50 protein-coding genes and 2 pseudogenes are annotated in these 56,328 nt (G+C 63.4%); 35 read left to right on the top strand and 17 right to left on the bottom strand.

Annotation, left to right across the window (positions count from 1 at the left end):
- Positions 1–105 precede the first annotated feature (105 nt).
- Positions 106–1,638, top strand: a complete 1,533-nt coding sequence (locus AC0L3E_RS30795) for a DHA2 family efflux MFS transporter permease subunit (RefSeq protein WP_127331522.1) — start codon at positions 106–108, stop codon at positions 1,636–1,638.
- Positions 1,639–1,640: 2 nt separating this feature from the next.
- Here AC0L3E_RS30795 and AC0L3E_RS30790 read toward each other — a convergent pair whose 3' ends face one another.
- Together AC0L3E_RS30790 and AC0L3E_RS30785 are read right to left on the bottom strand one after the other, a co-directional pair.
- Complete coding sequence (locus AC0L3E_RS30790; RefSeq protein ID WP_473606419.1) at positions 1,641–2,150, bottom strand: CAP domain-containing protein; 510 nt, start codon at positions 2,148–2,150, stop codon at positions 1,641–1,643.
- Positions 2,151–2,209: 59 nt separating this feature from the next.
- Positions 2,210–2,566 carry a winged helix-turn-helix transcriptional regulator gene (locus tag AC0L3E_RS30785; RefSeq protein WP_127395619.1) on the bottom strand — a complete coding sequence of 119 codons (357 nt, stop codon included), beginning with the start codon at positions 2,564–2,566 and terminating at the stop codon, positions 2,210–2,212.
- 106 nt (positions 2,567–2,672) lie between these two features.
- Between AC0L3E_RS30785 and AC0L3E_RS30780 the strand changes: the two genes are divergently transcribed.
- On the top strand, positions 2,673–3,389 hold the full coding sequence (locus AC0L3E_RS30780) for a glutathione S-transferase family protein (protein ID WP_127271609.1): 717 nt from the start codon (positions 2,673–2,675) through the stop codon (positions 3,387–3,389).
- A gap of 136 nt (positions 3,390–3,525) precedes the next feature.
- Here AC0L3E_RS30780 and AC0L3E_RS30775 read toward each other — a convergent pair whose 3' ends face one another.
- Entirely contained in the window at positions 3,526–4,749 is a 1,224-nt protein-coding gene (locus AC0L3E_RS30775; RefSeq protein ID WP_473606418.1) for a TadE/TadG family type IV pilus assembly protein, read from the bottom strand.
- A gap of 297 nt (positions 4,750–5,046) precedes the next feature.
- Between AC0L3E_RS30775 and AC0L3E_RS30770 the strand changes: the two genes are divergently transcribed.
- On the top strand, positions 5,047–5,871 hold the full coding sequence (locus tag AC0L3E_RS30770; RefSeq protein ID WP_473606417.1) for a DUF2189 domain-containing protein: 825 nt from the start codon (positions 5,047–5,049) through the stop codon (positions 5,869–5,871).
- 10 nt (positions 5,872–5,881) lie between these two features.
- Here AC0L3E_RS30770 and AC0L3E_RS30765 read toward each other — a convergent pair whose 3' ends face one another.
- Both AC0L3E_RS30765 and AC0L3E_RS30760 read right to left on the bottom strand, forming a co-directional pair.
- A complete protein-coding gene (locus AC0L3E_RS30765) occupies positions 5,882–6,514 on the bottom strand; it encodes a LysE family translocator (protein WP_023813536.1) in 633 nt (210 codons plus the stop codon).
- Between the two features lie 131 nt (positions 6,515–6,645).
- Positions 6,646–8,631: a TadE/TadG family type IV pilus assembly protein gene (locus AC0L3E_RS30760; protein WP_473606416.1), complete on the bottom strand. Its 1,986-nt coding sequence runs from the start codon at positions 8,629–8,631 to the stop codon at positions 6,646–6,648.
- A gap of 230 nt (positions 8,632–8,861) precedes the next feature.
- Between AC0L3E_RS30760 and AC0L3E_RS30755 the strand changes: the two genes are divergently transcribed.
- The gene (locus tag AC0L3E_RS30755; protein ID WP_164762768.1) at positions 8,862–9,722 is read left to right on the top strand and encodes a TIGR01459 family HAD-type hydrolase; all 861 of its coding nucleotides are present in this window, start codon (positions 8,862–8,864) and stop codon (positions 9,720–9,722) included.
- A 6-nt stretch (positions 9,723–9,728) separates the two neighbouring features.
- Positions 9,729–10,709: a bifunctional riboflavin kinase/FAD synthetase gene (locus tag AC0L3E_RS30750; RefSeq protein ID WP_473606415.1), complete on the top strand. Its 981-nt coding sequence runs from the start codon at positions 9,729–9,731 to the stop codon at positions 10,707–10,709.
- Between the two features lie 154 nt (positions 10,710–10,863).
- Here AC0L3E_RS30750 and AC0L3E_RS30745 read toward each other — a convergent pair whose 3' ends face one another.
- The gene (locus AC0L3E_RS30745) at positions 10,864–11,418 is read right to left on the bottom strand and encodes an HdeD family acid-resistance protein (protein WP_127331536.1); all 555 of its coding nucleotides are present in this window, start codon (positions 11,416–11,418) and stop codon (positions 10,864–10,866) included.
- A gap of 194 nt (positions 11,419–11,612) precedes the next feature.
- Between AC0L3E_RS30745 and AC0L3E_RS30740 the strand changes: the two genes are divergently transcribed.
- The 3 genes from AC0L3E_RS30740 (at position 11,613) to AC0L3E_RS30730 (ending at position 16,500) form a co-directional block, all read left to right on the top strand.
- Positions 11,613–12,419 (top strand): MipA/OmpV family protein, encoded by an 807-nt coding sequence (locus tag AC0L3E_RS30740; protein WP_127331538.1) that lies wholly within the window; start codon positions 11,613–11,615, stop codon positions 12,417–12,419.
- Between the two features lie 233 nt (positions 12,420–12,652).
- On the top strand, positions 12,653–15,613 hold the full coding sequence (gene ileS / locus AC0L3E_RS30735; protein WP_473606414.1) for an isoleucine--tRNA ligase: 2,961 nt from the start codon (positions 12,653–12,655) through the stop codon (positions 15,611–15,613).
- 206 nt (positions 15,614–15,819) lie between these two features.
- A complete protein-coding gene (locus AC0L3E_RS30730; protein ID WP_127271160.1) occupies positions 15,820–16,500 on the top strand; it encodes a hypothetical protein in 681 nt (226 codons plus the stop codon).
- 36 nt (positions 16,501–16,536) lie between these two features.
- Here AC0L3E_RS30730 and AC0L3E_RS30725 read toward each other — a convergent pair whose 3' ends face one another.
- Positions 16,537–16,986: a nucleoside deaminase gene (locus tag AC0L3E_RS30725; protein ID WP_127271509.1), complete on the bottom strand. Its 450-nt coding sequence runs from the start codon at positions 16,984–16,986 to the stop codon at positions 16,537–16,539.
- Between the two features lie 281 nt (positions 16,987–17,267).
- On the opposite strand from AC0L3E_RS30725, the gene AC0L3E_RS30720 reads away from it, so the two are divergent.
- From AC0L3E_RS30720 to AC0L3E_RS30700, 5 genes are all read left to right on the top strand, one after another.
- Complete coding sequence (locus AC0L3E_RS30720) at positions 17,268–19,292, top strand: pseudouridine synthase (RefSeq protein ID WP_473606413.1); 2,025 nt, start codon at positions 17,268–17,270, stop codon at positions 19,290–19,292.
- Positions 19,292–19,846: a 16S rRNA (guanine(966)-N(2))-methyltransferase RsmD gene (rsmD, locus tag AC0L3E_RS30715; RefSeq protein WP_128310134.1), complete on the top strand. Its 555-nt coding sequence runs from the start codon at positions 19,292–19,294 to the stop codon at positions 19,844–19,846. Before AC0L3E_RS30720 ends, rsmD begins: the two co-directional genes overlap by 1 nt.
- A 139-nt stretch (positions 19,847–19,985) precedes the next feature.
- Complete coding sequence (locus AC0L3E_RS30710) at positions 19,986–21,374, top strand: M16 family metallopeptidase (RefSeq protein WP_473606412.1); 1,389 nt, start codon at positions 19,986–19,988, stop codon at positions 21,372–21,374.
- Positions 21,375–21,564: 190 nt separating this feature from the next.
- Entirely contained in the window at positions 21,565–22,944 is a 1,380-nt protein-coding gene (locus tag AC0L3E_RS30705) for a M16 family metallopeptidase (RefSeq protein WP_473606432.1), read from the top strand.
- A gap of 273 nt (positions 22,945–23,217) precedes the next feature.
- Complete coding sequence (locus AC0L3E_RS30700) at positions 23,218–24,087, top strand: patatin-like phospholipase family protein (RefSeq protein ID WP_128309988.1); 870 nt, start codon at positions 23,218–23,220, stop codon at positions 24,085–24,087.
- Between the two features lie 42 nt (positions 24,088–24,129).
- On the opposite strand, the gene AC0L3E_RS30695 is transcribed toward AC0L3E_RS30700, so the two are convergent.
- Entirely contained in the window at positions 24,130–24,672 is a 543-nt protein-coding gene (locus AC0L3E_RS30695; protein WP_127321816.1) for a dihydrofolate reductase family protein, read from the bottom strand.
- 223 nt (positions 24,673–24,895) lie between these two features.
- Here AC0L3E_RS30695 and AC0L3E_RS30690 point away from each other — a divergent pair, with 223 nt between their 5' ends.
- Positions 24,896–25,795, top strand: coding sequence for an HNH endonuclease (locus AC0L3E_RS30690; protein WP_473606411.1), 900 nt, complete (start codon positions 24,896–24,898; stop codon positions 25,793–25,795).
- Positions 25,796–25,872: 77 nt separating this feature from the next.
- Here AC0L3E_RS30690 and efp read toward each other — a convergent pair whose 3' ends face one another.
- Positions 25,873–26,442, bottom strand: coding sequence for an elongation factor P (efp, locus tag AC0L3E_RS30685; protein ID WP_027038615.1), 570 nt, complete (start codon positions 26,440–26,442; stop codon positions 25,873–25,875).
- 117 nt (positions 26,443–26,559) lie between these two features.
- Here efp and epmA point away from each other — a divergent pair, with 117 nt between their 5' ends.
- Both epmA and AC0L3E_RS30675 read left to right on the top strand, forming a co-directional pair.
- Positions 26,560–27,600 carry an EF-P lysine aminoacylase EpmA gene (gene epmA, locus AC0L3E_RS30680; RefSeq protein WP_128308911.1) on the top strand — a complete coding sequence of 347 codons (1,041 nt, stop codon included), beginning with the start codon at positions 26,560–26,562 and terminating at the stop codon, positions 27,598–27,600.
- Between the two features lie 113 nt (positions 27,601–27,713).
- Positions 27,714–28,964, top strand: a complete 1,251-nt coding sequence (locus AC0L3E_RS30675; RefSeq protein ID WP_473606410.1) for an NAD(P)/FAD-dependent oxidoreductase — start codon at positions 27,714–27,716, stop codon at positions 28,962–28,964.
- A 23-nt stretch (positions 28,965–28,987) separates the two neighbouring features.
- On the opposite strand, the gene AC0L3E_RS30670 is transcribed toward AC0L3E_RS30675, so the two are convergent.
- Positions 28,988–29,404: a VOC family protein gene (locus AC0L3E_RS30670; protein WP_473606409.1), complete on the bottom strand. Its 417-nt coding sequence runs from the start codon at positions 29,402–29,404 to the stop codon at positions 28,988–28,990.
- Positions 29,405–29,570: 166 nt separating this feature from the next.
- Between AC0L3E_RS30670 and AC0L3E_RS30665 the strand changes: the two genes are divergently transcribed.
- The 6 genes from AC0L3E_RS30665 to lpxK all read left to right on the top strand — a co-directional run bounded on the left by AC0L3E_RS30665 (position 29,571) and on the right by lpxK (position 35,190).
- A complete protein-coding gene (locus AC0L3E_RS30665; protein ID WP_256748388.1) occupies positions 29,571–30,914 on the top strand; it encodes a TldD/PmbA family protein in 1,344 nt (447 codons plus the stop codon).
- The gene (locus tag AC0L3E_RS30660; protein ID WP_473606408.1) at positions 30,901–31,704 is read left to right on the top strand and encodes a 3'(2'),5'-bisphosphate nucleotidase CysQ; all 804 of its coding nucleotides are present in this window, start codon (positions 30,901–30,903) and stop codon (positions 31,702–31,704) included. The genes AC0L3E_RS30665 and AC0L3E_RS30660 overlap by 14 nt, the downstream gene beginning before the upstream one ends.
- Before the next feature lie 103 nt (positions 31,705–31,807).
- Positions 31,808–32,053: a DUF4170 domain-containing protein gene (locus AC0L3E_RS30655; protein WP_127257990.1), complete on the top strand. Its 246-nt coding sequence runs from the start codon at positions 31,808–31,810 to the stop codon at positions 32,051–32,053.
- Positions 32,054–32,058: 5 nt separating this feature from the next.
- Positions 32,059–32,850, top strand: coding sequence for a lysophospholipid acyltransferase family protein (locus AC0L3E_RS30650; RefSeq protein WP_473606407.1), 792 nt, complete (start codon positions 32,059–32,061; stop codon positions 32,848–32,850).
- Positions 32,847–34,163, top strand: coding sequence for a lipid IV(A) 3-deoxy-D-manno-octulosonic acid transferase (gene waaA, locus AC0L3E_RS30645; protein ID WP_027038607.1), 1,317 nt, complete (start codon positions 32,847–32,849; stop codon positions 34,161–34,163). The genes AC0L3E_RS30650 and waaA overlap by 4 nt, the downstream gene beginning before the upstream one ends.
- A 1-nt stretch (position 34,164) precedes the next feature.
- A complete protein-coding gene (lpxK, locus tag AC0L3E_RS30640) occupies positions 34,165–35,190 on the top strand; it encodes a tetraacyldisaccharide 4'-kinase (protein WP_473606406.1) in 1,026 nt (341 codons plus the stop codon).
- Here the strand turns inward: lpxK and AC0L3E_RS30635 are convergent.
- Positions 35,187–35,420 carry a DUF2093 domain-containing protein gene (locus AC0L3E_RS30635; RefSeq protein ID WP_128288671.1) on the bottom strand — a complete coding sequence of 78 codons (234 nt, stop codon included), beginning with the start codon at positions 35,418–35,420 and terminating at the stop codon, positions 35,187–35,189. The two genes, lpxK and AC0L3E_RS30635, sit on opposite strands and share 4 nt — an antisense overlap.
- 77 nt (positions 35,421–35,497) lie before the next feature.
- Between AC0L3E_RS30635 and AC0L3E_RS30630 the strand changes: the two genes are divergently transcribed.
- Complete coding sequence (locus AC0L3E_RS30630) at positions 35,498–36,133, top strand: hypothetical protein (RefSeq protein ID WP_245469965.1); 636 nt, start codon at positions 35,498–35,500, stop codon at positions 36,131–36,133.
- A 42-nt stretch (positions 36,134–36,175) separates the two neighbouring features.
- On the opposite strand, the gene AC0L3E_RS30625 is transcribed toward AC0L3E_RS30630, so the two are convergent.
- Positions 36,176–37,102 (bottom strand): LysR family transcriptional regulator, encoded by a 927-nt coding sequence (locus AC0L3E_RS30625; RefSeq protein WP_473603108.1) that lies wholly within the window; start codon positions 37,100–37,102, stop codon positions 36,176–36,178.
- Between the two features lie 91 nt (positions 37,103–37,193).
- On the opposite strand from AC0L3E_RS30625, the gene AC0L3E_RS30620 reads away from it, so the two are divergent.
- From AC0L3E_RS30620 to AC0L3E_RS30610, 3 genes are all read left to right on the top strand, one after another.
- A complete protein-coding gene (locus tag AC0L3E_RS30620; protein ID WP_127320849.1) occupies positions 37,194–38,087 on the top strand; it encodes a DMT family transporter in 894 nt (297 codons plus the stop codon).
- An 85-nt stretch (positions 38,088–38,172) separates the two neighbouring features.
- Positions 38,173–39,048, top strand: a complete 876-nt coding sequence (locus AC0L3E_RS30615; protein ID WP_473606405.1) for an alpha/beta fold hydrolase — start codon at positions 38,173–38,175, stop codon at positions 39,046–39,048.
- 56 nt (positions 39,049–39,104) lie between these two features.
- A complete protein-coding gene (locus AC0L3E_RS30610) occupies positions 39,105–39,431 on the top strand; it encodes an antibiotic biosynthesis monooxygenase family protein (protein WP_127330641.1) in 327 nt (108 codons plus the stop codon).
- Positions 39,432–39,707: 276 nt separating this feature from the next.
- Here AC0L3E_RS30610 and mutL read toward each other — a convergent pair whose 3' ends face one another.
- On the bottom strand, positions 39,708–41,573 hold the full coding sequence (gene mutL / locus AC0L3E_RS30605; RefSeq protein WP_473606403.1) for a DNA mismatch repair endonuclease MutL: 1,866 nt from the start codon (positions 41,571–41,573) through the stop codon (positions 39,708–39,710).
- A 148-nt stretch (positions 41,574–41,721) separates the two neighbouring features.
- Entirely contained in the window at positions 41,722–42,624 is a 903-nt protein-coding gene (locus AC0L3E_RS30600) for a LysR substrate-binding domain-containing protein (protein WP_127408827.1), read from the bottom strand.
- Between the two features lie 90 nt (positions 42,625–42,714).
- On the opposite strand from AC0L3E_RS30600, the gene AC0L3E_RS30595 reads away from it, so the two are divergent.
- From AC0L3E_RS30595 to AC0L3E_RS30575, 5 genes and pseudogenes are all read left to right on the top strand, one after another.
- Positions 42,715–44,265, top strand: coding sequence for a trimethylamine methyltransferase family protein (locus tag AC0L3E_RS30595; RefSeq protein ID WP_473606402.1), 1,551 nt, complete (start codon positions 42,715–42,717; stop codon positions 44,263–44,265).
- Between the two features lie 42 nt (positions 44,266–44,307).
- Complete coding sequence (locus tag AC0L3E_RS30590; RefSeq protein WP_128308610.1) at positions 44,308–45,957, top strand: ABC transporter substrate-binding protein; 1,650 nt, start codon at positions 44,308–44,310, stop codon at positions 45,955–45,957.
- A 96-nt stretch (positions 45,958–46,053) separates the two neighbouring features.
- Positions 46,054–46,533 carry a DUF3828 domain-containing protein gene (locus tag AC0L3E_RS30585; RefSeq protein WP_292659474.1) on the top strand — a complete coding sequence of 160 codons (480 nt, stop codon included), beginning with the start codon at positions 46,054–46,056 and terminating at the stop codon, positions 46,531–46,533.
- 4 nt (positions 46,534–46,537) lie between these two features.
- A complete protein-coding gene (locus tag AC0L3E_RS30580) occupies positions 46,538–47,149 on the top strand; it encodes a YqhG/Tai3 family protein (protein WP_128363185.1) in 612 nt (203 codons plus the stop codon).
- 7 nt (positions 47,150–47,156) lie between these two features.
- Positions 47,157–47,894 (top strand): annotated as a pseudogene (locus AC0L3E_RS30575) (alpha/beta hydrolase); the annotation flags it as partial.
- 145 nt (positions 47,895–48,039) lie between these two features.
- Here the strand turns inward: AC0L3E_RS30575 and queF are convergent.
- Positions 48,040–48,501 (bottom strand): preQ(1) synthase, encoded by a 462-nt coding sequence (gene queF, locus AC0L3E_RS30570; protein ID WP_010915503.1) that lies wholly within the window; start codon positions 48,499–48,501, stop codon positions 48,040–48,042.
- Positions 48,502–48,601: 100 nt separating this feature from the next.
- On the opposite strand from queF, the gene AC0L3E_RS30565 reads away from it, so the two are divergent.
- Both AC0L3E_RS30565 and AC0L3E_RS30560 read left to right on the top strand, forming a co-directional pair.
- Positions 48,602–50,647 (top strand): oxidoreductase, encoded by a 2,046-nt coding sequence (locus AC0L3E_RS30565; protein WP_473606400.1) that lies wholly within the window; start codon positions 48,602–48,604, stop codon positions 50,645–50,647.
- 212 nt (positions 50,648–50,859) lie between these two features.
- A complete protein-coding gene (locus AC0L3E_RS30560) occupies positions 50,860–51,597 on the top strand; it encodes a hypothetical protein (RefSeq protein ID WP_473606399.1) in 738 nt (245 codons plus the stop codon).
- A 55-nt stretch (positions 51,598–51,652) separates the two neighbouring features.
- On the opposite strand, the gene AC0L3E_RS30555 is transcribed toward AC0L3E_RS30560, so the two are convergent.
- Positions 51,653–52,393, bottom strand: a complete 741-nt coding sequence (locus tag AC0L3E_RS30555; RefSeq protein ID WP_127320492.1) for a polysaccharide deacetylase family protein — start codon at positions 52,391–52,393, stop codon at positions 51,653–51,655.
- A gap of 133 nt (positions 52,394–52,526) precedes the next feature.
- A complete protein-coding gene (locus AC0L3E_RS30550) occupies positions 52,527–54,593 on the bottom strand; it encodes a putative bifunctional diguanylate cyclase/phosphodiesterase (protein ID WP_127330657.1) in 2,067 nt (688 codons plus the stop codon).
- Positions 54,594–54,924: 331 nt separating this feature from the next.
- Between AC0L3E_RS30550 and AC0L3E_RS30545 the strand changes: the two genes are divergently transcribed.
- Positions 54,925–56,112, top strand: coding sequence for a glycine C-acetyltransferase (locus AC0L3E_RS30545; RefSeq protein WP_473606398.1), 1,188 nt, complete (start codon positions 54,925–54,927; stop codon positions 56,110–56,112).
- Positions 56,113–56,164: 52 nt separating this feature from the next.
- A pseudogene (locus AC0L3E_RS30540) lies at positions 56,165–56,328 on the top strand (alcohol dehydrogenase catalytic domain-containing protein); the annotation flags it as partial.

Here is a 56,328-nt window from a genome sequence, read left to right as displayed (position 1 = left end):
ACATCGACGATCGCGTCCCACCGCGACGAGGGTCTCTCAACGGAAGGCGTTGCCGCCCGGAAACCCCTTGTACACGTTTTTGTTACCTGCTGGAAGTTCCACGCCATGAGCACGCCCGAACCCTTCAAAGAAGTGCCGCATCGCGGCCTGATCACGGTCGCGCTCATGCTGGCGACGGTCATGCAGGCGCTCGACACGACGATCGCCAACGTCGCTCTGCCGACAATGACGGGCGATCTCGGCGCCTCGCCGGACAACATCAACTGGGTGCTGACCTCCTACATCGTTGCCGCCGCCATCATGACGCCGGTCACCGGCTGGCTGGCCGACCGCTTCGGCCGCAAGGAACTGTTCCTGACGGCAGTGGTCGGCTTCACCATATTCTCGATGCTGTGCGGCATCGCCTGGAGCCTGGAGAGCATAGTGTTCTTCCGGCTGATGCAAGGCGTGTTCGGAGCGGCGATCGTGCCTCTGTCGCAAACCTTCCTGCTCGACATCAATCCCAGGGAACGCCATGGCCAGGCGATGGCCATTTGGGGCGCCGGCATCATGCTGGGGCCGATTCTGGGCCCGACGCTGGGTGGCTGGCTGACCGAGAATTTCAACTGGCGCTGGGTGTTCTTCATCAACCTGCCGGTCGGCATCGTCGCCTTTCTCGGCATGGCCGCCTACTTGCCGGCCGTTGCCCGGCGGGTGCGCGGCTTCGATTTCTTCGGCTTCGCCATGATATCGCTCGGCGTCGGCGCGCTTCAGCTGCTGCTCGATCGCGGCGGCGAGGTCGACTGGTTTTCCTCGGTCGAGATCTGGATCGAACTTGGTCTTTCGCTCACCGGCTTCTGGGTGTTCATCATTCACACCATGACCGCCGAACACCCCTTCATCGATCCCAAGATCTTCCTCGACCGCAATTTCGTGACCGGGCTGGCGTTCATCTTCATCATGGGTGTGCTCATTCTGGCGAGCATGTCGCTGTTGCCGCCGATGCTGTCGACCATCTTCGGCTATCCGACCGTCACCATCGGCGTCGTCATAGGGCCACGCGGTGTCGGCACCATGATTTCAATGCTGGTCGTCGGCCGGCTCATGAGCAAGATCGACGCCAGGATCCTCGTGGTCATCGGCTTCCTCCTGACCGCACAGTCGCTCTACACCATGTCCAGCTTCACGCCGCAGATGGACAATTGGCTGATCATCAGCTCCGGCGTCATCCAGGGCCTGGGGATGGGAATGGTGTTCGTGCCGCTGTCGACCGTCGCCTTCGCCACGCTTGACGTGCGCTTCCGCACCGATGCCACGGCCTTGTTCAGCCTGGTGCGCAATCTTGGCTCGTCCATCGGCGTGTCGGTCGTGACGGTTCTGATGGTGCGCAACACGCAGATCAATCACACCGAGCTTTCGGCCTTCATCAACCCGTTCAACCCCAATCTTTGGGCGGTCTCTCCTGCCGCCGCGAGCGGCGATCCGACGGCGCTTTCGCAGGTCGATCGCATGGTCAATCTGCAGGCGATGATGATTTCCTACGTCAACGACTTCAAAATACTTATGGTGATGACGCTGCTTGCCATCCCGTTTGTTTTCCTGCTGCGCAAGCCAAAGCAGGCGCCTGCCGGCGGCGCGCCGGCAGCGCATATGGACTAGCTCTATTTTCCGAGCACGAGGCTCCAGTAACGGAGCTTGCTGTCGCCGCCGTCGCGCACATAGGCAAGGCCGAAGCGGGTGAAGCGCGGGTCGAGCATGTTGCGGCGATGGCCAGGTGAATGCACCCAGATGTCGAACAGCTTCTCGAGGTCGAAACGACCCTCGGCGATGTTCTCCGCCGCGGCGCCGGAAATTCGATTGTCCTTGATGCGCGAGGCGAAATCCTTGCCCCAGCCGGTGGTGTGGCTCATGCGGCGGCGCTGCGCCATGTAGCCGGCCTGCTGCAGGGCAGCCTGTTCGAGTTGCCGGTCGGCGACCAGCGGCGCGAGCCCCGCCGAGGCGCGGATGCTGGCCAGCGTGCTGGTGGCGGAGGAGGAGACCCCGGCGCCTTCGCCTGACGGCAGTGAAACGGTGCTGCAGGCGGCGAGGCCCGCCAAGGCTGCGAGGCCGGTCAGCACCATGCGCCTGTGCAGATTCGGGATCGGGTGGGTTTCGATTTTCGCTATGGTCATGCCCCTGAGATAACGTCGATCATGGCTTTTGCCGGGCAGGGCGGCGAAAATCGAAGATGTTAGGCGGCAGTATCGAGATCTGCGTCCGAGGAACCGCCCATCCGGTCGTCTTCCGTATGCACCCACCACGACCCGAGCGCGTCGATGAGCGGTACAAGCCGGCGGCCAGGCGCTGTGAGGTCATAGTCGACCCGCAACGGATAACCCGGACGCACCGTGCGCCGCACGATGCCGGCTTCTTCCAGCTTGCGCAGTTCCAGGGTCAGGATGCGATGCGACACGGTCGGGTTGTCACGTCTCAGTTCACTGAACCGCTTGGTCCCGTCCTTCAGATAATAGAGCAGCAGTGTGGGCCAGCGACCGCTGAGCACGCGCATGGTCTCTTCGATCGGGCAGCGTGAGACGACGTCTTTCATGGGCGGATCCTGGTTACAGAATTGTGCGTAATTTACATGGGACGACAAGCGTTTAGGGTCAAGTTTCGCTGCGCGGCGTGATCCTCTCAATCACGGAAGAAAACAAATGGAACCTATCCTCCTTTACGGCTTCCCGGCGGGAAGCTCGATGGGGCTTGTCGCTGCCTTTGAACGCGTCGGGCAACCCTATCGCCTGTGCCGCGTCGACATGCTCACCGAGATGAAAAACGATGCCTATGCCAGCATCAACGACCGTCAGGAAACGCCGGTGCTGATCACCGACGAAGGCCGGGTGCTCACCGAGACAATGGCCATCGCCTCGTGGCTCGAAGCCCGCGACACACAGCGCCGCATCAGCTTCGAACCGCGCACGCCGCAAGCCGACCGCATGCACCAGCTGATGGCCTTCGTGAACACCGGTTTCACCGCCGCCTTCAGCCCGCTCTGGGTGGCATTGGAAATGGCGGCGGATGAACCGGCGCTGAAGGCGACCTTGCGGGAGTTCGGCCGCAAGGCCGTTGCGGAACGTCATGATCGGCTCGAGGCGATGATCGCCGACACGGATTTCCTGGTCGGCGACCGGCTGACGCTGGCCGATACCACGCTGATCGGCGTGGCACGCTGGGCGGAGTTTCACCAGGCGATCGACGGCGCTGCCTATCCCAAGCTGGCCGGATTGCGCCTTCGCATCGAATCCGATCCGGCCGTGCGTTATGCGCTGGCTGTCGAGGATGGCGAACAGCCCGCCGGTTCTGGCGCCTGCCTTGGCCACGTCCCCCTGACTGAGGTGATCGATCGCTTCGCGGCGGCGGCGAAATCGTAGCGACACTCTGTTTTCAACCAGGATGTGCCTTTGTGGGAGGCGCTGATCTGCCGGAGTGCGGTCGCCGCCGCACTCCGGCATTGTTAAAGGGGACCGCCATTTTTCTCAACGCTACCGCTTGGGCCGCCTGTCGTTCTCATTTCACCAGAGTGATCATCCGATCGGCGTACATTGTGCGATTTCCAAGCGCCGCCGCGCAGTCCGACTTGACGGACGAGTTTCCGGTCATCTGAATCGTATTGCCGACAAGCCTGAGACAGTCGCCCTGGGCGCTCATATCAGAGTTGCCGGCGTAGGAAATGGGCGCGTCCGGCGCGTAAATGAAACCGCTGAGCACGGAATTTGCGCCGCCATTCAATGTCAGAGCAGACGTGTTGCCGTGATCCTGGAAAATGGTGATGCCAGCATAAGGGCCGCTGGTGGGCGGGGAAAGGTTCACCTTCTCATTGGCATTTATGTAGATCTCAGCGCTTTCCATGAGGAATATAGTCACGCCCTGGCCAGCCAGGCTGCCGTTCCCCCCTGGCTTTATGGTGGTGCCGCGCATGATGTAGACGCCCGGATCAAGCGTGATGTCCCCCGACAATGTCTTGTCGCAATACGTGCCGGGCGACAGCGTGTAGGTTTTGCCGTTCGGGACAGGCAAACACAATGTGTAAGGGGGAGGAACGACGTCGGCCAATGGATCAAAGGACGCGTACCTATGTTCGTGCGGCGTTCCGCAGGCGAGACTGGCGCTGGGTGGCAACAGCCCGCTGGTGCCGCCGACGGTTGAGACACAGCCGGCTGAAACCAGCGCGGAGCCACCCCTGTTGACGGAATCGGACGCGTCCGAGTTCGCCGCGATCACGCAATTGTCCATCGAGACGTTGGTCGAGCCCTGGAGGTTCACGGCGGCGGACGCATGCGGATCGAGCGCCAGCACGCAGGCCTGTGCGCCAGGTTTTACCTTGACCGAGGCCGAGCGGGAGGCCTGCCAGGGGGCCGAGGCGCTGATGAAGCTTGGGCGGCTTATGCTGGACGACAGCGAGATAAAGTAGGCGCTTGGGCTGCCGCTTGCCGTTGCCGCGAAAGCGGAGACGCTGCCCAAATATTCCTGCTGGTCGGCCGCGCTCATATTGGCGGCGAAGAATTGCAGCCCAAGCTGCTGGACATCGCCGGCCGCCATATCGGGAGAGAACTTCGTGCCGATGGCGAGCCCCGCCGCGTCCAGCGAGTTCTGCAGTTGCGAGGCGTCATGGCTCGTGCCGATCAGATCAACCGCGCCGGCCAAACCAATCATTATCGGCAGCATCGCGACGGCGGTCGTCATGGCAAAGTTGCCGTGCTCCGAAGACCAGAAGCCTCTCAATGCGAACATAATTCCTCGCCGAACCTCGTAAAGCTCAGGTGATACGCCAGAGATCCCTACGAGTAATTTAAGTAAATGCTAAAATACGTAAATGCTAAAATGCAGAACAATGGTTGGCTAAAACGAAAGACTGCCGAGGCACGCCATATGAGAGGCCATACGGAGAGTTGAACACTAGGAGTTGCGCCCCAGGCAATTGACGCGGCGACAATCGCCGCCAACTCTGCTATCATGCCTCTTGATCTTGAAGTGGCAGCTCTGGCGGCCATCCAGGCGGTGACCGCCCCGACACACGGGAGGAAGGTTATGGCCGGCTTTCATGTCATGGCGGACGCACGTGGAATGCATGTGCAGCCAACGGTGCGCCGCATCACCACGTCGGACCTTTGGGATGCGCTGCGCCTCGGCTTCGAGGATTTCTGGGCAAAACCATCGCACTACGTGTTCCTGTGCCTGATCTATCCCATCGTCGGCCTGATCCTGACGCAGTGGACGTCCGGCGCCAATGCCATCCAGCTCATCTATCCCCTGATGTCGGGTTTCGCGCTGGTCGGGCCGTTTGCGGCGCTCGGCCTTTACGAGATCAGCCGCCGGCGTGAGCTCGGCATGAACACCTCCTGGTGGCACGCGTTTGATGTGCGGCGCTCGTCCGCTGTCCCGTCGATCGCTGTCATCGGCGTCATGCTGGTGGCGCTGTTCCTGTTGTGGCTCTACACGGCGCAGTCGATCTACACCGGCCTGTTCGGCGACCAGCCGCCGGCCTCGATCGGTGGCTTCGTCCGCGACGTGCTGACCACCAGCAAGGGCTGGACGCTGATCCTTGCCGGCAATGCCGCGGGCTTTGTCTTCGCCGTAATCGTGCTGGCCACTACCGTGGTTGCCTTCCCGCTGCTGCTCGACCGTGACGTCGGCGCCGTTTCGGCGATCGAGACCTCGGCCCGGGCAGTGATGGCCAACCCGCTGCAAATGGCGCTGTGGGGCTTGCTGGTCGCCGTGCTTCTGGTGATCGGTTCGATCCCGCTGTTTGCCGGGCTCGCCGTCGTCATGCCGGTGCTCGGCCATGCCACCTGGCATCTCTACCGCAGGGTGGTCGAGCCGGAGCGGGCACAGCAGATAAGGCGGCCGATGTAGATCAGCACTCTCAGCGCTGCGCCTCTGTCGCCATCTTCAGCGCCAGTGCCGCCAGCACGGTGCCCATCATCCAGCGCTGGATGACCAGCCACAAAGGCCGTCCGGCGAGAAAGGTGGCGATCGAACCGGCCGTCACCGCGATGACGGCATTGACGCTGAGGCTGATCGAGATCTGCGTCGCGCCGAGCACCAGAAGCTGCGACAGGACGTGGCCTTTGCCAGGGCTGATGAACTGCGGCAACAGCGACAGATAGAGCACGGCCACCTTCGGATTGAGCAGATTGGTCATCAGGCCCATGGCGAAAAGCTTGCGCGGCCTGTCCCTCGGCAATTCGCGCACTTCGAACGGCGAGCGTCCGCCCGGCTTCACCGCCTGCCAGGCCAGCCACAGCAGATAGAGCACGCCGGCAAAGCGCAGCGCGTCATAGGCGTAGGGCACGGCGAGCAGCAGCGCGGTGATGCCGAACGCCGCCGCCAGCACATAGAAGACAAAGCCGAGTGCCACACCGCCAAGCGAGATGAGCCCCGCCTTCGGCCCCTGCGACAGGGAACGCGAGATCAAATAGATCATGTTGGGGCCAGGCGTCAGCACCATGCCGAGGCAGACCAGCGCGAAGGCGAGATGATTGGCTGTTTCGGGCATCTGTTCTTCTCCAGCGCGCCGCGAATGGACGCGCGATCCGGCAGGCGGCCAAGATGTGCCTGTCCCGGCAGGCGCGCGCAAGTGCATGGCGGCGCCAGCCATTGTTCCAGCCAGCCCCCGATGGCTACGGATCAGCCGACGATGCGCAGGTTCGACAATTCGTTGCCGATTTCCTTGAAATCGTTCGACAAGCTGGCGCCGGTGGCATTCCAGAACAGTTTTGCCGGCTTGCTCGCGTCCGTCGGGTCCTTGCGGAAGCGCGAGTTCGACGAGCAGGATTTCAGCGCCTCGATCGCCTGCTGGTCGGCGATTTTAGTCGTCGACAGATCGAGCGCCACAGTCATCACCATGATGTTGGCTGCCTTGGCGTTGTTGCAAAGCGTCGCCATCTGCTCGTTGAGCGCGTTGGTATAATTGCCGTTAGAATAATCGAATTGGCCAATGGTGCTCGATGTGCCCATGAACAGGCGGCCCACCGACGTGCCGTTGTAGCCGGGTTTGAGATAGCCGAAGGACGCATAAGTCGATTTCGAATCGGCGGGGTCGGAATAGCCGAGCGAGGAAGGCGTGTAGTAGGTGTTGGCGCCGTCGGTCAGCACGATCACGACCTTGTCGTTGCCTCTCTCGGTTTCCGGGCGGCCTTGCGTGAAGGGATCGCCGCTCGAAACCACGCGCCATCCCCAGGCCATGCCTTCGGGAACATTGGTGCCGCCGTCGGGCTTCATCAGGTCGATCGCGGCCTTGATCGCGGTGAGCCCAGTGGCAACGCTGACATCGGTCAGCGGCGTGATCGGGTTGGTGGAGCAGCTGTAGTTCGGCCCGTTGCCGGCGGCCAGCGCCGGCGCATTGATCGGCCGCGGCTGGAAATATTTGGCCATGTTGCGCAACCGGGATTGGCCGGTGCTGCTTGTCGGGTCGTCGTTCCACCAGCTGTTCACGGCGCCGTAGGTCGTCGGCGTGGCCTCATCGGGATCTTGGGTGAGCCTCCAATGGTTGCCGGGTTCGTCGGGGGCGAACATCGGCACGAACATCGTTGCCGGATCGCCAACCCCTATGCCGGTGTTCGCCGAGCCGCCGGACGGCGCGGCGTCGTTGACATTGTAGGGATAGGGCCTGGCCTCGACGCAACCTTGCCAACTGGCGAACGGGCCATAGGAATCGATGTAATCATATTCGTCATGGCTTCGTTTGCAGGTGTTGTTCGAGTTGTATTCGTCGCAAACCACGCGCTTGCTGTTGGTGACACGCTCATGGTTGGTGACGACCTTCATGTCCCGGTAGAGCGAAAACCGGGTCAGCATCTGGCCTTCGTCGGTACCCCATCCGGTGCCGCGCTTGTACCAGATACCGTTGGTCTGCTGGGCGTATTTGTCGACCGCGTTCAGCGTCGACCAGTCGAAATTCTCGTTCGATACCGGCGACAATCCTTCGGTGTCCATCCAGGACGCGTTACCGTTGCCGGGGCCGACATTGACCGAGGCGGCAAACGGCACGAGGCCGAACTGCACCGGCCTGTCGACCTGCTTGATCATGGCCGCCTGCTGGGCCAGCGTGTCGACCAGCTGTTTGGCCGCGGTCTTGAGAAGGTCGATGCGCGTTTGACCCGAGCCCGTTCCGGTCTTGGTCATCGACCCGGAATTGTCGAGCGCCAGGGCGACTTCAAGAGTGTTCTTCAGCCGCACTTCCGAGGTCACGTTGAAGCTGATCTTCTGGTTGGCGTCGGTTTCGGATTTGCCGACGAGCTGACCGAAGACCGGATAGAAATAGGGCTTGTAGTCAAGCCGCGCGCTCATTTTGAGCAAGCCCCCGCCGGCGGTGTTGCTTGGCAAGGTGACGCTGAGCGTCGTGTTGGCGGGGTTGATCTTGTTGAGGTTGGCATTGAAGAAGTCGAGCGCATAGGCCCTCAACTGGTCGTCGGTAGCACCCTCCGTCAGCCGGCGCGCCGTGGCGAAGTTTGCGGCATCGAGCGCATTCGAAACCGCCTGTTTTTCGCGGCTCATCTCGGTGAAGTCGACGGCTATCGCCAGGGCGCCCATGAGCGGAACCATCGCAACGACCGTCATAAGAGCATAGTTGCCGCGCTTGTCGCGGCAGAACTGACGCCAAAGTTCATGCATGTCTTGCAGCGGCCCCCGCCGGCGGATTCTCGATCGATGCCAGTTTTCCACAAAACGCTGAAGGCCGCGTTTGGGAAATCGCTCTATTGCCGGGGCAGCGCTTCACCAACCGCTAACCAATCGTGACTGGCGAAAGCTGGTGACAGGCCGGGGCGGTTCGGCTAATCCGAACCGGCTGCGGCGAACCGTCGGTCGCGGCGATCGCAACGATCATGACTGAAGGAAACGGCATGGCGGATTCGCCTGAAATCATCGGCTCGCTCGAAGACGTGTCGAAGTCCTATTCGGCAATCCTGTGCGATGTCTGGGGTGTGGTCCACAATGGTGAAACGCATTTCCCGGTGGCGGCTTCCGCACTGGCAAGGGCTCGAGAGGCGAAAATCCCCGTCGTCCTGATCACCAATTCGCCGCGCAGAAGTGCCGATGTCGTGGCGCAGATGAACGCGATCGGTGTTCCACCGTCAGCCTACGACCGGGTGGTTACCTCAGGCGACGTGACGCGGGATCTGATCGCCGAAGGGCCGCGCAAGATTTTCCATATCGGCGCCGACCGGGACTTCACCCTCTATGAAGGTCTCGACGTCGAGCTTGTCGAGGAGTTCGAGGCGTCCGGCGTCGTCTGCACCGGCCTGTTCGACGACGAGGTCGAAAAACCCGAGGATTACACGGAGCTCCTGCGGCGGCTGCGCGCCAGGAACCTGCCTTTCATCTGCGCAAATCCCGACATCGTGGTCGAGCGCGGCGAACGCATCATCTGGTGTGCCGGCGCGCTGGCGCGTGACTATGCCCAGCTTGGCGGCCGCACATTGATCGCTGGAAAACCTTACGCGCCGATCTACAATCTCGCGATGAAGGAGGTTGCCGAGATTCTTGGCCAGCCGGTCGAGCGCGGCCAGGTGCTTGCCATCGGCGACGGCATGATGACCGATGTGAAGGGCGCCGCCGACAATGGCTTCGATGTTCTTTATGTCTCCGGCGGCATCCATGCCCGCGACTATGGCGATGCCCTGCAACCGGATCCGGCAAGATTGGCGGCGTTCCTGGAAAAGCATGGCTATGGTCCGGTGGCCGTCATTCCCAGGCTTCGGTAGGTGACGATGGCAGCCTTCCAACGCATCCTCGCAACCGCGCCGCTTCCCGCCGACCTGCGCGGCGGCGTCGTGGCGATCGGCAATTTCGATGGCGTCCATCGCGGCCATCAGGCGGTGCTCGAGCGCGCCTCTGCCGAGGCCGGACGGCGCGGCGTACCGGCCCTGGTGCTGACGTTCGAACCGCATCCGCGCAAGATCTTCAGGCCTGATATCCCGTTGTTCGTGCTGACGCCGCCGCCGATGAAGGCGCGGCTCCTGTCGCTGCTGGGCTTTGCCGCGCTGGTCGAGCAGCCGTTCACGCGCGACTTCGCCTCGCTGTCGGCGGAAGCGTTCGTGACGGATGTGCTGGAAACGAACCTTGGCATTACCCACGCCGTGACCGGGTTCGATTTCCACTTCGGCAAGGATCGTCAAGGCGGCCCGGCCTACCTGATGGCGGCGGGTGAGCGTCACGGCTTCGGCGTCACGCTCGTCGACGCCTTCCGGGACGAGGGCGCCGAGGTGGTGTCGTCCAGCCGCATCCGCGGATTGCTGGGCGAGGGCGAAGTGGCTGAAGCCGCCGGTCTGCTCGGCTACCGCTTCACCGTCGAAAGTGAGGTGGTTGGCGGACAGCAGCTTGGCCGCACCCTTGGCTTTCCAACCGCGAATATGAGGCTGTCGGCTGAAGCCGCACTCAAGGAGGGCATCTATGCCGTCCGCTTCCGCCGCTCCGACGGCACGCTTCACGACGGCGTCGCCAGCTTCGGCCGTCGCCCGACCGTCGACGACAATGGCGCGCCGCTGCTGGAAACCTTCGTCTTCGACTTCTCCGAAGACCTCTATGGCGAGGTCTGTCAGGTTTCCTTCTTCGGTTTCCTGCGCCCGGAGGTGAAGTTCGATGGGCTCGACGCGCTGGTCGCGCAGATGAAGCGCGATGAAGCCGAGGCACGCGCGCTGCTTGCCGGCGTCAAGCCGCTCTCCGATCTCGATGCGGCCATGGCATTTTAAGGTCTGTTGATATTCAGGTGAGGCCGGCCTGCAAATGGTGGTTTCCTCCGCTTCCGGTGCTCACGTACCCAAACGTACGCTCCGCTCCGGTTCTCGGAACCCACCCTTTTCGGCTCGGCCTGACCTGAATCTCAACAGGCCTTAGGCATGATCCCTACTTTTTCAGCGCCAGGCCGACGGCGATGAAGGTCCAGCCCTGGAAGATCAGGTCGATCGCAAGGAACAGACCGAGCACCCACAGGCTGTTGACCGGCCAGCCCATGGCGATGATCAGACCTGCAAGCGCGCTGATGACACCGGCGGCGACGAGCCAGCCCCAGCCGCGTTCCGGCCGGTGGCTGTAGCCGACCCAGGCCCTGAGCACCCCTGACGCGACCAGCGCGATCGCCAGCAGGAACGTCAGCACCGCCGAGGCAAGCAACGGATTGCCGAAAGCGAAGAAGCCGGCGACGGCGTACAGCAGTCCGCTGAGCAGCCAGTAGAAGAAGCGATTCCAGGACTTGACGCCGAACGCGTGCACGATCTCGATGATACCCGCCATCAGCATCAGCCATCCCACGACGTAGACGGAAGCCACCGTGGCGACGAACAGATTGGCGAAGGCAATGCCGCCGAAGATGAGCAGCAGCACACCGAGTGCGACAAACCATCCCCATTTTGTCCGTGTCTGTTCGATCCCGATTTTCAAGGCATCGCCATGCAGGGTCATTGTCGCGGTCTCCATCGAGGGCTGCGGAATACTGCGGATGGAAGGTAATCCGGGCGCGAGCCAACGTCCAGCCGATGACCGGCAGCGGGATCGCGGCAAAGCGCGAGCATATGTCTCGGCTTTAAATCAAATTTTACCAAACGGCCGTCAAAGCTGTCATCGGCAATCATATGCGTTGTGTTAGTGGAGTGGCCATGAGTTCGGTCGGAAGAATCTCTCTTGTGTTGGCCGCCGCGGTGCTGGGTGGGACGGGCGCTGCCAATGCGGGCGAGGGCAGCTGGCTGTCCGGCGACTGGTATCTGACCGTAGGTGCCACCGGCATGGTGGCGCCGAATTTCGAGGGCGGCAAAAAGTACCTGCTCAGCGCCTCGCCGATCATTTCGCTGGGCAAGGCCGGACCTGCTGCCCGCTTTGTCTCGCGCAACGACAACATCTCGCTGGCGCTGGTCGATGATGGCGGTTTCCGCGCTGGCCTGACCGGCAAGTTCCTGTTTTCCCGCGATGACGACAACGCCGATGAGCTGAAGGGCCTCGATCCGGTGCGCTGGGGCGGGGAAGTCGGCGGCTTCTTCGAATTCTATCCGACCGACTGGCTGCGCGCCCGCGCCGAGCTGCGCCACGGCATTCGCGCTCACAACGGCTTTGTCGCCGACATCGCCGCAGATGCCTTTTACGATGTGACGCCGACCGTCAGGATTTCGGGCGGCCCGCGTGTTTCCTTTGCGTCAGGCAATTATTTCGACGCCTATTACGGCGTCAACGCGCAGGAAGCCGTGGCCTCGGGCTTGAGCGAATATCATCCCGGTGGCGGGCTGAAATCGACCGGCCTCGGCGGCGCCATAACCTGGAAGGTGACCGAGCCGATGACCGCCAGCCTGTTTGGCGAATATTCGCGCCTGATGGGACCGGCGGCCGATTCCAGCCTGGTCAAGGAGCGCGGCGACCGCAACCAGTTCATGATTGGCGTGTCGACCACCTACCGCTTCGATTTCACGATGTAAGTGAATCGAACGAGACGCTTTATTCCTGCCGTGGCTTCGGCTAAAAGCCCAGCCATGACCAGCTTTTCGCGCCTTTTCGCGATCGCGATACGAATTACAGGCCCGGTGTTCCGGGTGGCCTGAGCGCCGCCGGAGCCGCCGGGAGTTTCTGCGCGCCCCCTCGCGCTTTCTCCATAACATGATAGTTCACGCCCGAGCTTGTACGCCCGCCGGGCAATGCAAATGGCAGACCAATGACCGATACAACTGAAACGATCGACTATTCCAAGACGCTTTACCTGCCGCAGACGGATTTCCCGATGCGTGCCGGCTTGCCGGAGAAGGAGCCGCTGCTGGTCAAGCGCTGGCAGGACATGGATCTCTACCGCAAGCTGCGCGAGAGCGCTGCCGGCCGCACGAAATACGTTCTGCATGACGGGCCGCCCTACGCCAACGGCAACATCCATATCGGCCACGCGCTGAACAAGATCCTCAAGGATGTCATCACCCGCTCGTTCCAGATGCGCGGCTACGACTCGAACTATGTGCCCGGCTGGGACTGCCACGGCCTGCCGATCGAGTGGAAGATCGAGGAGCAGTACCGCGCCAAGGGCAAGAACAAGGACGAGGTGCCGGTCAACGAATTCCGCAAGGAATGCCGTGAGTTCGCCGCGGGTTGGATCGCTGTGCAGGGGGCCGAGTTCCAGCGCCTCGGCGTCATCGGCGATTTCGAGAATCCCTATACGACGATGGCCTTCCATGCCGAGTCGCGCATCGCCGGCGAGCTTTTGAAATTCGCCATGTCGGGCCAGCTCTATCGCGGCTCCAAGCCGGTAATGTGGAGCGTGGTCGAGCGTACGGCGCTGGCCGAGGCCGAGATCGAGTACCACGACTATGAGAGCGACACGATCTGGGCGAAGTTTCCGGTCGCCAGCTTGGCCCGCCCTGTCGATGGCGAGACCAAGCTGACGGAGGGCGCACTCGATCTGCTGCAGGCACATGTCGTCATCTGGACGACGACGCCATGGACGATCCCCGGCAACCGTGCCGTCAACTATTCGCCGCGCATCAACTATGGCCTCTATGAGGTCACGGCAGCTGAAAACGCATTCGGCCCGCAGCCGGGTGAAAAACTGATTTTTGCCGACGCGCTGGCTGAAGACTCCTCGGTCAAGGCCAAGGTCACCTTGAATCGTCTCCGCAGTGTTTCGGCGCAAGAGCTTGGAAGCCTTACGCTTTCGCATCCGCTCAAAGGTTTTTGCGGCGGCTACGACTTTGCCGTTCCGATGCTCGCCGGCGACCATGTCACCGACGATGCCGGCACCGGCTTCGTCCACACCGCGCCCGGCCATGGCCGCGAGGACTTTGACGCCTGGATGGATGCGGCGGTGGATCTGCGCGCACGCGGCATCGATCCCGCTATCCCGTTCACCGTCGACGATGGCGGCTTCTTCACCAAGGACGCGCCGGGTTTCGGCCCCGACCGGGAGGGTGGACCGGCGCGCGTCATCGACGACAACGGCAAGAAGGGCAACGCCAACCAGGCCGTCATCGACGAGCTGATCAAGCGCAACGCGCTGTTCGCGCGCGGCCGGCTGAAGCACAGCTACCCTCACTCCTGGCGGTCCAAGAAACCGATCATCTTCCGCAACACGCCGCAGTGGTTCGTCTACATGGACAAGGACCTCGGCGACGGCTCGACACTGCGCAGCCGGGCGCTCAAGGCCATCGACGACACCCGCTTCGTGCCCGCCGCCGGCCAGAACCGCATCCGCGCCATGATCGAGGAGCGGCCGGACTGGGTGCTGTCGCGCCAGCGCGCCTGGGGCGTGCCGATCGCCGTCTTCGCCGATGCCGACGGCAATGTGCTGAAGGACGAAGCGGTCAACCAGCGCATCATGGACGCCTTCGAGCAGGAGGGCGCCGACGCCTGGTTCGCGGCTGATGCCAAGGAGCGTTTCCTTGGCAATCACGACGCTTCGAAGTGGAAGCAGGTGATGGACATCCTCGACGTCTGGTTCGATTCGGGCTCGACGCACGCCTTCACGCTGGAAGATCGTCCTGACCTGAAATGGCCGGCCGACGTCTATCTCGAAGGCTCCGACCAGCATCGCGGCTGGTTCCACTCCTCGCTGCTGGAAAGCTGCGGCACCAGGGGCAGGGCGCCCTACGATACTGTCGTCACCCATGGTTTCACCATGGACGAGGATGGCCGCAAGATGTCGAAGTCGCTGGGCAACACCGTGGTGCCGCAGGACGTCATCAAGCAGTCGGGCGCCGATATACTGCGTCTGTGGGTGGTGACGACCGACTACTGGGAGGACCAGCGGCTCGGCAAGAACGTGCTACAGACCAACATCGACGCCTACCGCAAGCTGCGCAACACCATCCGCTGGATGCTGGGTACGCTTGCCCATGACGATGGCGAAGAGGTGCCGCTGGAGAAAATGCCGGAGCTGGAGCGGCTGATGCTGCACCGGCTGGCCGAGCTCGATGAGGTCGTGCGCTCGGGCTACGACGCCTTCGAATTCAAGCGCATCACCCGCATGCTGCTCGATTTCATGGTGGTCGAGCTGTCGGCGTTCTATTTCGACATCCGCAAGGACGCGCTCTACTGCGACGCGCCGTCGAGCCTGAAGCGCAAGGCTTCGGTGCAGGTGGTGCGCCATCTCTTCGACTGCCTGGTAAAATGGCTGGCGCCGATGCTGCCTTTCACCATGGAGGAGGCCTGGCTTGACCGTCATCCCGACGCCGTCTCGGTGCATCTCGACCAGTTCCCGCAAATCCCGGCGGACTGGAAGAACGAGGCGCTGGCGGAAAAGTGGCGCCAGGTGCGGCAGGTGCGGCGCGTCGTTACCGGCGCGCTGGAGATCGCGCGCGCCCAGAAGGTGATCGGATCGTCGCTGGAAGCGGTGCCGGTCGTCACAATCAACGACGCAGCGCTCGAAGCGGCGATTTCAGATGTCGACATGGCCGAGATGGCGATCACCAGCGATCTGGTCATCGCTCATGGCGAGGCACCGGCTGGTGCCTTCGCGATCGACGACGTCAAGGGTGTCGCCGTGGTGGTCGAGAAGGCTGACGATCGTGGCCTGTTAAAATGTGCACGCTCCTGGCGCTACACCGCCGATGTCGGCCAGGATCCGGAATTCCCGGATGTTTCGGCCAGGGATGCGGCGGTGCTGCATGAATTGAAGGCGCTTGGCCGGCTTTAGCGGTTAGTCGGCTGGATCGGTGCACAAATGCCACGCCGGGCGGGCGAAAACCGCCCGCGCGTTGCCCTTAACGAGTGGTTGAGGTAAACACGCGAAACTCCGGAAGACAAATTGTCGCCGGATTTCCGTCGCAAGTGCTTGGACGATGGGGACCGGCCACAAGGCTGGTGGCAATCGAGAGGCTGTCTAGAGTGGGACTTTTTGGCATGACCGAGAGATATAATGCGCGCTTGGCGCTGCTGGCGCCGCTTGTCGCGTCGGGCCTCGCTTTGTCCGGCTGCATGGGCTCTCCGACCTACGGCACCGACAAGACCGCCGGCGAACAGCTGGCCGGCGATATTTCGGGCGCCTTTTCATTCGCGCCGAAGCGCAAGGAACAGATCGACTACAAGCCGCGTCCGACGCTCGTGAAGCCGGCGCCAGGCCAGAAGGAAGCGCTGCCGGCCCCGCAGGACAGCATCGAGACGGCGAGCGCCGAATGGCCCGAATCGCCCGAGCAGCGCCGCGCCCGCTTGCGCGCCGACGCCACCGCCCATCAGAACGACCCGGCCTATCAGTCGGAGATCATCGACGACGTGCAGACGGACCCGGCCTCGGTGAAGAGGGCGATGGCGGAGTCAGGGTCGAGCCACCCGCCGGCATGGACACCGGCCGATTCCGACAAGGGCCGTGCCGCCGAGATCCAGCGCCGCCTTGCCGACAGCAAGCAGGGCGATCCGAACACCCGCAAATATCTGAGCGAGCCTCCAGTGCAGTATCGTGTCGCGGCCGGCACGGCGCCGCAAGATCAGCTTGGCGAGGACGAGTACAAGAAGGAACGCCGCCTGAAGAAAGAGGCGGAAGGCAAGAAGGGCAGCGGCTGGTTCGACTGGATGCCGTCTCTGTAAGAATACCACGTTGTGTCGCCGGGCGTTGCGCCCGGTTCAGCCGCGCCGTTCCCGGAAAAATTCCTTGAGCAATAGACCCGCTTCGGTCTCGCCCATGCCCGGATAGATGTCGGGCGCGTGGTGGCAGGTCGGCGAGGCGAAAAAACGTACGCCATTGACCACGGCACCGCCCTTGTCGTCGGCGGCGCCGAAATAAAGCCGGCGCAGCCGGGCGAAGGAAATGGCGCCGGCACACATGGCGCAAGGTTCCAGCGTCACATAGAGATCATGGCCGGTCAGCCGCTCGGCCGACAGTTTGCGGCAAGCTTCGCGGATGACCAGCATCTCGGCATGCGCGGTCGGGTCGGCAAGTTCGCGTGTGCGGTTGCCGGCGCTGGCGACAACACCAGCGCCATTGGCGATGACGGCGCCGACCGGCACTTCGCCTCGCAAGGCGGCAGCCTCGGCCTCCTTCAGCGCCAGCGCCATGAAGTCGGGCCGCTTCACGCGATTTCCACTCCGATTATCTCCTCGCCACCTGACGGAGCAAGTTCGTTTCGAATGAACCGCACTTGCTCCAGGCCGTTGATTTTCGTTTGTCTTTTTGGAAAAACCGGTCTCCACTTTTCCCTGACAAACTCCAGTGATCCTGTTATTGAGCGCAGGACCTCGAAAATCGGGACTCGGTTTTCGAAAATGATCATGCGCCACATCAAAAGTGCTACAGCGTTCGTTGCGCGCCCGAAAGGATGCGCCACGCTGTAGCAGCGCAAACGGATAAAGGCCACATGGACGACAACGACAAGAAATTCCGACCCAGGAAGGGTCCGGCCAAGAGTGGGCCGAAACCCGCGGGACCGCGCAGCCGTGATGGCGCCGCGGGCAAGGGCGGCAAGCCGTCCTTTGGCGCCAAGAAACCTTACGCACCGCGTGGCGATCGGCCGATGGCTGCCGATGGCGAGCGGCCGAAGCGCGATTTCAAGGGCGGGGACAAGCCTTTCAACAAAGGCCCGCGTCCCGAAGGCAAGCCTTTTGAAAAGCGCGAGGGGCCGCGCAAGCCTTATGCACCGCGCGGCGATCGCCCGGTGGCCGCCGAAGGCGAGCGCAAGCCCTATGAAAAGCCCGAGGGGCCGCGCAAGCCTTATGCGCCCCGTGGCGATCGCCCGGTGGCCGCCGAAGGCGAGCGCAAGCCCTATGAAAAGCGCGAGGGGCCGCGCAAGCCCTATGCACCGCGGGGCGACCGACCGGCTGCGGCGGCAGCGGGCGGCGAAAAGCGTTTCGACCGTCCCACGCGTGATTTCAGTGACCGCGCGCCGCGCGACGGCGGCGATCGACCGAAGCGTGACTTCGCCGACCGCCCCAAGCGTGACTTCGGCGATCGCCCGAAGCGGGATTTCAACGATCGGCCGCAAGGCGCGTCAGACGGCAGCTTCAAGCCACGCCCGCGTCCCGCCGAGGGCGCGGAAGAGGCAGGCGAGCGCATCGCCAAGCGGCTGGCCCGCGCCGGCCTGGCCTCGCGCCGCGATGCCGAGGAGCTGATCGCCGCCGGCCGCGTCAAGGTCAATGGCCGCGCCCTGACTTCGCCGGCCTTCAACGTCATGCCTGATGACATCATCCATCTCGACGGCATGGAAATCCCGCCGATCGAGCGCACCCGGCTGTTCCTGTTCCACAAGCCGGCCGGCGTCGTCACCACCAACCGCGATCCCGAGGGCCGCAAGACCGTCTTCGACGTGCTGCCGGCTGAATTGCCGCGGCTGATGACCATCGGCCGGCTCGACATCAACACCGAAGGCCTGCTGCTGCTCACCAATGATGGCGGCCTGTCGCGCGTGCTCGAACTGCCGGCCACCGGCTGGCTGCGCCGCTACCGCGTGCGCGTCCACGGCAAGGTCGAGGAAAGCGCGCTTGCCGGCCTGCGTGAAGGCATTGCCGTCGACGGCGTGTTCTACGGTGCCATCGAAGCGACGCTCGACCGCGAGCAAGGCACCAATGCCTGGCTGACGATCGGCCTGCGCGAGGGCAAGAACCGCGAAGTCAGAAACATTCTCGGCTCGCTCGGCCTAGACGTGACGCGGCTGATACGCATCTCCTACGGGCCGTTCCAACTCGATGACCTCGCCGAGGGCCATGTGCTGGAGATCAAGGGGCGCGTGCTGCGTGACCAGCTCGGCGAGCGCCTGGTCGAGGAATCCGGCGCCAATTTCGACGCCGATGTCACCAAGCCGTTTTCCAACAAACCGGTGCGGCGCACCGAAGTTCGCGAGCCGGAGCCGGAGCGGCCTAAGTTCACCCGCGACGGTGAGCGCCGCCCGATCGGCGAGGGCGGTTTGATCAAGAACCGCAAACGCCGCGAAGGCAGCCGCGACGAGGCGCTGGGCAAACTGTCGACAAGTCCCGACAGAAGCGCGGAGAAGAGTTTTGGCGAACGCGGCCCGCGCCCCGAACGCAGCTTCGGCGACAAGCCGCGCGGCGGCTTCGGCGACAAGCCTCGCGGTGGCTTTGGTGACAAACCGCGTGGTGCTTTTGGCGGCAAGCCGGGCGGCGGCAAGAAATCCGAGCGCGAGCAGCGGCCGATCGAGCCGCCCGGCCAGCGCAAGGCCAATGTCTGGATGGCACCGGGCGCGCGGCCGATCGGCAAGGGCAGGGCCGATGCAGACGCAGCCAAGGCCGCTGAAGCAAAGGCGCGAAAGGCATCGTTCAAACCGACCTATGGTAAACCGGCCGGCGCAAAGCCGTTCGGCAAGCCGCGCGGCGACCGTCCGACCAGCACACGCGGTGAGCGGCCGCGCGGCGGCCCCAAGGGCAAGTAATGCGGATCGTCGGCGGTGAGTTTCGCGGGCGTCCGCTGGCCACGCCGCGCAGCGACGCCATCCGGCCGACGACCGATCGCACCCGCGAGGCGGTCTTCAACGTGCTGGCGCATCGCTTTGCCGCGCAATTGGACGGCGCGCGCGTGCTCGACCTGTTCGCCGGCACCGGTGCGCTGGGGCTGGAAGCCCTGTCGCGCGGTGCCTCCTATGGCGTCTTCATCGAGGAATCGGCCGAAGGCCGTGGCCTGATCCGCGACAATGTCGAGGCCTTCGGCCTGACCGGCCGCACCAAGATCTTCCGCCGCGATGCCACCGGCCTTGGCGAAGCGGGCACGCTGGCGCCGTTCGGCCTCGTCTTTGCCGACCCGCCCTATGGCAAGGGCCTTGGCGAGCGCGCCTTGCAGTCGGCGAAAGCCGGCGGCTGGCTTCGCCCTGGCGCGCTGTGCGTGGTCGAAGAGGCGGCAGTGGCGCCCTTCGAGCCGGGCCCCGGCTTTTCCGTGCTGGACGAGCGCAACTATGGCGAGACCGTCATCCGCTTTATCGAGGCGGCCTGATACGCCTTCGCGATTGGCGGTTCCTCTCCCCCGCTTCACGGGGGCGAGGAACCGAGCTCCGCCTCTAAAATGACCAACAATTAACTTTGCTTGTCGCCAGTACCTTGCCTATCGTCTGCAGACAGAACCGGAGCCGTTGATGACATCCAGGATTGAATGGCTGCGCGGAACGCTGTTGGCGTCCTCTTTGGCTTTTGTCATGACCAGCCCGGTGGCGGCCGAGAGCCCCGTCTTGCCCAACACGGTTCCGGCCGAGTTCAAGGTCACGGATTTCCTGCTCGACAACGGCATGGAGGTGGTCGTCATTCCCGACCACCGTGCGCCGATCGTCACCCACATGGTCTGGTACAAGATCGGCAGCGCCGACGAGCCGCCCGGCAAATCCGGCATTGCCCATTTCTTCGAACATCTGATGTTCAAGGCGACGACCAACCATGCGGCGGGCGAGTTCGACCGCGCCATCTCCGATATCGGCGGCTCCAACAACGCCTTCACCTCCTACGACTACACCGCCTTCCACGAGACGGTGGCACCGTCGGCACTCGAGTTGATGATGAGCTTCGAGGCCGATCGCATGCGCAATCTCATACTCACCGACGATGTCATCAAGACCGAGCGCGATGTCATCCTCGAGGAGCGCCGCTCGCGCATCGACAACAGCCCCGAGGCCGTGCTGGACGAGGAGGTCGATGCGACGCTGTGGCAGAACCAGCCCTATCGCATTCCGGTCATCGGCTGGATGCAGGAGATGCAGCAGCTGAACCGCGCCGACGCTGTCGCCTTCTACGACAAATACTACCGGCCCAACAACGCGGTGCTGATCGTTGCCGGCGATGTCGAACCGGATACGGTGCGGGCGCTGGCCGAAAAGACCTATGGCAAGGTGGCGCGCGGCCCCGATCTGCCGCCGCGCATCCGTCCGGTCGAGCCGGAGCAGAACACCAAGCGCACGGTGACGCTCGCCGATGCCCGCGTCAGCGTGCCGAGCTTTTCCACCCAATGGGTGGTGCCGTCCTATCACACAGGCAAGCCGGGCGAGGCGGAAGCGCTCGACCTCTTGGCGGAGATCCTCGGCGGCGGCAATCGCAGCCGGCTCTACCAGGCGCTCGTCGTCCAGCAAGGTATCGCATCCAGCGCCGGCGCCTTTTTCCAGGGCACCATGCTCGACGACACCAACTTCACCGTCTATGGCGCGCCGCGCGGGGATGCCAAAATCTCCGACGTCGAAGCGGCGGTCGATGCCGAAGTGGTGCGCATCGTCAAGGATGGCGTCACGCCTTCGGAGCTGGAAAAGGCCAAGGACCGCTATGTCAGGTCGATGACCTTTGCCCGCGACAAGCAGGATTCCATGGCCAACATCTATGGCTCGACGCTTGCCACCGGCGGCAATGTTCAGGACCTCCAGCAGTGGACGGACCGCATCCGCAAGGTCACGGCAGACGAGGTCAAGGCCGTCGCCGCGCGCTATCTCGTGCTCGCCCGGTCGACCACCGGTTATTTGCTGCCGCAGCAACAGGCGGGGAATTGATTTGATGAAGAGATCGAGCGTTGGCGCTGCCCTTCACCTGCCTGCCGGCATCCTCTCCCCGTACAGTGACGGGGAGAGGGGCGCCGCCATCGCCGGTTTCGCCAATCACCATGGTTGCAAGACGGACGCCGAGGTTGCGGCCAGCCTCCTTCTCCCCGTCACTATACGGGGAGAAGTGCCCGGCAGGGCGATGAGGGGCGGCGCCGACTTCGACAATTGTTCGTTTGGAACGACCACCCCGAGCCGCGCTATCGCCCCGCTGATCACTTTACTTCTCTCCATCCTCTTCCTCATCCTGCCGGCACTCACCGCGCGGGCCATGGATATCCAGTCCGTCACCTCGCCAAAGGGCATCACCGCCTGGCTGGTCGAGGACTATTCCGTGCCGGTTGTCGCCATCCGCTTCGTCTTCGGCGGCGGCTCGACGCAGGATCCGGTCGGCAAGGAAGGGCTGGCCAATCTGATGACCGGCCTGTTCGACGAAGGCGCCGGCCCGCTCGACAGTGAAGACTTCCAGATCAAGCTCGACGATGCCGGCGCCGAGATGAGCTTCGACGAGAGCCGCGACGGCATCTACGGCTCGATGCGCATGCTGGCCGAGCAGCGCGACCAGGCCTTCGACCTGTTGCGGCTGGCGGTCAACGAGCCGCGCTTCGACCAGCTGCCGATCGACCGCATCCGCTCCCAGATCCTGTCCGGCATCGTCGCCGGCGAAAACGATCCCGACACGGTGGCGCAGAACAAATGGGCGCGCGCCCTCTATGGCGATCATCCCTATTCCCGCTCCGACCAGGGCACCAAGGAAAGCATCACCACCATCACGCGCGATGATCTCAATGCCTTGCACAAAGCGGTCTTCGCTCGCGGCGGCCTGCGTGTCGCCGTGGTCGGCGCCATCGACGCGGAGACGCTGAAGAAGAAGCTCGACATGGTGTTCGGCGACCTGCCGCAAAACCAGGCGCTCAGGCCGGTGGCCGATATCGACCCGAAGCTGGCGCAGCATATCGAGGTCGACTACGACCTGCCGCAGACCTCCCTGCAGCTCGCTTTTCCCGGCGTGAAACGCAAGGCGGCGGATTTCTTCCCCGCCGTGCTGATGAACGAGATTCTTGGCGGCGGCACCTTCACCTCGCGCCTGTTCCAGGAGGTGCGCGAGAAGCGCGGGCTGGCCTACAGCGTCAACTCCTCGCTCATCAACCAGGACCACGCCAGCGCGCTGATCGTCAGCACCGGCACCCGCTCCGACCGTGCGTCCGAAACGCTCGGCATCATCCGCGACGTGGTCAAGCGACTGGCCGAAGAAGGCCCGACCGAAGCGGAGCTGGCGGCCACCAAGAAATACATGATCGGCGCCTACGCCATCAACAATCTGGACTCGTCCAGCGCCATCGCCTCGACGCTGGTCGAGTTGCAGCTCGACGATCTCGGCATCGACTACATGCAGCGCCGCGCCGGCTACATCAACGCGGTGACGCTCGACCAGGTCAAGGCGGCGGCGAAGAAGCTGCTGACCGCCGAGCCGACCATCATGGTCATCGGGCCGAAGCTGGCAGGAGCCGGCAAGGGATGAGAGCGGGCGCGCATTTCTCTTTTCCGGACGCCGGCGCCGCCCCTCATCGCCCTGCCGGGCACTTCTCCCCGTATGGTAACGGGGAGAAGGGGGGTGGCCGCAACCTCGGCCCCCACCTTGCAACCTTGGTGATTGGCGAAATCGGCGATGGCAGCACCCTTCTCCCCGTCACTATACGGGGAGAGGATGCCGGCAGGCAGGTGAGGGGCGGCGCCAACTTCAACAATTGGCGGTCTCCGTCGCCGGCCAGAAACGAGGCAGGAGTCACGCAAAATGGCGCCTAGCTTCGGCATCGCCTTCGGCGGCGGCGGCGCGCGCGGGTTGGCGCATATCCATGTCATCGAGGCGCTGGACGAGTTGGGCATCAAGCCCGTGGCGATTGCCGGCTCGTCGATCGGCGCCATCATGGGCGCCGGCATGGCATCGGGTATGACCGGCAAGGACATCCACGACTATGCCCGCTCGATCCTCGGCCGCCGCGCCCAAGTGGCGAGCCGCATGTGGCGGGCGCGGCCGGGCACCATCGCCGAAGCCATGCAGGGCGGCATCCGCGTCAGCCAGTTCAACGTCGAGCGCATCCTGAAAGCCTTTCTGCCCGAAGCCATTCCCGAAACCTTCGGCGAGCTGCAAATCCCGCTGAAGGTGACGGCGACCGACTATTTCGGCCACAAGCTGGCCGTCTTCGAGGACGGCGACCTGCACTCGGCGCTGGCGGCCTCGGCCGCCATCCCCGCCGTGTTCCGGCCGGTGACGCGCGACGGCAGGCTGCTGATCGACGGCGGCATCTACAATCCCGTGCCGTTCGACCTGATCGAGAACGACGCCGACATCATCATCGGCGTCGACGTGGTCGGCGCGCCGGAAGAGGCCGACCGCAAACAGCCGACCTCCGTCGACCTGATGTTCGGCGCCACGCAATTGATGATGCAGTCGATCACCGCCAACAAGCTGAAACAATGCCGCCCCGACATCCTGGTCCGCCCGGCAGTCTCGAGATACCGCGTCCTCGATTTCCTGAAGATCGACGCCTTGATGAACGAAACGGTGGATATCAAGGACGAGCTGAAGCGGCAGGTGGAGAAGGTGGTTGAGGCGAGGAATAGCGCCGCCATCAAGGGGAGGCGGGGAAAGCAGGTCGGGTGAGGTGCATCTTTCCTTCACCTGAGAGGAGAGAGCCCAACCGACCTACGATTTCGCCGTCACCGGTGCATACTCTAGCGCCACCACGCCGTTGCTAAATGGTTTTGCGGAAATCAGGTCGAGCGTCACCGGCTCACCGATTGGGAATAGCGGCTTGCCCTGGCCGACGGTGCCTGGATAGCTGAGCAGCCTGACGCGCTCGACCAGGCCGTGGCGCAGCAATTCCTGCGCGACGCTGAGGCTGCCATGCACGTAGATGTTGCCGCCGCTGCCTTGCTTCAGCGTCCTGACCGCTTCCGGCAGAGGCCCTTTCAGCAATTCGGCCGGCTTCCAGTCGAGCGCCTTCAGGCTGGTCGAGGCGACATATTTAGGCAGCGCGTTGAACCGGTCGGCAAAATCTCCGGTTTCCGTTGGCCAGGAGCCGGCAAAGATCTCATAGGTCGTGCGCCCCAAAAGCATGGCGCCGCTGTCGGCAAGCTCGTCTTCCTTGAACCTGTTCATCTCGTCGTTCCAGGTCACGCTGGGCAGCTTCTCGACCTCGGCAATGCCATCGACGCTGATGAATTCGGTGACGATGAGTTTTCGCATAGCGCTCTCCTTCTTCCGTCAAAGGACGAACCGCGTGGGCGCTTTGCGACAGGCTTCCTGAAATATATTGCTGCGCTTCGTTGTAGTGTGGCGCTTCAGCGCGAGGCTGCGAAAGACCGATACCATGGGGAAGGGCGACCGCCGCCTGGACTAAACCCCAAAGTTCGGATTTTGATGCCACATCTGAAGTAGTTATTCCCAAGAACGCATTGCAGGAAGATTCATGGGATTCGGGGTTTTCATTCATCGCTCGGATTCGCGATACAACGATCGCCCCGCAGAGCAATACCAGTTTCCTCGCCCGTATCTGCGCCGCGTTGAAGCGTGTGTCGGCAAGTGGATTATCTACTACGAGCCCAGCAAGGTAAACGATACACGGGGCTATTACGCTGTAGCGAAAGTCCAGCAGATCATCCCCGATCCGGTAACGCCTGACATGCATCTCGCGCTGATTGAGCCCGGAAGCTACCTCGATTTCGTCAATCCTGTTCCATTTAGCGGATCTGACGGTCCCGTCGAACGAGGCCTGCTCAATGATGAGGGACGGATTTCTGGCCGCGCCCAATCTGCTGTCCGCGCACTCAGCCCAGGTGACTTCAACCGGATCATCGATCTGGGCCTGGATACGAATGAGTTGTTGCTGCCGCGCGTTGATGAGGTCGGCATATCTGCCGGCTTTCAGGATGAGCAGGCGCCATTCGAATTCGAGCAGAGTCGTGACCGCGTAAGCTACATCGGATCGCGAATCGTGCGGGACCGCATTTTTCGTCGAGTCGTCTTACGTGCCTATGACGAGCGCTGCGCGATCACAGGTCTCAAGCTGATAAATGGCGGAGGCCGAGCAGAGGTTTCTGCCGCACATATTCGACCGGTTGAGGCGAACGGGCCTGATGTCGTCAACAATGGGATCGCACTGTCCGGCACTGCGCATTGGATGTTCGACCGTGGATTGATCAGCCTGTCGGACGATTTGGAAATCCTGATCTCCAGACAGGTCAATGACTTCGACAGCGTGCAGGGCTTCATAAACAGGACGCGCCGCGCGCTTCCGCCTCGCCGACAGCTCGAACGCCCGCATCCTCATTTCTTGCAATGGCATCGCGAGCACTGTTTCAAGCAATAGGCGGTGTCTCGAAGCTGCCCCGCCTATCCATGGGAAGGCTTTGCTTACGGGCCTCCTTTAAGCGGGAAGAGCCCCCCTCAGTCCTTCGCCCGCTCCACATAGGCCCCATCGGCCGTCATCACCACCACGCGGGTGCCCGGCGCTATGTGCGGCGGCACTAGGGTGCGCACGCCGTTGGACAGCACGGCCGGCTTGTAGGATGACGAGGCCGTCTGGCCCTTGGTTGTCGGCTCGGTTTCCACCACTTCGAAGGTGGCGCGCTGCGGCAGCACCAGGGAAATGGCAATGCCGTTGAACTGCGACACCTGCACGGCCATGCCTTCCAGCAGGTAAGGCGCCATGTCGCCGACCACGGCTTCCGACACCGCGACCTGGTCGTAGCTTTCCGGGTTCATGAAATGAAAGCCTTCGCCGTCGCGATACAGGAACGTGTGCTCGCGCTCTTCCACATAGGCGCGCTCCACCTGTTCGGTGGTGCGGTAGCGTTCCGAAACCTTCACCCCGTCGCCGATGCGGCGCATGTCGAGCTGCGTTACAGGCGTGCCCTTGCCTGGGTGGATGTTTTCGGCAAAGAGGATCACATAAAGCTTGCCGTCCTTGTCGACGACGTTGCCTTTGCGGAGCGAACTGGCGATGACTTTCACCACGGTTTTAAATCCTGCAAGAAGAGTTGACTGGCGTTTGCCGGCTTGTGCGGCGCTGGATGGGGGCCTAGCGCATCTTGGCCGCCGCCGCCAGCCCCCTTCCACCATGTTCCTCGCCGCATGACCGAAGCTTCGCCCTGGTGGACGCCTGACGTTCACGCCGACCGCCGCCCGCGGCTGATGCTGCGCAACGGCATCGCCGCCAGCCTGCGCGACTGGTTCGCCGCCCATGATTTCGTCGAGGTGCAGACGGCCGCGCTACAGGTCTCACCCGGCAACGAGGCGCATCTGGCGGCTTTCGCCACCGAAGCGGTCGGACCGGACGGTGCCCGGTCACCGCTCTATCTCCACACCTCGCCGGAATTCGCCTGCAAGAAGCTGCTCGCCGCCGGTGAGGTCAGGATATTCAGCTTCGGTCCGGTCTATCGCAACCGCGAGCGCGGCGCCTTGCACCATCCCGAATTCACCATGCTCGAATGGTATCGCGTGGGCGAAGCCTATGAGAGCCTGATGCTGGATTGCGCGGCCTTCCTGGCGCTGGCCGCGACAAGGGCAGGGGCTACTCTTTTCTCGTTTCGTGGCCGCGACTGCGATCCGTTCGCCGAGCCGGAACGGCTGACGGTGGCAGATGCCTTCTCTCGCCATGCCGGCATCGATCTGCTGGCCACGGTCGCCGCCGACGGCAGCACCGATCGCGACGCGCTATACGCCGCCTTGATCCGGGCCGGCATGCGTACCGCGCCCGACGACAGCTGGGCCGACCTGTTCAGCCGGGTGATGGTGGAAAAAATCGAGCCATTCCTCGGGCAGGGACGAACGACCATCCTGTGCGAATATCCGGTGGCCGAGGCGGCACTGGCACGGCCGAGCCCACGCGACCCGCGCGTGGCGGAGCGTTTCGAGCTCTATTGCTGCGGCGTCGAGCTCGCCAACGGCTTTGGCGAACTGACCGACGCCAAGGAGCAGCGCCGGCGCTTCATCATCGAGATGGACGAGAAGCAGCGCATCTATGGCGAGCGCTATCCGCTGGACGAGGATTTCCTCGCCGCCCTTGCCATCATGCCGCCGGCCAGCGGCATCGCGCTCGGCTTCGACCGGCTCGTCATGCTGGCGACAGGCGCGCAAAAAATCGAGGACGTGATCTGGACGCCTGTTGCCTGAGGCGCGGAAAGATCTGGCCTATTCGATTCCAGGGATCAAGACTGGACCGTGACCCCGAACCAAGAGACCACATGACCGGTACTGGATTTCACGGTCAATCGGGAAGATCTACAGTGGCTGCTTCTGAAACGGTCGAAATCGCCATTGTCGGCGCCGGAGTTGTCGGGCTGGCGACGGCACTTCGCCTTGTCGCGGACGGCCGCGAAGTCCTGCTCATCGATCCGAACGAGCCGGGCTCCGGCGCGTCATCAGGCAATGCCGGAACGATCGCCGAATATGCCTGCATGCCGGTCGGCACTCCTGCGGTGCTGCGGGCGTTGCCAAAGCTGCTGCTTGATCCCGACAGCCCGTTTTCGCTGCGCTGGCCAGCGCTGCTGCAGCTGGCGCCATGGCTCGTTCGGTTCATGCGGCAATCGCTGCCGGCGGCCACCCGGGCCAATGCGCTGGCGCTCGCCGGACTGCTGGCCGACGCCCTCCCGGCCTGGGAAGACATGGCCGGGGAGGCCGGGCTGGAGGACCAGCTGCGCCGCAATGGCTGTCTTTACCTCTATCGCCGCGAGAGCGATTTTGCCGCTGGCGCCGGCGGCCGGGCAATGCGCGCTGGGCTTGGCATCCACCAAGAGGTGCTGACTCCCGAAGAGGTGGCGGCGCTTGAGCCGGGCCTGCCGGCGACAGCAGCGCATGGCGTGTATTTTCCCGATTCGATCAATGTCACCGATCCGGCAATGGTGATGCGGCGGTTGCTGGGCGCGGTGAGTGCCCGTGGTGCATCGGTGAAGCAGGCTGAGATCACCGGACTGCAGGTCGAAGCTGACGGTGTCCAGCTCAGCGGACCCGGCGTTCGCATCAAGGCTGGCACGGTGGTGATCGCCGCCGGTGCACGGTCGCGCGCACTGGCCGCGCAGGCCGGCGACAGGATTCCGCTCGAGACCGAGCGCGGCTACCATCTGGAATTCCAGACCGACGCGCCGCTGCTCAACCGACCTGTCTGTCCCGTCGATCTTGGTTTCTACCTGACGCCGATGGCTGGCCGCTTGCGGGTCGCCGGCACCGTCGAACTCGGCGGCCTGGTCGCGCCGCCAAATCCGCGCCGGCTGGCGCTGCTTGACCGTGGCGCCAGGCAAATTTTTCCCAGGCTCGGCTCGCCTGCCTCGCATTGGCTCGGCTTCCGGCCATCTCTGCCGGATTCCAGGCCGGTCATCGGCGCTTCGCACGGCAGCTCCCGCGTAATTCATGCTTTCGGGCACGGCCATCTCGGCCTGACGCTGGCTCCGATCACCGCGCGGCTGGTCGCCGACTTGATCGGCGGACGCGGCGATCCGGCTCGGCTCGCACCTTTCGCGGCGGGCCGTTTCGGCCGTTGATCGACCGATGCCCTCGATCTGAGTTAGTGCGCGAAAATCTGCTCCAGCGAGCGAAAACCCTTGAATTCCAGGGCATTGCCCGAGGGGTCGCGGATGAACAGCGTTGCCTGTTCGCCGGGTTCGCCCTTGAAACGCACCATCGGCCGTTCCAGCCAGTCGATGTCGTCGCGCGCCTCCAGCCGCGTCGCCAGGCGCTGCCAGTCGTCCATCAGCAGCACCGCGCCGAAATGCGGAATCGGCACGACAATGCCGTCGACCCTGCCGTCACTGGGGGCCTGTGCGGCCTGCGGACGCAGATGCGCCGACATCAGGTGGCCGTAGAGGTCGAAATCGACCCAGGTCGCGGATGAACGGCCGATCGCACAGCCCAGCACCTCGCCATAGAAAACGCGGGTTTCATCGAGATCACGGACCGGGAAGGCGAGATGGAAAGGCGTCATCGAAATGCTCCGTGCAGGCTGCGAACCGATTTTGCGTGACAGGGTTCGCGATTTGAACCGCCCACCCTGCATTTTGATTGAAGCCTATGCCATTGCACAAGCCGGACCGGAACAATAGATGGGTGGGCAACGGCCGCACACCGGCCGCACCAGCAGGATTTCAGGCATGACCGATATATCAGACGCAGCAAAATTGACCGACCGCGTCGCGGCTCTGGTCGAGGCTGCCAAAAAGGCCGGCGCCGATGCCGCCGACGCGGTGGCCGTGCGCGGCCGCTCGACCGGCGTGTCGGTGCGTCTCGGCAAGGTCGAGGCTACGGAAGCCTCCGAGAGCGAGGATGTGGCGCTGCGTGTTTTCGTCGGCGGCCGCGTGGCGAGTGTCTCGGCGACAGCGGCGTCCGACCCGAAAACGCTGGCCGAACGCGCTGTTTCCATGGCGAGAGTGTCGCCTGAGGATCCCTATCAGGGGTTGGCCGACCCGGCATTGCTGGCCAAACAGACACGCGATCTCGATCTGTTCGACGCCACCGAGGTGTCCGCCGACCAGTTGAAGGAAGCCGCATTGGCGGCGGAGGCGGCAGCGCTTGGCGTCAAGGGCGTGACCAATTCGGCCGGCGCCAGCGCCGGTGCCGGCCTCGGCGGCCTGGTGCTGGCCACCTCGCACGGCTTCCTCGGCCACTATGTCGGCTCGCGGTTCTCGCGCTCGGCCAGCGTCATCGCCGGCGAGGGCACCGGCATGGAGCGCGACTATGAATTCTCATCGCGCCAGCACTTTGCCGATCTCGATGCGCCCGAGGACATCGGCCGCAAGGCCGGAGAACGCGCGGTGCGCCGCATCGGCGCGCGCAAGGCAGCGACCGGGCCGGTCGACGTCGTGTTGGACCCACGCGTCGCGCGCGGCATCGCCGGCCATCTGGCCGGCGCCATCAACGGCGCTTCGGTCGCGCGCAAGACCTCGTTCCTGCGCGACATGATGGGCAAGCAGGTGGCCGCCTCCGCCATCACCGTCACCGACGAGCCGCTCAGGCGGCGTGGCCAGGCCTCGCGTCCGTTCGATGGCGAAGGCGTCGAGGGCGAAAAGCTGTTGATGGTCGAGAAGGGCGTGCTCAACCACTGGTTCCTGTCGACCTCGGCTGCAAGGGAACTGGGCCTCGTCACCAACGGCCGCGGCGCGCGCGGCGGCTCCTCCGTGACGCCATCCTCCACCAATCTCGCCATCGAACCGGGCGAGCGGTCGCCGGAAGAGCTGATCAAATCGCTCAGGACCGGCTTCTACGTCACCGAAGTGTTCGGCCAAGGCGTCGACATGGTCACCGGCGAATACAGCCGTGGCGCCTCGGGTTTCTGGATCGAGAACGGTGAACTGGCCTATCCGGTCGCCGAGGTCACCATCGCGTCGAACCTGAAGACGATGTTCCTCAACATGGTGCCGGCCGATGACCTCGACCGCAATTTCGGCACCGCCGCCCCAACGCTCCTGATCGAAGGCATGACCCTTGCCGGAGCATGACCTCCCCATAGCCGGGGCCACCGAAGATTTGCCGCTGCTGCGCGATGCCGCCCGCGAGGCGGGGCTCATCGCCATGCGCTACTTCGGCAACAGCCCGCAAGTCTGGATGAAGGGCGGCACATCGCCGGTCAGCGAGGCCGACCACGCCGCCGACGCCTATCTGCGCGAAACATTGCTGGCGGCGCGGCCCGATTATGGCTGGCTGTCGGAAGAGACGGTCGACGATCCGGTCCGGCTTTCGGCACGCCGCACCTTCGTCGTCGACCCGATCGACGGCACGCGCGGTTTTCTGGAAGGCCAGCGCACCTGGTGCGTCAGCGTCGCCGTCGTCGAGCGTGGCCGTACGCTGGCCGGCGTGCTGGAATGCCCGGCGATGGAGGAAACCTATTGGGCGCTGCCCGGCCAGGGTGCCTTCCGCAACGGCAAGCGCATTGCGGTTCGCAAGCTGGCGGACACGGCCGAGATTTCCGGACTGAAGCAGTTGACCGACCTGATGCCGGCCGAATGGCAGGCGCGGCTGAAGCGGGCGCCCTACAGCCCTTCGCTCGCCTATCGGCTGGCCATGATCGCCAATGGCTCGCTGGATGCCACTTTCGTCAAGCCGAGCGCGCATGACTGGGATATCGCGGCGGCCGACCTCATCCTGCGCGAGGCCGGCGGCCAGCTGCTCGACCAGCATGGCCGTGCTCCACTTTATGCCGGCGAGGTGACCCGCCACGGCGCCCTTGCTGCCGGCAGCGGTGAATTGCTGGCCGTGCTCGCCGGCGTCATCGCCGGCCTGGACGCGTGAAGGCGTTTTCCCCGGCGAGATGAATTCATCTCGCCCTAAAGGTTCCAAAGTTGGCGGCTTTGGTCTAGACCTGTGACAAACTCACGATATGTGAAGGACCGACATGGCCGCGGAAGACGGAAAGAAACAGCTTTTGCATCTGGTGTTCGGTGGCGAACTCAAGAAGCTTGGCGGCACCGAATTCCGCGATCTCGAGGGCCTCGATATCGTCGGCATCTATCCCGACTATCAATCCGCGCACACGGCGTGGAAAGCCAAGGCGCAAGCCAGCGTGGACAACGCCCACATGCGTTACTTCGTCGTTCATCTGCACCGGCTGCTGGACCCCGACAACAAGGCTGCCGGTTGACTTCGATGGAGCATGACCTGGCGAAAGGGCCAGCAAGCGATGCCGCGCCCACGGGCAGGGGACGCAGCCGCACGACCAAGGCCTTCTGGCGCAAGATTCGCCAACCGCTGGCGCAGTCGCGATTCGTCAAGAACGCCATCGCCAGCCTGTTCGCCCAGTTCGTGCGCTTCGTGCGCCTCACCAATCGCGTCGTCGAGGGATCGGCACGGTTTTCGGGCGGTGCCTATACCGCATTCGAGCCTGGCATCATCGCCTTGTGGCATGGCCAGCATCTGCTGACGCCAGCCTATTACCCCAAGCGCAAGCCGCTGGTCGCCATGGTTTCGCGCAGCGCTGATGCCGAGCTCAACGCCTTGATGCTGGAAAAATTCGGCATCGAGGCAGTGCGCGGCTCCGGCGGGCGCGAAAATGCCAGGCATCTCGACAAGGGCGGGGCAAAAGCGCTTATCGCCCTGAAAAAGTCGCTCGCCGTCGGCAAGAACGTCGCCATGATCGCAGATATTCCGCACGGCACGCCACGAGACGCAGGGCTTGGTATCGTTCTCCTGGCTCGCCTCTCGGGCCGGCCGCTTGTGCCTGTCGCCATCACCACCAGCCGCCGCAAGGTGCTGGAGAAGAGCTGGGACAAGACCACCATCAACCTGCCGTTCGGCCGTTCGTCGATCGTCATCGGTCAGCCGATCTTCGTGGCGGCCGGCGCCGATGACGCCGAAATGGAGCGCAAGCGCCAGGAAGTGACGACCGCGCTCAATGCCGCGACCGCCGAGGCCTACCGTCTCGTGGATGCTCCGCGATGAGCGGCCGCTGGGCGCGAGCCATGCTGTCGGCATACCGTTTCGCAGGTGCGGCCGCCTATCCGCTGGTCGGGCCCTATGTGGCCTGGCGCACCTCGCGCGGCAAGGAAGACCGCTACCGCCGCCGCGAGCGCTATGGCGTCGCCGGCCGCGCGCGCCCCGACGGGCCGGTGATCTGGATCCACGCGGCGAGCGTCGGCGAGACCATCGCCGTCGTGCCGCTGGTCGAAAGCATTCTCGACTACGGCGTCAACATCGTGCTGACGACGGGCACGGTCACCTCGGCGCAGGTCGCCGATGAGCGTCTCGGTGACCGGATCATCCACCAATACGTACCGCTCGATCTCAAGCCGGCGGTCAGCCGGTTCCTCGATCACTGGCAGCCCGATCTGGCGATCATCGCCGAATCCGAGATCTGGCCGATGACCATCCTCGAGCTTGGCGCGCGCCGCGTGCCGCAGGTGCTGGTCAATGGCAGGCTGTCCGACCGCTCGTTCAAGTCGTGGAAGAAACGGGCCAACATCGCCGAGGCGTTGTTCGAGAACCTGGCTCACGTCGTGGCGCAGTCGGATGTCGATGGCGAGCGGTTTCTGGCGCTCGGCGCCCGGCCGGTCACCGTATCGGGCAATCTCAAGGTCGATACCTCGCCGCCGCCCGTCGACGAACGGGCGCTGGCGACGCTGCGGCGGCAGATAGGCACGCGCCCGACCTGGGCGGCGATCTCGACCCATGACGGCGAGGAAGTGGTCGCGGCTGAAGTCCACGCGACGCTGCACAAACGCCATCATGGTCTCCTTACGATCGTCGTTCCGCGTCATCCCGATCGCGGCGAGGCGCTTGCGGCGCAGATTTCCGGCATGGGCCTGAAGGTCGCGCGGCGCAGCAAGGGCGACAGGATCGCCGCCGACACGGATATATTGCTCGGCGACACGATCGGCGAGATGGGACTTTATCTCCGGCTGACCGAAATCGCCTTCGTCGGCCGCTCGCTGACCTCCGAGGGTGGCCAGAACCCGCTGGAACCGGCCATGCTCGACACCGCGGTTCTCGCCGGGCGCAATGTGCAGAATTTTCGCGAGGCCTACCAGCGTCTGCTCGACAGCGGCGGCGCCAAGCTGGTGCGCGATCGCGACATGCTGGCCGGCGCCGTCAATTTCCTGCTGACCAACGAAGTGGCGCGCCACGAGATGATGGCGGCGGGTGTGGCGACCGTCGACGAGATGCGTGGCGCGCTGGCGCGCACGCTGAAATCGCTTGAGCCCTACATCCAGCCGTTGGTCGTCAAGTCGCGCCTGAAGGGCGCGAACGGTCGCTAGCGTGGCCTCCGAAGCACCACCATTCTGGTGGGAAGAGCCGGACTGGCGGGTCCTGGCATTGTCGCCGCTATCGGCCATCTATGCGGTCGCCGCCGGCCGCGGCATGCGGCGGGCCAAGCGCGAGAAGATCGAGGCACCCGTTCTGTGCATCGGCAATTTCACGGTTGGCGGCACCGGCAAGACACCGGTGGCCATCGCGCTCGCCGAACAGGCCAAGCGCATGCATCTCAAACCAGGCTTCCTGTCGCGCGGCCACGGCGGCTCGTTCGCCGAGCCGCATGTCGTCGATATCGATCACGACAGCGCCCGGCATGTCGGTGACGAACCGCTGCTGCTCGCCGAACACGCGCCGGTGGCGGTGACACCGAACCGCGCCGCCGGCGCCCGGCTGCTGCTGGAACGCAATGGCTGCGATTTCCTGATCATGGATGATGGGTTTCAGAGCGCCCGCATCCACATCGATTATGCGCTGGTCGTCGTCGATGCGCGCTACGGAATTGGCAATGGCCGCGTCATTCCGGGAGGGCCGCTCAGGGCCAAAATCGTCGACCAGTTGGTCTTCACCAGCGGGCTGTTGAAAATGGGCGAGGGCACCGCCGCCGACGCAGTGGTCCGCCAGGCGGCACGCGCCGGCCGGCCGATCTTCGAGGCCCATACAGAGCCAAGCGGCAAGGCAGGGCTTGCCGGCAAGCGGTTCCTCGCCTTCGCCGGTATCGGCCATCCCGAGAAATTCTTCGACACGGTGCGCGAAGCCGGCGGCGAACTGGCGTTGACGCGGCCGTTTCCGGACCATCATTTCTATGCCGAGGACGAACTTGCCGAGTTGGTGGCGACCGCACGCGCCGAAGGGCTGGTGCTCATCACCACCGCCAAGGACGCCGCCCGGCTGCGCCACGGCGCCTCACAGGACTTTCTCGACCGGCTCGAGGTGCTGGAGATCGACACTGTCTTCGAACTCGATCACGTTCCCGAGCGCATCATCGACGAGACGCTCGATGCCTGGCGCCAGCGCAAGCTGAAGGGTTAACCGCGCTTGCGCAGCTCCGGATGCATCTCGATTTCGCGGCGCAGCGAGGCGGTGGCGCTGATGTAGGGCTCCTGCCTGGCGACGCTCCAGTATTTCAACTCGTCGAGCGGAATGGTTTCGCCTGTCACCGCGCAACGCACGAACGCGCCGGGACTGGTAACCTGGAAGTCGCCATCCAGATAGCGGATGCGGGCTTCCTTGCCGCCGGGGCCTTCGAAACGGTTCATCATGCGGGGACGCCAGGGTTCATGAGGATTTCATCGCCATAAATTCCCGGCGAGGTCAAGCATGCGACAAGCCTGAGACAATGCTGAACGCTTATTGTGAGGCGGAAAAATGGTGTTGGTGGGCCGCAATGGACATTTCCTCCACTCGTCTTCCCGCCTTGCTCAGGGAAGTGATGACGCCGCAGGCCGTGCCCTCGGGGCAGGCCGATCCAGTCATGACGGCACTGGTCAAGGCGCTGGTCCAACCGCCGGCGCCGTCTCTGCTCGCACAACAGACAGCGCCAGCGCTGTTGACTTTGCCGGCCGCGCCAATGGCCGTCAAATCGCAGCAGATCGCATCGGCTGGCATCGTCGATGCCTATCTTGCCCAACTTGAGACGGGCGAAGAGGCGGCGTTGGCAACGATCGCGGCGAGAAAGGCAAAACCCGAAGCCGAAACGCCGCGAGCCTTCTTGCCGCCTTCGACAACGGCCAATGATAATGCTCCTGCCAGGGTTGCGGGGCTGTCATTGCTGTCGCTTATCCCGCCGCAGGCTCCAGTCCCGCGCAACGCTGCCGCTTTGGGTGCATTGGCGGGCAGGCACAGGCCGGCCAATCAATCCCATGGTGCGGCGCCGAACCCTGAGCACTTGCTGGTGAAGGTCGGCTTTGTTTCGATAGTGGCCGGTTTGCTGGGAACCGTGATCCTTGGGTTCGTTCTGTTGTTGCTTCGCTGAGCTTCGAATCGGCTGGTTCTCGATATATGCCCGGCGGAAGGCCTACCGCTCGGCTTCGATGAACGCCTCGATCTTTTCCGGCGCCAGCCCGGCCTCCGCCGCGATGCGGCGGGCGAGGTCGGCGGCTGCGGCGCGCGGCCGGCCGATCGGCCGGTCGAGCCAGTAGGACACCGGATTGAGCGCGGTGCGCTCATCGACGGGGGTGATGCGGCCCGATTGCAATTGATGTCCGGTCAGGGGTGGGCGTGCCAGCGCGATGCCAAGCCCATAGGCGGCGGCGTCGAGCACCAGATTGTAGTCCTCGAAGCGACGGTCCTGCGGGCGCGGGCGATAATCCATGCCTTGCGCGGCAAACCAGGCGCGCCAGGCAGACGCGTCGGAATCGTTGATCAGCGGATATTTGAGCAGCCGGGCAGGGTCGCCGCGGCCGATCTCGCAGGCAAGCTCGGGTGACGCGACGGGGAAGACATGTTCCTCGAAAAGCTGCACCGAGACGCGGCCCGGAATGCCGCCGCGTCCACAGCGGATGGAGAGATCGATGCCCTCATCGGCAAGGTCGGCCTGGCGGATATCGACATCGAGCACGATGCGCAGCTTCGAGGGATTGTTCTCCAGAGCCGCCATGCGCGGCATCAGCCACAGCCCGCTGACCGAGGGGATCGAGGTCAGCCGCACCACCGCCGTGCCACGCGGCTCGACCCAGCGGTCGGAATGGGTCGATATCAGCGCAAAGGCTTCCGCCGTGCGCAGATGCAGCCGGTTGCCCTCGATCGTCAGCGAGACGCCGCGCGCCCCACGGTCGAAGACTTTCAATCCCAGCCAGTCCTCGAGCTTGGCGATCTGCCGGCTGACGGCGCCATGGGTGATGTTGAGCTTTTCGGCGGCCGCCGAAAAGCTGCCTGTTCGCGCCGCCGCATCGAAGGCGCGCAGTGTTTCGAGCGGTACCATTGTGTCCGAGCTGTGATCCATAGTCACAGGTGATCCTCGATTTGGTCGTTTGTCAACTGGCCTGAAATGGCGTTTTCTGCCTTTCAGGACGGAAGAATGCGAGGGCAGTGAGATGAACGCAATGACGGGCACGTTGAATTCGACACAGCGGATGGACACCACGGCAGCCATTGCTGTCGCGCTGACGGTGGTTGGTTGGGCCTCCGCCTTTCCGGCGATCCGCGCCGGTCTCGCTGCCTTCGGACCGCTGGAACTCGGCGCGTTGCGCTTTGCCATCGCCGCGGTGCCGGCGGCGATCTTCCTGGCCATCAAGCGCCCGGCGCTGCCAAGGCTCGACGAAGTGTGGCGCCTGGTCTTTGGCGGCGCCATCTTCGTCGCGCTCTACACCGTCATGCTCAATTTCGGCGAACTGACCGTCTCTGCCGGTGCCGCCGGCTTCATCATCAATGTCAGCCCGATCTTCACCGCCATCATGGCGATGGTCCTGCTGGGCGAGCGCTTTTCGGGCATGGCCTGGGCCGGCACGGTGATTTCCTTCGCCGGCATTGGCGTCATCGCCATGGCCGACGGGAATGGACTGTCTTTTAACACCGGTGCTCTTCTGGTGCTTGGTTCGGCCTTGTGCTCGGCCGTCAACACCATCGTCCAGAAGCCGCTGTTTGCCCGCCATCATCCGTTGACCATCTCCGCTTCGAACATGGTGCTCGGCGCACTATGCCTGGCGCCCTTCCTGCCGTCGGCCTTTTCGCAGGCGGCGGTTGCCGACACAGCAGGCCTCGGCGCCGTCATCTTTCTTGGCATCGTGCCCAGCCTGATCGCCTATGCCGCCTGGGCGACCGCACTGTCGCGTCTGCCCGCCGCACGTGCCTCCAACTTCCTCTATCTGGTCTCGCCGATGTCCGCGCTGATCGGCTTCTTCTGGCTGGGCGAAGTCCCCACGCTGCTCGGCATAATCGGCGGCGCGCTGGCGCTGGGCGGTGTCATCGTGGTGAATTTGAAGAGATGAATATTGCCGGCCGTCCGCTTCCCTCATTCGGGAACGATGCCTCGGTCAAACGCGTTTAGCCGGTGTTTATTCGACGGAGGTCCGAATGCCGGGTGCAACGACGCACCGACGCATGCAACTGGGTGATCTATCCATTTTCTATCGCGAGGCAGGGCCGCCAGAAGCACCTGTCTTGCTGTTGCCGCACGGCTATCCCTGCTCTTCGTTCCAATTCCGCCGACTGATGCCGGCGCTCGCCGACCGCTGGCGGACGATTGCATTCGACTGGCCGGGCTTCGGATACAGTGGCACACCCGATCCGGCCGCCTTTGGCTATGATTTCGACGCCTATTCCCACGTGCTTTCCAAGCTTGCCGATGAATTCGGTCTCGAACGCTACGCCTTGTGGCTGCATGATTATGGCTCGCAGATAGGACTCCGGCATGCGATCTCGCACCCGGAGCGGATCAGCGCCTTGATCATCCAGAACGGCGACATCTACGAGGACGTGCTTGGCCCCAAATACGCCACGATCAAGGCCTGGTGGACCGACAAGACGCCCGACAAGCACCGTCCGCTCGAGGCCGCGGTAAGTGAGGACGGGTTCCGGGCCGAGTTCATCGGGGAAGTGTCTGACGACGTCGCCGCGCGCGTGCCGCCCGATCTCTGGAGCCTCCACTGGCCATTGATGAACACGCCGGCTCGTCGGCAGATCGCCGTCGGTCTGATGGAGAAGCTGGAAGCCAATCTCACCTGGTTCCCGCGCTACCAGGCCTATTTGCGTGAACACCATCCGCCCACGCTGATCCTTTGGGGGCCAGAGGATGGCTATATGCCCGCGGCATCGGCACGGGCCTATCATCGCGATTTGCCCGATGCGGAATTGCATCTGATCGAGGGGGCGGGTCACTGGCTGCTGGAGACACATTTCGACGACGCGCTGCCGCTGGTCCGCGATTTCCTGGCTCGTGTTCACGACTGATCTCACCCGGCGTCCGCTACGCTCAGTTGCTGTCCGCCTGACTGAAGGAGAACCTCATGCCGACCAAACCGACCATCGCGCGCATCTGGCGCGGCCGCACCCGCCGCGACGTTGCCGACGCCTATGAGCCATACCTGCGTGCGGAGGGTATTCCGCCCCTCGAGAAGACAGCGCTTGGCGTCCAATTGCTGCGCGAGGACCGCGATGCCGAGACGTGGTTCACAACCATCTCGTATTGGGCCGACATGCAGGCGATGACCGCCTTTACCAAAGGCGAACCGACCAAAGTCCATCATCTGGACCGTGATGCCGAGTTCCTGATCGAACTGCCGGAACGGATCGACATCCACCGGATACTTGTCGATCGTCAGGGACTGCGCTGAACGGCGAATCTGGTGGTTCGCAATCTCGCCTTCTTCGCGGTGATGTCGCTGATCTGGGGCTGACCTGGGCGGCGATCAAGCTCGGTCTCGATGACGTGCCTCCGCTCCTGCTGGCGACGCGCTATCTGCTGACCGCCGCGCTTCTGGCAACAGCGGTGCGTGGAGCCGGCGCGGCATTCGCCCACAGGCGAACGGGGCGGACGGGTGGTCTCGGCATTGCTGGTCAACACCGGCACCTACGAGCGGCGAAGCGATAGGCCCGCAATCCGTCCGCAGCTATCGCCGCCCGAACAGCCTTTCGATATCCGCCAGCTTGAGTTCGATATAAGTGGGGCGGCCGTGGTTGCAGGTGCCCGAACCGGGCGTCGCCTCCATCTGCCGCAGCAGCGCGTTCATCTCTTCGGCCTTGAGCAGGCGGCCGGAGCGCACAGAGCCGTGGCAGGCCATGGTCGCGGCTATTCTGTCCAGCCGCTCCTTCAGCGTGTCGACCGTGTCGTTGTCGGCGATCTCGTCGGCGAGGTCGCGTATCAATTGCTGGACATTGGTCTCGCCCAGCATCGACGGCGTCTCGCGCACCGCGACGGCGCCGGGGCCGAAGCGCTCGATGCCGAGACCGAAGCGGGCCAGTGTTTCCGAATGCAGCGCAAGCCGCTCGGCATCCTCCTCCGGCAGGTCGATGATCTCGGGCAAAAGCAGCATCTGCGAGGGCACCGGGCGCGAGTGCAGCGCATTCTTCAGCGCCTCGTAGACCAGCCGTTCATGCGCCGCATGCTGGTCGACGATGATGAGCGAATCCCTGGTCTGGGCGACGATGTAGTTCTCATGCACCTGGGCGCGCGCGGCGCCCAGCACCGCACCGAGCAGGGTCTCGGCTGCTTCGCTCTGGCCGGCACGCGCATCGGCACTGGCGCCGGCATCGAAAGCCGCTTGCTCGTTTTCACGCAAGCCGCGCTGCTCGAAGTCCGCACCCTCGAAACCCATATCGAGCGGCCGCTGCGGCGATCGGGCGGCATCGAAGCCGGACGGGCCTGACGTGCGGTAGGCCGCGTCGTAGCTGCGATGGCCGTTTGCCGGTCCGCCGTGGTAGGATGCGGCCCCTGGCCGGAACGCCGCCATCATGCCGGCGGCACCCGTGGTGGCGGCGCGGACGCCGGCATCGGCCAGTGCCTGTCGAATTGCACCGACGATCAATCCGCGCACAAGGCCGGGATCGCGGAAGCGCACATCGGCCTTGGCTGGATGGACATTGACGTCGACGATGGCCGGGTCGAGCGTCAGGAACAGCACCGTCACCGCATGGCGGTCACGCGGCAGGACGTCGGCATAGGCACCGCGTATGGCGCCGGCGATCAGCTTGTCGCGCACCGGGCGGCCGTTCACATACGCATATTGCTGCAGCGCGTTGCCGCGGGTGAAGGACGGGATCGACACGTGGCCGGTCAGATGCACGCCTTCGCGCATCGCATCGATGGCAATCGAATTGTCGGGAAAGTCGGTGCCCATCACCTGGGCGACACGGCGCAGGCTGCCTTCCGCGCTGTCATCCGCCGCCGGCAATTCCAGCGTCGAGCGGTCCGAGCCGGCCAGCGTGAAGCGCACTGCGGGGAAGGCGATGGCGATGCGCTTGACCACATCGCTGGTGGCCGAGCTTTCGGCGCGTTCGCCCTTCATGAACTTTAACCGGGCCGGCGTTGCGAAGAACAGGTCGCGCACCTCGATCGTGGTGCCGCGATTGGCCGCCGCCGGCCTGACAGGCAGAACGCGGCCACCCTCGATGCCGATCTCGGCGGCGCTGTCACTTGCTGCCGTGCGCGAGCGGATCGACAGTCGCGACACCGAGCCGATCGACGGCAGCGCTTCGCCGCGGAAGCCCAGCGAGCGGATGTCGTTGATATCCTCGGTGAGCTTGGAGGTGCAATGACGTGCGATCGCCAGCGCCAGCTCCCGTTCGGGAATGCCAGAGCCGTCGTCGGTGACGCGGATCAGGTTCAGCCCGCCGCCGGCTGTGACGATCTCGACGCGCGAAGCGCCGGCATCGAGCGCATTCTCGACCAGTTCCTTGACGACGCTCGCCGGACGCTCGATGACTTCGCCGGCGGCGATCTGGTTGATCATCGTTTCGGAAAGCTGGCGGATGGGCATGGCAGCACTATAGGCGGATTCGAGACGGATGCGGAAGGATTCGGTGTTGCGGAACAGTGGATAGGCTGGCGGGACAGCAGCCTCCCTCTGGCAGGCCGCAGGGAGGTGCTGTCCCGCCGACTTCCAAGGGACTGGGAGGCGCTGCCCCTCACGCTTGCTCCGCCAGCCAGTCTCGCACCTTGCGGGCGTTGTCGCTGAGTTCCCGGTTCTTCGGCCAGACGACATAGAACGCCTTGCCGGTCTTCAGCACATGATCCGTCACCGGCACCAGCAAGCCCGACGCCAGCAGCCGCTCGGCGAGGTGCCGCCAGCCGAGCGCGATGCCTTGGCCTTCCATGACGCCCTGGATCACCAGGCCGTAGTCGTTGATGCGCAGGCCGCGCGCGGTATCGCTGAGATTGGCGCCCGCCGACTGGAACCATTCGTCCCAGCTGGCCGCCTCGCGATACGGCTCCTCCAGATGGATGAGGCGGTGCGTGGCCAGTTCGGCAGCGGATTGGGGCAGGCCGAACTTTGCCGCATAACTGGTGCCGGCGACGGGAAATATCTCCTCGTCGGCCAGCGGCAACGAGTGATAGTCCGGCCAGTCCCGCGGCGCGCCGCCGCGCACGCCGAGCGGAATGCCTTCCGCGATGATGTCGAGGTCACGGTCGGCGGTCTGGATACGCAGGTCGATGCCCGGCAGTTCGTCGCGGAACTGCTGCAGGCGAGGCATCATCCAGAACGAGCCGAACGCGGTCGAGGCAGCCAGCGTGACATGACCGCCGGTTGCCTGCAGGCGCAGATCCTCCGCCGATTTGCGAATATGCGAAAGGCCGAGCGAGACATCGGCATGGAAGCGCTCGCCGGCCTCGGTCAGGAGAACCTGGCGGTGGCGGCGCTGGAACAGCTTGGCGCCAAGCCGTTCTTCCAGCCCGCGCACGGCATAGGAGACGGCGGCCTGCGTCATGCCGAGCTCGCGCCCGGCGGCGGTGAAGCTCGACAGCCGCCCGGCCGCCTCGAAGACGATCAGGCTGCCGGCCGAGGGCAGGAGGTGGCGCAGGCTTCGCATAAGCTGAGCTTATACAAGAGATCAGGATTTTCCAGCGTCACATCACCATTTTGTCGCGTTAGGCTCCTTCATGAGTGGAATGGAGTTGCCATGAACGCACCGGCCCCTGAAGTGACCGAACATGCCAACCGCCGCAGTGGCGGCCGCCTGGGACGCAAGGCCCTGCGCGGAGCTCCGGTAACGTCGTTTCCGACCCTGGTCCGCCAGATCCCCGTCTACCAGATGGTCCCCGATGAGGCGGTCGAGCTGATCCACGAGGAGTCGCTCTTGATCCTCGAAGAGGTGGGATGCGAATTCCGCGACGACGAGGCTATCGCACTGTGGAAGGCGGCGGGCGCGGATGTCTCGGAAACTCGTGTGCGGATCGACCGGGCCCTGCTGATGGAACTGGTATCGAAGGTCCCGCCGGAGTTCACGCTCAATGCGAGGAATCCGCAGCGTACGGTGCGGGTGGGCGGCAACAATACCATCTTCGTGCCGATGTATGGCGCGCCCTATGTGCGTGACCTCGACAACAACAGGCGCTACGGCACGCTCGCGGACCTCAACAATTTCCACAAGCTCGCCTACATGGCGCCGGCGCTGCATTCATCGAGTTCGGTCATTTGCGAGCCGATGGAAATCGCGGTACCGAAGCGGCACCTCCACATCATCCATTCCGCGCTTAAGCATTCCGACAAGCCGTTCATGGGCATCGTCACGTCCAAGGAGCGGGCGGAAGACACGATGGCGATGGCAGGCATCGTGTTCGGCGAGGATTACGTCCGCGACAATCCGGTCCTGGTGTCGATCACCAACTGCAATTCGCCGCTGGTGTGGGACGCCACCATGCTGGACGCGATGAAGGTCTATGCCCGAAGCAACCAGCCGCTGATCCTCGCACCCTTCGCACTGTGCGGCGCCTCGACTTCGGCGTCGGCCGTCGGGGCAGTCGCGCAGGTCAATGCGGAAGCGCTGGCGGGCGTCGCCTTCACGCAACTGCTGCGCCCAGGGTCGCCACAGATCTACGGACAGTTCATGGTCACCGTGGACATGAAGACCGGCGCTCCGATGGGCGGCACGCCGGAGGCGGCCCAGATGATGTACCTGATGGGCGCGCTGGCGCGGAAATACAAACTGCCGTGGCGCACCTCAGGCTTCCATGTCGGATCGAAGCTCAACGACGCCCAGGCGGGCTACGAGGCCAACATGCTGATGCATGCCGCCATCCTCGCCGGCGCCAACTACATCTGGCACTCCGCCGGGTGGCTGGAGGCCGGCCTGAGCTGCGGCTATTCGAAGTTCGCTACGGACTGCGAACAGCTGGTTGGCTGGTACAAATATGCAGGCGGCCTTCCGTTCGACGATTTCAAGGAAGCGATGGCAGCGGTCCGCGAAGTCGGGCCGCAGGGCCATTTCCTCGGCACCAAACACACGCTCGAACATTTCGAGTCGGCCTTCTTCATACCCTCGATCATGGACTTCAATTCGTACGAACAGTGGAAGGCAGAAGGGGCGAAGGACCAAGACACGCGCGGCCGCGAGAAGGCGCGCAACATGCTGGCGGATTACGAGGAGCCGAAGCTCGACGAAGGCATCGCCGATGGCCTGATGGATTTCATCGCGCGGCGCGAGGAGAGGCTGCCGGACAGCGTCAGTTGACGCGAAGAACCAAGATCAAAGGGAACCAGACGGGAGGAAAAAATGGCATTCTTCAGAAGCAGTGGCGATCGCGTGCCGAGCGCTATCGAGGCAATGGCGGTCGAAGCACGCGCGGGTCGTGTCGATCGGCGCGAGTTCCTGGCGCTGGCAAGCGCCTTCGGCGCATCGACGGCGCTTGCCTACGCCATGATCGGCCTTGCCGTGCCGGATCGGGCCTTGGCCGAAGAGCCGAAGAAAGGCGGAACGCTGCGCGTCTCGATGTCGGTGAAGGGGCAGAAGGATCCGCGCACCTACGACTGGGTTGAGCTGGCGAACATTTCGCGCTGCTGGCTGGAGCCGCTTGTCCGCTATACCAGGCAGTTCACCTTCGAGCCGGTCCTGCTCGAAAGCTGGGATATCAATGACGACGCCACCGAATACGTGCTGCATGTGCGCAAGGGCATCACATGGAACAACGGCGATGCCTTCAACGCCGATGACGTCGCTCACAATCTGACGCGCTGGTGCGAGAAGAATGTCGCCGGCAATTCCATGGCCGCCCGTGTCGGCGCGCTGATCGACGCAAAGACCGGCAAGGCCAGGGATGGCGCGATCACCAAGGTCGACGACAACACGGTCAAGCTGAAGCTAAGCGAACCAGACATTTCACTGATCCCGAATTTCACCGACTATCCGGCGCTCGTCGTGCATCGCAACTTCGATGCCGACGGTGCCGATCCGATCAAGAAGCCGATCGGCACGGGACCGTTCGAACTGGTCTCCTACGATGTCGGCCAGAAGGCGGTCGTCAAGCGTCGCGAGAATGGCAAATGGTGGGGTGGTGAAGCGCCGCTCGACAGCGTCGAGTTCATCGACTACGGCACCGATTTCAACGCCACCGTGAACGCGTTCGAATCCGGTGAGATCGACCTCAATTTCGAGTCGCCCGCCGACTTCATCGACATTCTCGACAAGATGGATCTGGTGAAATCGGAGGTGGCGACGGCGACGACGCTGGTTGCCCGCACCAACATCACCCACAAGCCTTATGACGACAAGCGGGTGCGCAACGCCTTGCAAATGGCCGTCGACAACAATGCGGTCCTCCAACTTGGTTATGCCGGGCGAGGCACCCCTGGCGAAAACCACCACGTTGCCCCGATCCATCCGGAATACTATCCGCTGCCCAAGAAGACACGCGACGCCGCCGGCGCCAAGAAGCTGATGGCGGAAGCCGGACAGGCTGACTTCGAGCATGAGCTGATCACCATCGAGGACGATTGGCAGAAGAATACCGGCGACGCCATTGCCGGCCAGCTGCGCGATGCCGGGATCAAGGTGAAGCGCACGGTACTGCCAGGTTCGACCTTCTGGAACGACTGGACGAAATATCCCTATTCGATGACGATCTGGTACATGCGCCCGCTTGGCGTCCAGGTGCTGGCGCTGGGCTATCGCACCGGCGAGGCCTGGAATGAATCGGCATATTCCAACCCCGATTTCGACGCCAAGCTCAAGCAGGCGCTATCGCTCATCGACGTGGAGAAACGACGCGAGGTCATGAAGGATGTCGAGCAGATCCTGCAGGATTCGGGCGTCATTATTCAGCCGTTCTGGCAGAAGCTCTACAGCCACCAGAACAAGAAGGTGAAGAACTATGGTGTCCACCAGACATTCGAGATGGACCTTCAGAACGTCTGGCTGGACGGCTGAAACAAGGCGCGGCAGGACTTCATGAGCCGCAAAAAAGCCGATATGCAGGATGCGTGGTATTGATAGGCTCAAGCCATCAAAAGCCGGAGATTCTGCATGAGACTGACAGTGCTCGTTGCCGCCCTTTCGATAGCCCTGCCGGACGCCGCCGTCGCCGGACCGGCGTCCGACGCGGTGAAGTTCTTCTATGTCCCGGCGGTCAAGTTCGAGGCCGACGAACAATATCGGGATCGGTTCACCGAACCGGTGACGAAACTGTTCGAGCTGAACGACCAGGCAACGAAGACGAACCCGGACCAGGTCGCCTGCATCGATTTCGATCCTGGTCTCGACGCCCAGGATTTCGATCAGAAAACCGTCTCGAAAACGCTGAAACTGTCTGAGAAGCTGGATGGCGATAACGCACAGGTCACGGCATCCTTCAGCCTGTTCTCCGAGGGCGATGATTCCAAACGTGAAATGCTCTGGTCGCTCAAGAAGATCGACGGCAAGTGGAAGATATCGGACATCGCTTCCAAGACCAGCGACTGGACGCTCAGCGCGCTGGAATGCATGGCCGGCCAGACGCCGGAGTGAAGCGATGGCCCATCGCCGGTTCCTGGCGCTGTCGGGTGTGTGCCTGCTGGCGGCTCTGAGCGGGGCCGCCGCGCAAGGCTTGTTGGGTGCGCCGCCGGCAAACGCCCCGGCCGGCACCCAGCCGGGCGACAGCGGGGCACCGCCCGCAAATGCGCCGGGCGGAGCGGCGGAACCGGCCACGCCGCCGGTGGGATGGTCGCCGGCCGAAGCCGCGCCCGCCGCACCGATCCAGCCGGGCTCGCCGACCGCCGTGGTGCGGCCGTTTTACGATCAGGTCGGACTGGAGATCGATCCGGCCGAGCGAAGCCATTTCATCGACCCGGCCAAAACCGTGCTCGACAAGAGCGACGCGTTGCGCAAATCCGGGCAGGGCGAGTGCCTCGACCCCAACATGGCGCTCGACAATGCCGATTACGACAAGGCCGAGATCGACAAGAGCCTGAAGACCCTCGAGGCGATCAACGGCGACCAGGCCAAGGTCATCGTCGCCTTCGTCATATCGGGCAACCCGCACCGGCTGGAATGGAAATTCAAGAGGGTCGACGGCGACTGGAAGATCACGGACCTGTTGTCGGTAACCGGCGAATGGGCACTCAGCCAATATCAGTGCGAATGAACCGGCGATGAAGCTTTGCTTTTCGCTAGCCATCGTGCTGGTCGGACTCGGCGTTGCCGGGGGCGTGTTCGACTGGCACATCGGCACGATACTGGTCGCTCGCCAGCCGCGGCAAGCTCTGGCAGCGCCTGGCGACTTCTCCGTCGAGCGCGTCGTACTCGACCAGGCCGATGCGCCCGAGCTTGTCGGCTGGGTAGCCGATCGAAAGGGCAGTTGCCGTGCGATTGTGCTGCTACATGGGCGCGGCGCCAACAGGCCGGCCTTGGTTCAAAGGGCGAAGCTCTTGTTCGACGCTGGCTATTCCGTTGTCTTGTTCGACCTCTCCGGTCATGGAGAGAGCGGTGGCGCCGTTCAGGGCTTCGGGTATTCGGAAGGCCCAGACGCCGCCCGTATTATTACCTTTGCTCGGCAACGCTTTCCAGGCCAGAAGCTTGGCGCCATCGGCTCGTCGCTTGGCGCCGCCGCACTTGTCTTTGCCGCGCCGCAAGCGCCTGCCGATGCCTATGTGCTGGAGCAGCTCTACGCAACCTTGCGCGAAACCACAGCGTGGCGAATGCCTTTCCACTTCTGGCGCGGTTTCCAAGCCGATGTCCTTTTGGCACAGATGCCGCTTCGTCTCGGGTTGAGCGCCGATGATGTCAAGCCGGTCGACCATCTTGCTGCTATCGGCAAGCCGCTGATGCTGCTTGCAGGCAGCAACGACCCTTTCATCGATCATGGACAGGTGCTGGCGCTGCAGAATGCTGCCGTTGGTTCACAACTCGTCTGGTTTGGAGGCGCAGGCCATGTCGATCTGCTGCGCTACGACCAACTGCGCTACAGCGATGCTATCTTTTCCTTTCTTGCAACAAAGCTCTGCCGGACGGGTGCCATCCATGGTTGGCGTTCGCTCAACCCCGCCCGCGATAAGGCGCTACCCCGGTGTCGGGCAGCCAGGCGCCTTCGGGCGGAGCGCCGGTTTGCCAGAACACATCGATCGGAATGCCGCCGCGTGGATACCAATAGCCGCCTATGCGCAACCACAGCGGCTTGGTTGCCGCCACGATGCGGCGGCCGATCATGACGGTGCAGTCTTCATGGAAGGCGCCATGGTTGCGAAACGAGGTCATGAACAGCTTGAGCGACTTCGATTCCACCAGAGCCGCATCGGGTGCGTAGTCGATGACGATATGTGCGAAGTCCGGCTGGCCGGTGACTGGGCACAGCGAGGTGAATTCCGGGCAGGTGAAGCGCACGATCGCCGGCGGTCCGTCACCGCGCGAAAACGGTACGGTCTCCAGGACCGCTGCTTCGGGGCTTTGTGGCGTCTCGACGTGCGCGCCGAGTTGGGTGAGGGTTTTGGTGTCGATCATGGGCCAATCCTTGTCGCATGCGCCCGGAGTGCGTGCGGGACGACATGCTTGAAAACAGATTTTGCCGCTCATTAGCACAATTTGAAACCGCAGGAAGACGATGACCAGCAACGATCCGCTTCTCCAGCCCTACCAGCTCAAACACCTGACGCTGAAGAACCGGGTCATGTCGACCAGCCATGAGCCGGCCTATTCCGAGGACGGCATGCCGAAACAGCGATACCGGCTCTACCATGCCGAGAAGGCCAGGGGCGGCATGGCGCTGACCATGACCGCCGGCTCGGCGATCGTCTCGCGCGACAGCCCGGCCGCTTTCGGCAATCTGCATGTCTATGACGACAGGATCGTGCCGTGGCTCGCCGAACTCGCTGACGCCTGCCACGAGCACGACTGCAAGGTGATGATCCAGATCACCCATCTCGGCCGCCGTACCGGCTGGAACAAGGCCGACTGGCTGCCGGTGCTCTCGGCCTCGCCGGTGCGTGAGCCGGCGCATCGCGCATTCCCGAAGACGATCGAGGACTGGGACATCGAGCGCATCGTCGCCGACTATGCTTCAGCCGCCCAGCGCTGCGAGGCCGCCGGCCTCGACGGCATCGAGTTCGAATCCTACGGCCATCTGATGGACGGCTTCTGGTCGCCAGCCACCAATCATCGCGACGACGAATTCGGCGGCTCGCTGGACAATCGCCTGCGCTTCACCAACATGGTGCTCGATGCCGTGCGGGCAGCTGTCGGCGACAAATTCGTCGTCGGCATCCGCATGGTCGCCGACGAAGATTTCGAAAAAGGCCTGTCGAAGGCGGAGGGGATCGAAATCGCCAGGCGGCTGGCGGGCTCCGGCAAGGTCGATTTCCTCAACATCATCCGTGGCTCGATCGAGAGCGATGCGGCGCTGACCAAGGTCATCCCGGTAACCGGCATGCGTTCTTCGCCGCATCTCGATTTCGCCGGAGAGGTGAGGGCGGCGACGAAATTCCCGACCTTCCACGCGGCGCGCATATCCGACGTGGCCACCGCACGCCACGCCATCGCCACCGGCAAGCTCGACATGGTCGGCATGACCCGCGCCCATATCGCCGATCCGCACATCGTCAAAAAGGTGATGGAGGGGCGCGAGCATGAGATCCGCCCCTGTGTGGGCGCCACCTATTGTCTCGACCGCATCTATGAGGGCGGTGAAGCGCTTTGCGTCCACAATGCCGCGACCGGCCGCGAGGCCGAAATCCCGCATATCATCGTCAAGACCGAAGGACCGAAGCAGAAAATCGTGGTCGTCGGGGCCGGCGCCGGCGGGCTGGAGATTGCGCGGGTCGCGGCTGAGCGCGGCCACAAGGTGATGGTGCTTGAAGCATCGAGCCAGGCCGGCGGCCAGGTGCGATTGGCGACGCAGAACCCGCGCCGCAAGGAGCTGATCGGCATCATCGACTGGCGGCTGGCCGAACTCGACCGGCTCGGCGTCGAGATCCGCTACGACACCTGGGCGGAAAAAGACGATGTCCTGGCGCTGTCGCCCGATGTGGTGGTGGTCGCTACCGGCGGCCTGCCGCAGAACCCGCCGCTGACATCAGGCGACAACCTTGTCACCTCGAGTTGGGACATCATGGCCGGCAGCGTCAAGCCGGCCGAAAATGTGCTGCTCTATGACGACAACGGCGGCCATCAGGGCATGGGCGCCGCCGAACTGATCGCCAATGCCGGCTCGAAGCTCGAGCTTGTATCGCCGGAGCGTTTCTTTGCCCCGGAAATGGGCGGCATGAACCATGTGCCCTATATCAGGGCCTTCCAGGAGGGGGGCGTCACCATAACCATCAACACGCGGCTGCGTTCGGTGCGGCGTGAGGGCAACCAGCTGATCGCAGAGCTGGCTTCGGATTTCGCCGATGGCTGGCGCGGCGAGCGCAGGGTCGACCAGGTGGTGGTCGAGCACGGTACGCTACCGCTCGACGATCTATACCTCTTGCTGAAGCCGCTGTCGAAGAATGGCGGCGCGGTCGACTACGAGCGTCTGGTGAGCGGTGGCGACATCTTTCCCAAGCGCAATCCAGAAGGCGGCTTTGTTCTGTTCCGCATCGGCGACGCGGTCGCCTCGCGCAACATTCATGCCGCCATCTATGACGGCATCAGGTTCGGCTTGCGGATCTGAAATTAGCTATCGCCAGGATCGGTAGCGCGCGGCCGAAGCTTCCTGCAAGAGCCCCTAGACTGGACTTTCCCTGTCGTACTTGTAACGATCTAGGGTGATCCAAACGCTTGGGATCAGTTTCATTCTACTGCAAGTCTGCAGGGAAATCGCGAAGCAGTGCGTCTTCTGCCGAGAAAAGTTGACGAAAATCTAACAAAGTCCGGGGGGACAAGTTGACCAAGAAAGATCCGTTCGTTCCGCGCCAGACCAATACGGCGCTCTACATGCAGCTATACGAGGCTGGATATCCGGTTGCCGATATCGCCCGGGTGCAAAAGGCGTATCGTGTGTGTTGCGCGATGTTCAACGGCCGCTACCGCAAGACAGGACGGCCGTTCATCTGCCATGCGGTGGGAGCTGCGTCATCGGCCGCGCATTTCGATAAAAGCGTCGATCTTGTCCTGGCCGCGATGTTTCACGCTGCCTACGACAGCGGCCACTATCCGGACGGAAAGTCCAGCAGGCGCACCGATGCACACCGCAGATGGCTGGAGCAAATAATCGGTCCCCGGGTTGAAGGTCTTGTCGCCCGCCTGGTCGGACTGAAATTCGATACCGGAGACCCCGAGCGCCTTGTGGATGCCGGTGTGCCGGCCGGCGACGAGGACATCTTGTTCCTAGTGCTTGCCCATGAGGTGGATGACCTGGCGGACGGAGGATTGGCGTTTGCGCCCAAATACGGTCAGTCCATACGATCGAGGGTTGCTGCCTGTGCCACTCTGGCGAGGTATCTGGGCCGCGAAAATCTTGCCGTCACCATCGAAGGTTACGGTGCCCGCTACGAGACGATGGCGTGGGCTGCTCCCCTCCAGGAGACGAAGCTGATTGGCTTTCAGATTACGCCAAATTTACGCACATACATCAAATTGCGTCGCCACAAGTTACGCGGCGAATCAGTCGAGGTGCTTTGACACCTTGCTGATCCCGCGATGCGCAATCCGCTGAGAACTGGCCGTCCTTGCCGGCTCAGTCGTCATAGCCCTGGATTGCCCCAAAGCTGTAACGGCGCAGCTTCAGCGCGGTGATCAAATTGGTCAGCTTCGTCTTGCCGTCGAAACCGTCCTGGAACATTTCGTCATGCATCAGCAGGATCAGCTTGCCGGGCTTGACGAAGCGGCCATAGCCGAACAGGTGATCGATCTCGCTGACCAGATGATCGACGCTCTGCACCGGCTCGCCGTTGTCCTTGTGCACCCATTCATGGTCCCAGCCGTAGAGATAGAAGCCTGAGGCCGCGACAAACTCGTAGTCGGGCTCTTCACGCCCCTCCTGGGCGAGGCCAAGCGAGGTGTCGTTCTTCGACATGGAGGGCAGCCTGAACACGTCGCGCCCCGGCAGCCTTGCATGCACCACGGGCTTCAACCCGAGCACCGCGTTTGCCCTTACCATGTCGGCGACGACACCTTCGGTGTCGCCGTAAAAATGCCGGTAGTGATTGTAGGCATGGCTGTAGCTGTGGTTGCCGAGCGTCACCAGAGGAAGCTGCCTGGCGCGCTGGACGAGCGCTCTGTTGGCGGCGCTAGCCTGTGCGTGCATGCCGACCATGAATAGGGTTGCAGGAACCTGCTCGGCTTCCAACACATCGAGGATGTTGCTTGTGCCGTTCAGCGGCCCATCGTCGAAGGTAAGATATATTATGCGATCGGCCCCTTGGGCGGGAACCGCAAAAATCAAAACCGCCGCCAGCACAAACCGAAACGGTGTCATCAGCCCCGATATCCGGTTGCGATCACGACAAGGCCGCCATGTCCACAACGGCTTGTCAAGGCGAGCCGGTGCATGTCGCCCAAAAGTGCGCAGCGGTTTTGGGATAACGACATGCGCAAACAAAAAGGCAAACCTATGCCAGGCTTCCTTGCAGCACCGTCAGCTTGGCCTTCTTGGGCATGCGGGCGGTCAGCCATTCCAGCGCCTTGTCGTGCGGCATCGGGAAGGCGATGGAGTAGCCCTGCACCTGGTCGCAGCCGATCGCCATCAGCGAATTGAGCTCGGCCTCGGTTTCGGCGCCCTCTGCGACGATCGAGATGCCAAGGCCACGCGCCAGCTCGGTGATGGCGCGGACGATCTTCGAGTTGTCGCCATTCTCATGGATGTTCTGGACGAAGCGGCGATCGATCTTCAGCCGGTCGATCTCGTTCGGGTTGACATGGCTGAGCGAAGCATAGCCGGTGCCGAAATCATCGAGTTCGAGATGGACGCCGGCTGCCCGGATGTGCCGCAGCTTGGCCGCGATGCCCGTCTTTTCGTCATCGAGGATGACGGATTCGACGATTTCCAGCGACAGTTTCTGCGGCGGCAGCCCGGCCTTTTCCAGCGTCTCGAACAAGAACGCATCGAAATCGTGCTCGCGCAGCTCGGTGCCGGAAACATTGACGGCAAGCCGTCCGAAGGCAATGCCGGCGCGATTCCATTCGGCCGCCTCGTTGATCGCCTTGGTGATGACGATGCGGCCGATCTCGGGCATGAAGCCGCATTTCTCGGCGACCGGAATGAACTCGCCGGGCGGGATCATGCCGCGCTCCGCATGGTTCCAGCGCACCAGCGCCTCGATGCCGCTGATCGTGCCGTGGGTCAGTGAGACCTGCGGCTGGAAATAGACCTGGAAAGCCCGCTCTGCGATGGCGACCTTGATGTCGTGCTCGAGCTGCTTGCGATAGTCGAGTTCGCGGCGCAGCTCCTCGGAGAAGAAGGAGAAGTTGCCGCCGCCAAGCTTCTTGGCGGAGTAAAGCGCCAGATCGGCGTGGACCAGCAAATCCCCGGCATTGTCGGCGTCGATCGGATAGACCGCGATGCCGGCGCTGGCGCCTGGGAGAATGGTCGTGCCCTGGAAGACGATCGGCTCGTTGATATGTGCCAGGATGCGTCGCGCCAGCATATTGATGTCTTCGGTGCCGCCGGCGCCGCCGAGAATCATGACGAACTCGTCGCCGCCCAGGCGCACGCACAGATCCGACGCCCGGCAGGAGTCGCGCATGCGCTGTGCCGTCACGACCAGCACATAGTCGCCGGCGGCGTGGCCGAGCGTATCGTTGATCTGCTTGAACCGGTCGAGATCGAGCTGGACGACGGCAAGGCGTTCGCGACGCCGGTGCGTGCCCTTGATCAGCGTGTCGAAATGATCGGTCAGGAACGTGCGGTTGTGCAGGCCGGTAAGGCCGTCATGCACCGCGATGAAGGCCATGGAATTGCGCGCGTCGATCAATTCATGTGTCTTGCGCAGGATGGCGTTCGACATCGGCCTGAAGATGAAGAGCGCCACCAGTATGATGACGCCGATTGTGGCGTAGAACAGAGTGCGATGGAGAGCGAGCAGCTTCTCGGAGCGGTCGTCGGCGTCGGCAGTGATGCGCTGGCCAAGCGCGGCGTAGCCCGACAAGGTCGCATTGGCGACGGAGGCGTCGAGATTGACGCGTTCGTCGCCGCCTTTGTAACCGCCATTGCCGCTGAATTGCGATTCATAGGCCGAGATCAGGCGGTCGCCATTGGCGATCAGCCCGACCGAGAAATAGTCGAGGTGGAAGGGCTTGGCGAAAAGGACGCTTTCGATCGACTTCGGGTCAAGCTTGGCCGGCGATTGCGGATCGGCTCCCGTCTGATCGAGCAGCAGGTCGTAGTTCGTCTCGAACTCCGCCGTTGCCTGCTTGAGCGCGCTGACCAGCGCCGGTTGCTTGTCGCGTGAGCCGGCGCCCGTTGCACCGGCAAGGAAGACGATGCGCTGCGACAGCGTCTTTTGTGTGCTGACGATGTCGAGCAAGGTGTGATTGTGCTGTTGGGTGGCCATCATCTGCTGCAGCAGGATGAAGGAGGCGATCACCATGGCCGCAATGATCAGCAGGGCCAGCCAATAGCCGGCCTTGATCAGCAGTATGAGCTTGCCTGAAACGGTTTGCACCGGCTGCTGCGACATTTTCGGGGGCGGCCCTCTCGCCTACGGATTCTTGCCTAAAGATTTTTGTATGAGCACCATTGAACTGCAAACGTTAACAGGACCGGAAATCGACGGCTGCCCGGCGAGGGGCGGCTGTCGAAAGATCGCGAAATGGTTATCGGCTCGTTTAGCGCCGTACCGGCATTTGAGCGGTCATCGGCCAGAACCCTTGTCGCGGCGTCGTTTCCGCCGCCGCATGATGATCGACATCGGGGCGGCATCGTGCTGCTTGCCACCGATCCGGTCGTTTTTGCGATGGATTTTTCACGCGGACGAGACGACAGTCAGCCCACATCAAACGAGGCCGACCATGACCGCAGCATTCCTCTCCCACATCGACAGCGAGCTCGCGGGGCTCAAATCGGCAGGCCTCTACAAGTCGGAGCGGGTGATCACTTCGACGCAGTCGGCCGAGATCGAGGTCGGCGGCGACAAGGTGCTGAATTTCTGTGCCAACAACTATCTCGGCCTCGCCGATAGCGCCGATTTGCGCAATGCTGCCAAGCAGGCGCTCGACCGCTATGGCTACGGCATGGCATCGGTGCGCTTTATCTGCGGCACCCAGGAAGAGCACAAGCAGCTCGAATCCACGATTTCCTCTTTCCTCGGCATGGAAGACACCATCCTCTACGGCTCCTGTTTCGATGCCAATGGCGGCCTGTTCGAGACGCTGCTGGGCGAGGAAGACGCCATTATCTCGGATTCCTTGAATCATGCCTCGATCATCGATGGCGTGCGGCTGTCGAAGGCCAAACGTTTCCGCTACGCCAACAACGACATGGCCGATCTCGAGGCGCGACTGAAGGAAGCCCGGGACTGCCGCTTCCGGTTGATCGCCACCGACGGCGTGTTTTCGATGGATGGCATCATCGCCAATCTCAGGGGTGTCTGCGACCTCGCCGAGAAATACGACGCCATGGTGATGGTCGACGACAGCCATGCCGTCGGCTTCGTCGGCCGGAACGGCCGCGGCTCGGCCGAACATTGCGGCGTCGAGGGCAGGGTCGACATCATCACCGGCACGCTCGGCAAGGCGCTTGGCGGGGCCTCCGGTGGCTACACCTCAGGCAAAGGCCAGGTGGTCGACTGGCTGCGCCAGCGCTCACGGCCGTATCTCTTCTCCAACACGCTCATGCCGGCGATCGCCGGCGCTTCGATCAAGGTGTTCGAACTGATCAAGGACGGCGATGGGCTGCGCAGCAAACTCTACGACAATGCGGCGCGCTTCCGGTCGCAGATGGGCAAGCTCGGCTTCACGCTGGCCGGAGCCGATCATCCGATCATACCGGTGATGCTGGGTGATGCCAGCCTGGCGCAGGAGATGGCCGCGCGCATGCTGAAGCGCGGCATTTACGTCATCGGCTTCTCCTTCCCGGTGGTGCCGAAAGGGCAGGCCCGCATCCGCACGCAAATGTCGGCGGCGCATTCCAGTGCGGATATTGACAGGGCGGTCGAGGCGTTTGCCGCCGTCGGGCGCGAACTCGGGGTCATTTCCTGAAAGGCTGGAATCGAAAAGCGATTCCGGATCAAGAGATTCAAGGGACAAAAGCATGTCGAACATGATGAAGGCGCTGGTGAAGGCCAAGGCCGAACCAGGCATCTGGATGGAAGAGGTGCCGGTGCCGGAGATCGGCCCCAACGACGTGCTGATCAAGATCAAGAAGACGGCGATCTGCGGCACCGACGTGCACATCTACAATTGGGACCAGTGGGC

It is taken from the genome of Mesorhizobium sp. WSM4822 (assembly GCF_055811155.1).
Note: the sequence above shows the minus strand (reverse complement) of the source record. Positions and strands in the feature narration are given on the sequence as shown.

Bases quoted from the DNA above. Each gene is read 5' to 3' on its own strand.
- AC0L3E_RS30795 (WP_127331522.1), top strand. From the start codon at position 106: ATGAGCACGCCCGAACCCTTCAAAGAAGTGCCGCATCGCGGCCTGATC.
- AC0L3E_RS30790 (WP_473606419.1), bottom strand. From the start codon at position 2,150: ATGACCATAGCGAAAATCGAAACCCACCCGATCCCGAATCTGCACAGG.
- AC0L3E_RS30785 (WP_127395619.1), bottom strand. From the start codon at position 2,566: ATGAAAGACGTCGTCTCACGCTGCCCGATCGAAGAGACCATGCGCGTG.
- AC0L3E_RS30780 (WP_127271609.1), top strand. From the start codon at position 2,673: ATGGAACCTATCCTCCTTTACGGCTTCCCGGCGGGAAGCTCGATGGGG.
- AC0L3E_RS30775 (WP_473606418.1), bottom strand. From the start codon at position 4,749: ATGTTCGCATTGAGAGGCTTCTGGTCTTCGGAGCACGGCAACTTTGCC.
- AC0L3E_RS30770 (WP_473606417.1), top strand. From the start codon at position 5,047: ATGGCCGGCTTTCATGTCATGGCGGACGCACGTGGAATGCATGTGCAG.
- AC0L3E_RS30765 (WP_023813536.1), bottom strand. From the start codon at position 6,514: ATGCCCGAAACAGCCAATCATCTCGCCTTCGCGCTGGTCTGCCTCGGC.
- AC0L3E_RS30760 (WP_473606416.1), bottom strand. From the start codon at position 8,631: ATGCATGAACTTTGGCGTCAGTTCTGCCGCGACAAGCGCGGCAACTAT.
- AC0L3E_RS30755 (WP_164762768.1), top strand. From the start codon at position 8,862: ATGGCGGATTCGCCTGAAATCATCGGCTCGCTCGAAGACGTGTCGAAG.
- AC0L3E_RS30750 (WP_473606415.1), top strand. From the start codon at position 9,729: ATGGCAGCCTTCCAACGCATCCTCGCAACCGCGCCGCTTCCCGCCGAC.
- AC0L3E_RS30745 (WP_127331536.1), bottom strand. From the start codon at position 11,418: ATGACCCTGCATGGCGATGCCTTGAAAATCGGGATCGAACAGACACGG.
- AC0L3E_RS30740 (WP_127331538.1), top strand. From the start codon at position 11,613: ATGAGTTCGGTCGGAAGAATCTCTCTTGTGTTGGCCGCCGCGGTGCTG.
- ileS (WP_473606414.1), top strand. From the start codon at position 12,653: ATGACCGATACAACTGAAACGATCGACTATTCCAAGACGCTTTACCTG.
- AC0L3E_RS30730 (WP_127271160.1), top strand. From the start codon at position 15,820: ATGACCGAGAGATATAATGCGCGCTTGGCGCTGCTGGCGCCGCTTGTC.
- AC0L3E_RS30720 (WP_473606413.1), top strand. From the start codon at position 17,268: ATGGACGACAACGACAAGAAATTCCGACCCAGGAAGGGTCCGGCCAAG.
- rsmD (WP_128310134.1), top strand. From the start codon at position 19,292: ATGCGGATCGTCGGCGGTGAGTTTCGCGGGCGTCCGCTGGCCACGCCG.
- AC0L3E_RS30710 (WP_473606412.1), top strand. From the start codon at position 19,986: ATGACATCCAGGATTGAATGGCTGCGCGGAACGCTGTTGGCGTCCTCT.
- AC0L3E_RS30705 (WP_473606432.1), top strand. From the start codon at position 21,565: ATGAGGGGCGGCGCCGACTTCGACAATTGTTCGTTTGGAACGACCACC.
- AC0L3E_RS30700 (WP_128309988.1), top strand. From the start codon at position 23,218: ATGGCGCCTAGCTTCGGCATCGCCTTCGGCGGCGGCGGCGCGCGCGGG.
- AC0L3E_RS30695 (WP_127321816.1), bottom strand. From the start codon at position 24,672: ATGCGAAAACTCATCGTCACCGAATTCATCAGCGTCGATGGCATTGCC.
- AC0L3E_RS30690 (WP_473606411.1), top strand. From the start codon at position 24,896: ATGGGATTCGGGGTTTTCATTCATCGCTCGGATTCGCGATACAACGAT.
- epmA (WP_128308911.1), top strand. From the start codon at position 26,560: ATGACCGAAGCTTCGCCCTGGTGGACGCCTGACGTTCACGCCGACCGC.
- AC0L3E_RS30670 (WP_473606409.1), bottom strand. From the start codon at position 29,404: ATGACGCCTTTCCATCTCGCCTTCCCGGTCCGTGATCTCGATGAAACC.
- AC0L3E_RS30665 (WP_256748388.1), top strand. From the start codon at position 29,571: ATGACCGATATATCAGACGCAGCAAAATTGACCGACCGCGTCGCGGCT.
- AC0L3E_RS30655 (WP_127257990.1), top strand. From the start codon at position 31,808: ATGGCCGCGGAAGACGGAAAGAAACAGCTTTTGCATCTGGTGTTCGGT.
- AC0L3E_RS30650 (WP_473606407.1), top strand. From the start codon at position 32,059: ATGGAGCATGACCTGGCGAAAGGGCCAGCAAGCGATGCCGCGCCCACG.
- waaA (WP_027038607.1), top strand. From the start codon at position 32,847: ATGAGCGGCCGCTGGGCGCGAGCCATGCTGTCGGCATACCGTTTCGCA.
- AC0L3E_RS30635 (WP_128288671.1), bottom strand. From the start codon at position 35,420: ATGATGAACCGTTTCGAAGGCCCCGGCGGCAAGGAAGCCCGCATCCGC.
- AC0L3E_RS30630 (WP_245469965.1), top strand. From the start codon at position 35,498: ATGCTGAACGCTTATTGTGAGGCGGAAAAATGGTGTTGGTGGGCCGCA.
- AC0L3E_RS30625 (WP_473603108.1), bottom strand. From the start codon at position 37,102: ATGGATCACAGCTCGGACACAATGGTACCGCTCGAAACACTGCGCGCC.
- AC0L3E_RS30620 (WP_127320849.1), top strand. From the start codon at position 37,194: ATGAACGCAATGACGGGCACGTTGAATTCGACACAGCGGATGGACACC.
- AC0L3E_RS30615 (WP_473606405.1), top strand. From the start codon at position 38,173: ATGCCGGGTGCAACGACGCACCGACGCATGCAACTGGGTGATCTATCC.
- AC0L3E_RS30610 (WP_127330641.1), top strand. From the start codon at position 39,105: ATGCCGACCAAACCGACCATCGCGCGCATCTGGCGCGGCCGCACCCGC.
- mutL (WP_473606403.1), bottom strand. From the start codon at position 41,573: ATGCCCATCCGCCAGCTTTCCGAAACGATGATCAACCAGATCGCCGCC.
- AC0L3E_RS30600 (WP_127408827.1), bottom strand. From the start codon at position 42,624: ATGCGAAGCCTGCGCCACCTCCTGCCCTCGGCCGGCAGCCTGATCGTC.
- AC0L3E_RS30595 (WP_473606402.1), top strand. From the start codon at position 42,715: ATGAACGCACCGGCCCCTGAAGTGACCGAACATGCCAACCGCCGCAGT.
- AC0L3E_RS30590 (WP_128308610.1), top strand. From the start codon at position 44,308: ATGGCATTCTTCAGAAGCAGTGGCGATCGCGTGCCGAGCGCTATCGAG.
- AC0L3E_RS30585 (WP_292659474.1), top strand. From the start codon at position 46,054: ATGAGACTGACAGTGCTCGTTGCCGCCCTTTCGATAGCCCTGCCGGAC.
- AC0L3E_RS30580 (WP_128363185.1), top strand. From the start codon at position 46,538: ATGGCCCATCGCCGGTTCCTGGCGCTGTCGGGTGTGTGCCTGCTGGCG.
- queF (WP_010915503.1), bottom strand. From the start codon at position 48,501: ATGATCGACACCAAAACCCTCACCCAACTCGGCGCGCACGTCGAGACG.
- AC0L3E_RS30565 (WP_473606400.1), top strand. From the start codon at position 48,602: ATGACCAGCAACGATCCGCTTCTCCAGCCCTACCAGCTCAAACACCTG.
- AC0L3E_RS30555 (WP_127320492.1), bottom strand. From the start codon at position 52,393: ATGACACCGTTTCGGTTTGTGCTGGCGGCGGTTTTGATTTTTGCGGTT.
- AC0L3E_RS30550 (WP_127330657.1), bottom strand. From the start codon at position 54,593: ATGTCGCAGCAGCCGGTGCAAACCGTTTCAGGCAAGCTCATACTGCTG.
- AC0L3E_RS30545 (WP_473606398.1), top strand. From the start codon at position 54,925: ATGACCGCAGCATTCCTCTCCCACATCGACAGCGAGCTCGCGGGGCTC.